At 68.6% G+C, this 54784-nt stretch carries 56 protein-coding genes (2 of these 56 cut by a window edge); 23 read left to right on the top strand and 33 right to left on the bottom strand.

Features of this window, described 5'->3' with window-relative positions; translation table 11 throughout:
• The 3 genes from C8P69_RS03885 to C8P69_RS03875 all read left to right on the top strand — a co-directional run.
• Positions 1-1186 carry the 3' portion of a GumC family protein gene (locus C8P69_RS03885; protein WP_108174525.1) on the top strand. 305 nt of this gene lie to the left of the window's left edge, so the window shows 1186 of its 1491 coding nt (coding positions 306-1491); its start codon lies beyond the left edge, outside the window; the stop codon is at positions 1184-1186.
• Positions 1187-1200: 14 nt separating this feature from the next.
• Positions 1201-2019, top strand: a complete 819-nt coding sequence (locus C8P69_RS03880; RefSeq protein ID WP_245901843.1) for a WecB/TagA/CpsF family glycosyltransferase — start codon at positions 1201-1203, stop codon at positions 2017-2019.
• A 68-nt stretch (positions 2020-2087) separates the two neighbouring features.
• Positions 2088-3278: a hypothetical protein gene (locus C8P69_RS03875; protein ID WP_108174524.1), complete on the top strand. Its 1191-nt coding sequence runs from the start codon at positions 2088-2090 to the stop codon at positions 3276-3278.
• A 54-nt stretch (positions 3279-3332) separates the two neighbouring features.
• Here the strand turns inward: C8P69_RS03875 and C8P69_RS03870 are convergent, their stop codons facing one another.
• A complete protein-coding gene (locus tag C8P69_RS03870; RefSeq protein ID WP_108174523.1) occupies positions 3333-4757 on the bottom strand; it encodes a lipopolysaccharide biosynthesis protein in 1425 nt (474 codons plus the stop codon).
• Positions 4757-5851 carry an endo-1,4-beta-xylanase gene (locus tag C8P69_RS03865; RefSeq protein WP_211353795.1) on the bottom strand — a complete coding sequence of 365 codons (1095 nt, stop codon included), beginning with the start codon at positions 5849-5851 and terminating at the stop codon, positions 4757-4759. The genes C8P69_RS03870 and C8P69_RS03865 overlap by 1 nt, the downstream gene beginning before the upstream one ends.
• Positions 5852-6037: 186 nt before the next feature.
• Between C8P69_RS03865 and C8P69_RS03860 the strand changes: the two genes are divergently transcribed.
• The gene (locus tag C8P69_RS03860; RefSeq protein WP_108174522.1) at positions 6038-7012 is read left to right on the top strand and encodes a quinone oxidoreductase family protein; all 975 of its coding nucleotides are present in this window, start codon (positions 6038-6040) and stop codon (positions 7010-7012) included.
• Between the two features lie 72 nt (positions 7013-7084).
• Here C8P69_RS03860 and C8P69_RS03855 read toward each other — a convergent pair whose 3' ends face one another.
• From C8P69_RS03855 to C8P69_RS03845, 3 genes are all read right to left on the bottom strand, one after another.
• The gene (locus C8P69_RS03855) at positions 7085-8491 is read right to left on the bottom strand and encodes a TMEM43 family protein (protein ID WP_108174521.1); all 1407 of its coding nucleotides are present in this window, start codon (positions 8489-8491) and stop codon (positions 7085-7087) included.
• Between the two features lie 101 nt (positions 8492-8592).
• Positions 8593-9321 (bottom strand): response regulator, encoded by a 729-nt coding sequence (locus C8P69_RS03850; RefSeq protein WP_108174520.1) that lies wholly within the window; start codon positions 9319-9321, stop codon positions 8593-8595.
• Positions 9321-9914, bottom strand: a complete 594-nt coding sequence (locus C8P69_RS03845; RefSeq protein WP_108174519.1) for a MarR family winged helix-turn-helix transcriptional regulator — start codon at positions 9912-9914, stop codon at positions 9321-9323. The genes C8P69_RS03850 and C8P69_RS03845 overlap by 1 nt, the downstream gene beginning before the upstream one ends.
• Positions 9915-10104: 190 nt before the next feature.
• On the opposite strand from C8P69_RS03845, the gene C8P69_RS03840 reads away from it, so the two are divergent.
• Positions 10105-10992: a branched-chain amino acid aminotransferase gene (locus tag C8P69_RS03840; protein ID WP_108174518.1), complete on the top strand. Its 888-nt coding sequence runs from the start codon at positions 10105-10107 to the stop codon at positions 10990-10992.
• A gap of 193 nt (positions 10993-11185) precedes the next feature.
• On the top strand, positions 11186-12220 hold the full coding sequence (locus tag C8P69_RS03835) for an amino acid ABC transporter substrate-binding protein (RefSeq protein WP_108174517.1): 1035 nt from the start codon (positions 11186-11188) through the stop codon (positions 12218-12220).
• Between the two features lie 15 nt (positions 12221-12235).
• Here the strand turns inward: C8P69_RS03835 and C8P69_RS03830 are convergent, their stop codons facing one another.
• The 6 genes from C8P69_RS03830 to C8P69_RS23745 all read right to left on the bottom strand — a co-directional run bounded on the left by C8P69_RS03830 (position 12236) and on the right by C8P69_RS23745 (position 17832).
• Positions 12236-12595: a tRNA-binding protein gene (locus C8P69_RS03830; RefSeq protein ID WP_108174516.1), complete on the bottom strand. Its 360-nt coding sequence runs from the start codon at positions 12593-12595 to the stop codon at positions 12236-12238.
• 88 nt (positions 12596-12683) lie between these two features.
• A complete protein-coding gene (locus C8P69_RS03825) occupies positions 12684-13436 on the bottom strand; it encodes a TetR/AcrR family transcriptional regulator (protein ID WP_108174515.1) in 753 nt (250 codons plus the stop codon).
• Positions 13437-13479: 43 nt separating this feature from the next.
• Entirely contained in the window at positions 13480-14331 is an 852-nt protein-coding gene (gene proC, locus C8P69_RS03820) for a pyrroline-5-carboxylate reductase (RefSeq protein WP_108174514.1), read from the bottom strand.
• A 65-nt stretch (positions 14332-14396) separates the two neighbouring features.
• Positions 14397-14900 (bottom strand): type III secretion system chaperone family protein, encoded by a 504-nt coding sequence (locus C8P69_RS03815; protein WP_108174513.1) that lies wholly within the window; start codon positions 14898-14900, stop codon positions 14397-14399.
• A gap of 529 nt (positions 14901-15429) precedes the next feature.
• Complete coding sequence (locus C8P69_RS03810; RefSeq protein WP_108174512.1) at positions 15430-17490, bottom strand: elongation factor G; 2061 nt, start codon at positions 17488-17490, stop codon at positions 15430-15432.
• Positions 17491-17664: 174 nt separating this feature from the next.
• Positions 17665-17832 (bottom strand): hypothetical protein, encoded by a 168-nt coding sequence (locus tag C8P69_RS23745; protein WP_170118107.1) that lies wholly within the window; start codon positions 17830-17832, stop codon positions 17665-17667.
• Between the two features lie 232 nt (positions 17833-18064).
• On the opposite strand from C8P69_RS23745, the gene C8P69_RS03800 reads away from it, so the two are divergent.
• On the top strand, positions 18065-18376 hold the full coding sequence (locus C8P69_RS03800) for a hypothetical protein (protein ID WP_108174510.1): 312 nt from the start codon (positions 18065-18067) through the stop codon (positions 18374-18376).
• A 10-nt stretch (positions 18377-18386) separates the two neighbouring features.
• The gene (locus tag C8P69_RS03795) at positions 18387-19526 is read left to right on the top strand and encodes a PQQ-dependent sugar dehydrogenase (protein WP_108174509.1); all 1140 of its coding nucleotides are present in this window, start codon (positions 18387-18389) and stop codon (positions 19524-19526) included.
• A 4-nt stretch (positions 19527-19530) separates the two neighbouring features.
• On the opposite strand, the gene C8P69_RS03790 is transcribed toward C8P69_RS03795, so the two are convergent.
• From C8P69_RS03790 to C8P69_RS03780, 3 genes are all read right to left on the bottom strand, one after another.
• Positions 19531-20286 carry a class I SAM-dependent methyltransferase gene (locus C8P69_RS03790; protein ID WP_108174508.1) on the bottom strand — a complete coding sequence of 252 codons (756 nt, stop codon included), beginning with the start codon at positions 20284-20286 and terminating at the stop codon, positions 19531-19533.
• Positions 20283-20642, bottom strand: coding sequence for a DMT family protein (locus C8P69_RS03785; protein WP_108174507.1), 360 nt, complete (start codon positions 20640-20642; stop codon positions 20283-20285). The genes C8P69_RS03790 and C8P69_RS03785 overlap by 4 nt, the downstream gene beginning before the upstream one ends.
• Before the next feature lie 100 nt (positions 20643-20742).
• Complete coding sequence (locus C8P69_RS03780) at positions 20743-21006, bottom strand: SemiSWEET family sugar transporter (protein WP_108174506.1); 264 nt, start codon at positions 21004-21006, stop codon at positions 20743-20745.
• Between the two features lie 92 nt (positions 21007-21098).
• Here C8P69_RS03780 and msrP point away from each other — a divergent pair, with 92 nt between their 5' ends.
• Positions 21099-22058 (top strand): protein-methionine-sulfoxide reductase catalytic subunit MsrP, encoded by a 960-nt coding sequence (msrP, locus tag C8P69_RS03775; RefSeq protein ID WP_108174505.1) that lies wholly within the window; start codon positions 21099-21101, stop codon positions 22056-22058.
• A 13-nt stretch (positions 22059-22071) separates the two neighbouring features.
• On the opposite strand, the gene C8P69_RS03770 is transcribed toward msrP, so the two are convergent.
• Positions 22072-22947, bottom strand: a complete 876-nt coding sequence (locus C8P69_RS03770; protein WP_108174580.1) for an MBL fold metallo-hydrolase — start codon at positions 22945-22947, stop codon at positions 22072-22074.
• Positions 22948-23181: 234 nt separating this feature from the next.
• Here C8P69_RS03770 and C8P69_RS03765 point away from each other — a divergent pair, with 234 nt between their 5' ends.
• Positions 23182-23544, top strand: coding sequence for a septal ring lytic transglycosylase RlpA family protein (locus C8P69_RS03765; protein WP_108174504.1), 363 nt, complete (start codon positions 23182-23184; stop codon positions 23542-23544).
• Between the two features lie 165 nt (positions 23545-23709).
• Here the strand turns inward: C8P69_RS03765 and carA are convergent, their stop codons facing one another.
• Positions 23710-24903 carry a glutamine-hydrolyzing carbamoyl-phosphate synthase small subunit gene (gene carA / locus C8P69_RS03760; protein ID WP_108174503.1) on the bottom strand — a complete coding sequence of 398 codons (1194 nt, stop codon included), beginning with the start codon at positions 24901-24903 and terminating at the stop codon, positions 23710-23712.
• A gap of 150 nt (positions 24904-25053) precedes the next feature.
• Between carA and C8P69_RS03755 the strand changes: the two genes are divergently transcribed.
• Positions 25054-25506 carry a GatB/YqeY domain-containing protein gene (locus C8P69_RS03755; protein ID WP_108174502.1) on the top strand — a complete coding sequence of 151 codons (453 nt, stop codon included), beginning with the start codon at positions 25054-25056 and terminating at the stop codon, positions 25504-25506.
• 4 nt (positions 25507-25510) lie between these two features.
• Positions 25511-25972, top strand: coding sequence for a DUF2214 domain-containing protein (locus tag C8P69_RS03750; protein ID WP_108174501.1), 462 nt, complete (start codon positions 25511-25513; stop codon positions 25970-25972).
• Here the strand turns inward: C8P69_RS03750 and C8P69_RS03745 are convergent.
• The 5 genes from C8P69_RS03745 to C8P69_RS03725 form a co-directional block, all read right to left on the bottom strand.
• Positions 25965-26318 carry a DUF6152 family protein gene (locus C8P69_RS03745; protein ID WP_108174500.1) on the bottom strand — a complete coding sequence of 118 codons (354 nt, stop codon included), beginning with the start codon at positions 26316-26318 and terminating at the stop codon, positions 25965-25967. The two genes, C8P69_RS03750 and C8P69_RS03745, sit on opposite strands and share 8 nt — an antisense overlap.
• Positions 26319-26428: 110 nt before the next feature.
• Positions 26429-27376, bottom strand: a complete 948-nt coding sequence (locus tag C8P69_RS03740) for a YiiG family protein (RefSeq protein ID WP_108174499.1) — start codon at positions 27374-27376, stop codon at positions 26429-26431.
• A 149-nt stretch (positions 27377-27525) separates the two neighbouring features.
• Positions 27526-28002, bottom strand: coding sequence for a transcription elongation factor GreA (gene greA / locus C8P69_RS03735; RefSeq protein ID WP_211353801.1), 477 nt, complete (start codon positions 28000-28002; stop codon positions 27526-27528).
• A gap of 121 nt (positions 28003-28123) precedes the next feature.
• Complete coding sequence (gene carB / locus C8P69_RS03730) at positions 28124-31453, bottom strand: carbamoyl-phosphate synthase large subunit (RefSeq protein WP_108174497.1); 3330 nt, start codon at positions 31451-31453, stop codon at positions 28124-28126.
• Between the two features lie 253 nt (positions 31454-31706).
• Positions 31707-32270, bottom strand: a complete 564-nt coding sequence (locus C8P69_RS03725) for a hypothetical protein (RefSeq protein WP_108174496.1) — start codon at positions 32268-32270, stop codon at positions 31707-31709.
• A 187-nt stretch (positions 32271-32457) separates the two neighbouring features.
• Here C8P69_RS03725 and C8P69_RS03720 point away from each other — a divergent pair, with 187 nt between their 5' ends.
• Both C8P69_RS03720 and C8P69_RS03715 read left to right on the top strand, forming a co-directional pair.
• Positions 32458-33177 (top strand): response regulator, encoded by a 720-nt coding sequence (locus C8P69_RS03720; RefSeq protein ID WP_108174495.1) that lies wholly within the window; start codon positions 32458-32460, stop codon positions 33175-33177.
• A complete protein-coding gene (locus C8P69_RS03715) occupies positions 33177-34511 on the top strand; it encodes an ATP-binding protein (RefSeq protein ID WP_108174494.1) in 1335 nt (444 codons plus the stop codon). Before C8P69_RS03720 ends, C8P69_RS03715 begins: the two co-directional genes overlap by 1 nt.
• A gap of 8 nt (positions 34512-34519) precedes the next feature.
• On the opposite strand, the gene C8P69_RS03710 is transcribed toward C8P69_RS03715, so the two are convergent.
• The 4 genes from C8P69_RS03710 to C8P69_RS24135 form a co-directional block, all read right to left on the bottom strand.
• Positions 34520-35308, bottom strand: coding sequence for an SGNH/GDSL hydrolase family protein (locus C8P69_RS03710; RefSeq protein ID WP_170118106.1), 789 nt, complete (start codon positions 35306-35308; stop codon positions 34520-34522).
• 2 nt (positions 35309-35310) lie between these two features.
• Positions 35311-36507, bottom strand: a complete 1197-nt coding sequence (locus tag C8P69_RS03705) for an OpgC family protein (RefSeq protein ID WP_108174492.1) — start codon at positions 36505-36507, stop codon at positions 35311-35313.
• Positions 36508-36642: 135 nt separating this feature from the next.
• Entirely contained in the window at positions 36643-37545 is a 903-nt protein-coding gene (locus C8P69_RS03700; RefSeq protein ID WP_108174491.1) for an alpha/beta fold hydrolase, read from the bottom strand.
• 26 nt (positions 37546-37571) lie between these two features.
• A complete protein-coding gene (locus tag C8P69_RS24135; protein ID WP_108174490.1) occupies positions 37572-38051 on the bottom strand; it encodes an Lrp/AsnC family transcriptional regulator in 480 nt (159 codons plus the stop codon).
• Positions 38052-38260: 209 nt separating this feature from the next.
• Between C8P69_RS24135 and C8P69_RS03690 the strand changes: the two genes are divergently transcribed.
• The 3 genes from C8P69_RS03690 (at position 38261) to C8P69_RS03680 (ending at position 40982) form a co-directional block, all read left to right on the top strand.
• Complete coding sequence (locus tag C8P69_RS03690; protein ID WP_108174489.1) at positions 38261-38899, top strand: 2OG-Fe(II) oxygenase; 639 nt, start codon at positions 38261-38263, stop codon at positions 38897-38899.
• A 197-nt stretch (positions 38900-39096) separates the two neighbouring features.
• Positions 39097-40059 (top strand): thioredoxin-disulfide reductase, encoded by a 963-nt coding sequence (gene trxB, locus C8P69_RS03685; protein ID WP_108174488.1) that lies wholly within the window; start codon positions 39097-39099, stop codon positions 40057-40059.
• Positions 40060-40091: 32 nt separating this feature from the next.
• Positions 40092-40982: a LysR family transcriptional regulator gene (locus tag C8P69_RS03680; protein ID WP_108174487.1), complete on the top strand. Its 891-nt coding sequence runs from the start codon at positions 40092-40094 to the stop codon at positions 40980-40982.
• A gap of 207 nt (positions 40983-41189) precedes the next feature.
• Here the strand turns inward: C8P69_RS03680 and C8P69_RS03675 are convergent, their stop codons facing one another.
• Positions 41190-41444, bottom strand: coding sequence for an accessory factor UbiK family protein (locus C8P69_RS03675; protein WP_108174486.1), 255 nt, complete (start codon positions 41442-41444; stop codon positions 41190-41192).
• Positions 41445-41573: 129 nt separating this feature from the next.
• On the opposite strand from C8P69_RS03675, the gene lgt reads away from it, so the two are divergent.
• The 4 genes from lgt to C8P69_RS03655 all read left to right on the top strand — a co-directional run bounded on the left by lgt (position 41574) and on the right by C8P69_RS03655 (position 45367).
• Positions 41574-42389, top strand: a complete 816-nt coding sequence (lgt, locus tag C8P69_RS03670) for a prolipoprotein diacylglyceryl transferase (RefSeq protein ID WP_108174579.1) — start codon at positions 41574-41576, stop codon at positions 42387-42389.
• Complete coding sequence (locus C8P69_RS03665) at positions 42386-43462, top strand: class I SAM-dependent methyltransferase (RefSeq protein ID WP_108174578.1); 1077 nt, start codon at positions 42386-42388, stop codon at positions 43460-43462. The genes lgt and C8P69_RS03665 overlap by 4 nt, the downstream gene beginning before the upstream one ends.
• A 32-nt stretch (positions 43463-43494) precedes the next feature.
• Positions 43495-44262 (top strand): peptidoglycan editing factor PgeF, encoded by a 768-nt coding sequence (gene pgeF, locus C8P69_RS03660; protein ID WP_108174485.1) that lies wholly within the window; start codon positions 43495-43497, stop codon positions 44260-44262.
• Positions 44263-44416: 154 nt separating this feature from the next.
• Positions 44417-45367, top strand: coding sequence for a ribose-phosphate pyrophosphokinase (locus tag C8P69_RS03655; RefSeq protein WP_108174484.1), 951 nt, complete (start codon positions 44417-44419; stop codon positions 45365-45367).
• A gap of 4 nt (positions 45368-45371) precedes the next feature.
• On the opposite strand, the gene C8P69_RS03650 is transcribed toward C8P69_RS03655, so the two are convergent.
• Positions 45372-45965 carry an NAD(P)H-dependent oxidoreductase gene (locus C8P69_RS03650; RefSeq protein ID WP_108174483.1) on the bottom strand — a complete coding sequence of 198 codons (594 nt, stop codon included), beginning with the start codon at positions 45963-45965 and terminating at the stop codon, positions 45372-45374.
• A 71-nt stretch (positions 45966-46036) separates the two neighbouring features.
• On the opposite strand from C8P69_RS03650, the gene C8P69_RS03645 reads away from it, so the two are divergent.
• The gene (locus C8P69_RS03645; RefSeq protein WP_108174482.1) at positions 46037-47851 is read left to right on the top strand and encodes an ABC-F family ATP-binding cassette domain-containing protein; all 1815 of its coding nucleotides are present in this window, start codon (positions 46037-46039) and stop codon (positions 47849-47851) included.
• Positions 47852-47856: 5 nt separating this feature from the next.
• Here the strand turns inward: C8P69_RS03645 and phoB are convergent, their stop codons facing one another.
• The 6 genes from phoB to C8P69_RS03615 form a co-directional block, all read right to left on the bottom strand.
• Positions 47857-48561: a phosphate regulon transcriptional regulator PhoB gene (gene phoB / locus C8P69_RS03640; protein ID WP_108174481.1), complete on the bottom strand. Its 705-nt coding sequence runs from the start codon at positions 48559-48561 to the stop codon at positions 47857-47859.
• 40 nt (positions 48562-48601) lie between these two features.
• Complete coding sequence (gene phoU, locus C8P69_RS03635) at positions 48602-49306, bottom strand: phosphate signaling complex protein PhoU (RefSeq protein ID WP_108174480.1); 705 nt, start codon at positions 49304-49306, stop codon at positions 48602-48604.
• A gap of 134 nt (positions 49307-49440) precedes the next feature.
• Positions 49441-50772, bottom strand: coding sequence for an ATP-binding protein (locus C8P69_RS03630; RefSeq protein ID WP_108174479.1), 1332 nt, complete (start codon positions 50770-50772; stop codon positions 49441-49443).
• Between the two features lie 63 nt (positions 50773-50835).
• Positions 50836-51597, bottom strand: coding sequence for a TIGR02186 family protein (locus C8P69_RS03625; RefSeq protein WP_170118105.1), 762 nt, complete (start codon positions 51595-51597; stop codon positions 50836-50838).
• Positions 51594-52526, bottom strand: coding sequence for a sulfite exporter TauE/SafE family protein (locus tag C8P69_RS03620; RefSeq protein WP_108174477.1), 933 nt, complete (start codon positions 52524-52526; stop codon positions 51594-51596). Before C8P69_RS03620 ends, C8P69_RS03625 begins: the two co-directional genes overlap by 4 nt.
• Positions 52527-52622: 96 nt before the next feature.
• On the bottom strand, positions 52623-53792 hold the full coding sequence (locus tag C8P69_RS03615) for an acyl-CoA dehydrogenase family protein (RefSeq protein ID WP_108174476.1): 1170 nt from the start codon (positions 53790-53792) through the stop codon (positions 52623-52625).
• Between the two features lie 147 nt (positions 53793-53939).
• Here C8P69_RS03615 and C8P69_RS03610 point away from each other — a divergent pair, with 147 nt between their 5' ends.
• Positions 53940-54784, top strand: partial view of a transglutaminase family protein gene (locus tag C8P69_RS03610; RefSeq protein ID WP_108174475.1) — the start only. 2476 nt of this gene lie beyond the right edge of the window; only the first 845 of its 3321 coding nucleotides appear in the window; it begins with the start codon at positions 53940-53942; the stop codon falls past the right edge of the window.

Raw genomic sequence — 54784 nt, 5'->3', positions numbered from 1 at the left:
CACCTCGCAGAGCGTGCTCTCGCGGGTGATCGACAGCGAGCGGCTGACCGAGGATCCCGAGTTCAACGGCCAGGGCGGCGCGTCCTGGGCCGTCGGCCTGCTCAAGTCCATCGGCATGGGCCGCACGGCTGAGGAAAGCCTCGAGCAGCGCGAGCGCCTGGCGCTCAATGCGCTCTATGACCGCGTCATCGTCCGCCGGCCCGAGCGCACCTTCGTCATCGAGGTGACGGTCCGCGCCGCCGATCCTGACAAGGCCGCGCGCCTCGCCAATGCGGTCGCCCACGCCTATATCGACAGCCAGACCGCGGCCCGGGCGGATGCGGCCCGTCGCGCAACGCAGTCGCTGACCAACCGTCTCGATGAACTGCGCAGCCGGGTCCGCAATGCCGAGGAGCGGGTGGAGGACTTCCGCCGCCGCAACGGCCTGTTCGGCACCCGCACGCAGCTCGTGTCGGAGCAGCAGCTAACCGAAGCCAATACCCAGCTCGCCCAGGCCCAGGCCCGCGTCTCCGAGGCCCAGGCCCGCCAGGAGCAGATCCAGGCCTCGCTGCGTGTCGCCAGCCAGGCCGGCGCGCTGCCCGAAGCCGTTCTCTCGCCGACGATCGCCGCCCTGCGTGGCCAGCAGGCCGAGGCGCGCCGCCGCCTCGCCGATGTCCAGACCGAGTTCGGTCCGCGCCATCCGGTCGTCCGCAACGCCCAGGCGCAGGTCTCCGATCTCGAGCGCGCCATCATGGAGGAACTGGGCCGTATCGCGCAGGCCGCGCGCGCCGATCTCGATCGCGCCCGCTCGGCCGAGGCCGCCCAGCGCCGCCTTGTCGATGACCTGTCGCGCCAGACCTCGGATGCCGGCCAGGCCTTCGTCCAGCTGCGCGAATTACAGCGCGAGGTCGACGTGAACCGGAACCTGCTCCAGGCCTTCCTCGCCCGCTCCCGCGAGACGAGCGAGCTGGAGCGCGTCGACACCAACAATGCCCGCATCATCACGGTCGCCCAGCCGCCGCGGGATCGCGTCTTCCCGCCGCGCGGCGTGGTCATGGCCCTGGCCGGCCTGGTGCTCGGCGGCGGTCTCGGCGTCGGCCTTGCCCTCCTCGCGGCCCTGCTGCGCGGCGGTTCGGGCCCGGCGCCCACCCGTCGCCGTGCGGCCGAGCCGGTGACGCGGGCCCCGCTGGCCAGGCTCGTCCAGTGAGGGTGGAGATGGCGATGACCGGTCCCACGACGATGGCTCCGCCGGCGATCGGGCTCGGCGAGGCCTTCGATGAGGCCTTCGCCGCCATCCCGACCGTCACGGTCGGCGGCCTGCCCATCGCCGTCCTCGATCGAGCGGCGACGGCCGACTGGATGATCCGCGCCGCGTGCGAGAGGCGGCGCGGCCGCAGGCCGCTCTACCTCACCTCGGCCAATGGCGAGGTGATCGCCCGCGCCTCGTCCGATGCGGAGCTCGCCGGCCTCATCGGCATGGCCGACCAGATCGTCGCCGACGGACAGCCGCTCGTGCTTGCCTCCCGCTATCGCTGCCACACGGCCCTGCCCGAGCGCGTCGCCACCACCGACCTGTTCCATGACGTCGCCCGCCGGGCGGAGGAGACGGGCACCACCTTCTACATGCTCGGCGCCACGGCCGATGAGGTCGAGAAGGCCGTCGCCAATGTCCGGGCCGCCTATCCGCGCCTGCGGCTGGTCGGCCATTGCCACGGCTTCCTGAAAGGCGAGGCCCTGGACGCCAAGATCGCGGAGATCGACGCCCTGGCGCCCGACATCCTCTGGCTCGCCATGGGCGTGCCGCATGAGCAGCGCTTCGTCGCCCGCTTCGGCGACCGCCTGTCCCAGGTCGGGATGATCAAGACCTCCGGCGGCCTGTTCAATTTCCTCTCCGGCACCAACCGCCGGGCGCCGGACTGGATGCAGCGGGCCTCGCTCGAATGGGCCTTCCGCATCTGGCTGGAGCCGCGCCGCCTGTTCTGGCGCTATGCCGTCACCAACCCGAAGGCCATCTGGCTGATGGCGACGCGGTCATCATGAGCGATGCGGCGTCTTTGACACCGGCGCGCCCGCTGTTCCAAGGTCCGGCGACCAGGGGGGACCGATCCGTGATCCGTCATGCCGCGCGCGTCGAGGTGCTGCGTCCGGTGGCGACCTCGCTGACGGCCTTCAGCGCCGCGCGGCGCGAACCGCCGCGCCCGGTCGAGGCGCGCGAGCCGGACTATCTCGACAAATTCGACGCCGAGACGCTGTTCTACGACGCATTCATGGGATCGCGCGGCCGTATCGTGCTGCTCGGCCCGCCCTTCCTGAACCTCAAGCCGGCGCTCGAACAGGCCCGCATCACCGCCCTGCCCTCCGGACTGGACTGCCCGTTCGAGATCCGCGAGCTGGACCGCCATGGCCAGGTCCATGTGACGGCTCCCGACGGCACGGACCGTCTTGTCCTCAACGCGTCCTTCGGCACGGTGGAGATTGCGATCCAGCCGAGCGAGGTGGACATCTTCGCCGGTCGCCGCGTGATGTTCACCCAGTCCCGCAACAACGACATCGCCTGGATCCTCGACTGGGTGCGTTTCTCCCGGGACGTCCATGGCGCCGACGCGGTGCTGATCTACGACAACGGCTCGACGCGCTACTCGCCGGACGACCTCGCGGCAGCCCTCCCCGGGCTCGACGGCATCGCCGCCGTGCGGGTGGTGGACTGGCCCTACAAGTTCGGCCCGCAGGGGTGGGACGCGACGCGCTGGTGGGATTCCGATTTCGGCCAGCATGGCGTCTGGGAGCACGGCCGTCGTCGCTTCCTCGAGGCGGCGGCGGGCGTCCAGTGCTCCGATGTCGACGAATTCATCCTGCCCATGGGCGGCCGCAGCCTCTTCGCGGCGGCCGAGGCCTCGCGCACCGGCGTGCTCCGCTACACCGGACGATGGGTCATCGGCCTCGACGGCGAGGAGCCGCCGCCGGCCCGTCCCGGGCGCCGGCACAAGGACTACACGGTGACGCGGCGCGAGCGCCCCGTCCGCAAGTTCGGTGTCCTGACCGTCGATGGCGATCGCTGCCCGCCGAAATGGACCCTGGTCCCGCACCGCATTCCCGATGGCCAACAGTGGAAGATCCATTCCATCGGCGGCCATCTCGCCTCGCGCCTGATGACGCGGGAGTTCAGCTACCGGCATTTCCGCGAGATCAGCGACAGCTGGAAATATGAGCGGATGGGCCGCGAGGCCTTCGATGCGGCCCGGCACGAGACCGATGCCGAGCTCGCCCGGCACGTGGCCGCCGTGCGCTGGGACGCCTGACGTCCTGTCGATCGACTGAAAACCCGTGTCGGCGCGCCGCCGTGGCGCCCAGGGTCAGCCCTGGGCCGCCGGGCGCCACCTCTGCATGAGCGCGGTGCGGATGCCGGCGATGTCGAGCGCGAAGGTGGCGAGCCCATAGGCCACGATGCCGACGATCACCGTCAACGCGAAGGTGAGGATCCCCCCGTCCGGCAGCGCCCGGTCGAGCAGTGCCGTCGGCGCCGCCATGACCGCCACGGCCGCGACCACCCGCACCACCGGCCGCCAGGCAAGCGGCAGCGGATGGGCCTTCTGCGACAGCATGTAGCCGGCGACGACGCCCGCTGCCTCGGCGATGACCAGTGACCAGGCGGCACCGATGAGCCCGAAGCGCGGCACCAGCAGCGCCATGGCGATGACATTGACCACCAGGATCGCCGTGCCATGGGCGACCATGAGCGAGGGCTTCTTGGCGAGGTGGAAGCTGACCTGGACGAATTGCTGCGAGATGGTCTGGAACAGCCAGGCGAAGACGAGGATCGGGATCAGCGTCGCCGCGGTGTCGCGGAAGTCGGGGCCGAGGATCAGGGCGGCGAAATGCGGGGCGACGATGGCGAGGCCGACGACGGCCGGCAAGACCACCGCGAGGAGGAGTTCGCCGCTGCGGGTGAGATGGGCATCAGCCGCCTCGACGCCGTCCTCGGCGAGCGAGCGGATGGCGAGGGGGACGATGGCGGAGGCAACGGACAGCGCCGGGAAGAGGATGATCTGGCGCACGAGATCGGCCGCGGCGCCATAGACGCCGGCGGCGGCATCGCCGAGCAGATAGGCGACCAGCAGCCGGTCGAGGGCGGAATGGAAGGCGAAGACGCCGCCCGACATGGCCATGGGGATGCCGAAGCCGAGCATGGTGCGGAAGGTCACGCGGTCGAAGGGCTTGCGCGGCCCCTGCCAGACCCAGGGGGAAAACAGGGCGGCGGCGATGAGATAGCCCCCCGCAACGCCGGCGACGAGGCCGAAGCCGCCCCAGCCGAGCTGGACGAGCCCATAGGAAATGCCGAGCGCCGAGAAGGCGCGGACGACGGTCGCCCGCATGTAGGAGGTGGAGTCGAGCCGGGCGCGGAGGATCTCCTGGCCGAGTTCGAACAGGCCGAGGGCCGCCGCGAGCAGGATCGCGGCCAGCGCCTTGTCGAGCGGCACGTGGGCTAGCCAGACGGTGGCGACAAGAGCCGCCGGCAGGGTCAGGACCGAGACGAGATAGGCGGCAAGCGCGGTGAGGCGGATGTCGGTCGCCTCCCCTTCCGATTCAAAGCGCAGGACCGACAGGCGCACCCAGGTGAAGAGCAGGGCCGAGATGATACCCGCGACCGAGAGGGCGACGACATAGATGCCGTATTCGGCCGGCGACAGCAGCCGGGTGAAGAGGATCACCGACAGGAAGCCCAGGATGGCGGAGGTGCCATGGGCGACCATGTAGGTGGAGGTCTGGCGGATCAGCATCAGCGGCGGTCCCGCAGGAAATGCTCGATCACCCGCAGCATGGGCTTCGGCCGATAGTCGCGGTCGAGGGGCAAGGGCCGGTTCTCCAGGCCATCGGCCCGTTTGAAATAGAGCGGAACCCAGGTGTAGCGGTCGGTGATGCCCCAGGTGAGGATGGAGTCGATCGGCGAGCCCGCGCGCACCGCGTCGAGGAAGTCATAGACGCGCGAGGCGGCGAGAATGTCGCGCACCTCCGGCGGGCCGGGCAGCTTCTCGTCGACGACATCGAGCTCCGTGACGAGGACCTGGAGACCCATGGTCTGGCATTCCGCAATGAAGGCCGACAGCCCTTCCTTGTCGATGGGGATCTCGGCGCGCAGGTGCCCCTGCAGCCCGACGGCATGGAGCGGCACGTTGCGCAGCTTGAGGTCGCGCAGCAGGCGCAGGAAGGCCTCGCGCTTGCGGCGGAAGCGGGGTCCGACGAATTCGATGTCGTATTCGTTGATGACGAGCTGGGCCTGCGGGTCGACCCGCGCGGCGGTGCGCAGGGCAAGCGCGATGTGGCTCTCGCCGAGGCGCTGCTGCCAGATCGACGGGCGGATGTCGGAGCGGCTCGCCGGCTCGTCGGGAATGGCCTCGTTGACCACGTCCCAGCTCTTGATGCGCCCGCGATAGCGGCCCATCACCTGCTCGATGTGGCCGACCATCTCGCGCTCGGCCTCGGCGGCCGAGGAGATGGACTTGGTCCAGTCGGGCATGGCGCCGTACCAGACGAGCGTATGGCCACGCAGCGTCATGCCATTGGCGGTGGCGAAGGCGAGCTGGCGGTCGGGGCGGTCGTAGACGAAGCGCTCTCGGCTCGGGCGCAGGTCGTACCATTTGAGACCGCCCTCGCCGACGATCTGGCTGCAATGGCGGATGATGGCGTCGCGGTAGTCCGCCTCTTTCTCCAGCGGATCGTCGCGCACCGCGGCACCGAGGGGCAGACGCGTCCGCGCTGCGGGCTGGGCTGCGGCCTCGCCGGCCATCAGCGTCCCGAAGGGGGACGACGCCGCCAAGGCAAAGCCGGTGGTGGCGCGCAACGCGGACAGGATCGTTTCGCGACGGGACAGCATGGGGTGCTCCTCAGCCCCTTCTACGCAAGACCCGTTCCCATCGCATGAAGGCCAGGGCGTGGCGGCGCGTCGCAAGGCGCCCACCCTTCGCCGGCAACAAGGCCATCGACGGCAGCGGCGGCCAGCATTACAACGGAATCATCGGGTTAGGGGCCGGTCACGGCCGGACAGGGCAAGAGGCACGACATGGTGAAGGCGATCCGCATCCACAAACCCGGAGGGCCGGATGCGATGGTCTATGAGGACGTCCAGCTGAAGCCGCCGGGACCGGGCGAGGCCTATGTGCGTCACACCGCGATCGGCGTGAACTTCATCGACGTCTATTTCCGCAGTGGCCTCTACAAGCTCCCGGCCCTTCCCCATGGCATCGGCATGGAGGCGGCTGGCATCGTCGAGGCCGTCGGGCCGGGCGTGACCGAAGTCGCCTTCGGCGATCGCGTCGCCTATGCGGGCGGGCCTCCCGGCTCCTATGCGGAGAAGCGGCTCATTCCGGCCGCCCAGCTCGTCAAGATCCCCAAGGCCATCGACGACAAGACGGCGGCGGCGATCATGCTGCAGGGCATGACGGCGCGCTATCTCCTGAAGGAGACCCATCCGGTCAAGAAGGGCGACACGATCCTCGTCCATGCGGCGGCCGGCGGCATGGGCCTGTGGCTCTGCCAGTGGGCCAAGGCGCTCGGCTGCACCGTCATCGGCACCACCTCCAGCGAGGAGAAGGCGGCGCTCGCCAAGAAGAACGGCTGCAAGTTCCCGATCATCTACACGCAGGAGGATTTCGTCGCGAAGGTGATGGAGATCACCGGCGGCAAGGGCGTGCAGGTGGTCTATGACGGCGTCGGCAAGGACACCTTCGCCAAGTCGCTGGAATGCCTCGCCGTGCGCGGCCATCTCGTGCTGTTCGGCACGGCCTCCGGCGCGCCGGACCCATTCCCGCCGACGGCACTGGCGGCGAAATCCGCCTCGCTGACCCGCCCGGGCCTCTACCACTACATCGCCACCCGCAAGGAGCTCCTCGCCAATGCGAAGGACGTCTTCGCCGTGGTGGCGGACGGCACGGTGAAGATCCAGAAGCCGCAGGAATACATGCTCAAGGACGCCGCCAGGGCCCACAAGGACCTCGCCGGCCGCAAGACCACGGGCTCCATCATCCTGCTGCCCTGACGGATCGCCTCCATCGCAAAAGCAAAACGCCCGGCCTCGCGACCGGGCGTTTGTTGTTTCAGGGGGCCGGCATCACTGCTGGCCAGGCCTCAGGCCCTGCGGCACGTTGAGGAAGCCGGAGGGCTGCTGGGGCGCGGGCTGACCCCAGCCCTGGGGCGCCGGCGCCTGCTGCTGCTGCCAGCCCTGCGGCGCGGCAGCCTGCGGCGGCCATGCCTGCTGGCCACCGAGACCGGTCGGCGCCGGAGCCACGGCCGGGCGCGGGGCGGCGGCCCGCCGGCGCTCGCCGAGGAGCTTGAGGCCATAGGCGCCGGCAAGGCCCGCAACGATCAGCACGATGGAGAGGACCGGCCGGTGCCAGAACCAGGCGATGGCGAAGGTCGGCAGGGCGACCACCAGGGTCAGCGCGAGGGCGACAATGCCGGCGCCGGCGGCCATGGCGGAGCCAAGCAGCGGGATGACATCGGCGAGCACCACGAAGGGCCGCAGGATCAGGTTGAAGCCGATCCACATGACCAGAAGCGCCACGGCCCGCAGGATCCAGGTGAGGATGTTGTTGGCCTCATGGGCGTGCTTGTAGAGCTCCTGCGCGCTCTTCGCCCCCATCTCGCCGAGGAAGACCTCGCGGCCATTGGAGGCCTGGTAGGGACCGAAGCCCTGGCCCACCTGGCGGGCGACGACCGTGGCCGCGCCCTCCGGCAGGAGGGTGTAGGTGATGCGGATGTCGCCGATCACCGGGCTGGCGGCGTCATAGCCGACATAGACCCCGCCGTCGTTCAGCCGCGCCTGCGCGCCGAGGCGGCGCTGGAAGGCGGTGAGCTGGGCGTCGGTCACCTCGAGCTTCTGCTCCGAACCAGAGCCGAACAGGCCGATGACCCGGCTCTCGGCGCGGAAAGCGCCCAGGGTCGCATTCGGCGCGGTCTGGCTGCGACCGGTGACCGGCATGGCCGGGTTCTCGTGGCCATCGCGGCGGCGGAAGCGGCTCGAATCGATCGGACGGTCCGACCAGACGCGGGAATATTCGTAAGTTGTGGTGCGGGTCTGCGATCCGCCGGCATTGCTGCGCGTCTCGGTCCGCTGCTCCTCCTTCCACTGGTACATCTCGACCTTGCGGACGAGGCGCACGGCGGTGGACGAAATGCCGAAATCGGCATCGGCAAGCGTTCCGTTCGACCGGAGGTCGCCGCTCACATGGACGAGCTTGCCCTCGTTGGCGGGATCGACGCGGGTGGCGGGCACGGTGACGGTGACGCCGGCGCCCTCATTCAGCGCGCGGGTGGTGCCGATGGCGCGGCCCTCGTTCCAGAAGATGCCCCAGACCGTCGCCGCAACAAGCGCGAGGCCGATCAGAATGCCGGTGATCGACTGCCACAGGCGCTCGAGAAAGCCGACCTGTTCAGTCGTGCTGTCGCCGTCGGCGGTGGTCTCGGTGCTGGTGTCCGCCGGTCCGGCGTTCCAGCCGCCATTGTCGTCCATGGACATGGAATCCCCCCTGAAATGGTTCGGCGCCAAAGGGTCACGCCCGTGTTTCAGTGGCTCGGCTCGCCGGGACGAACTCTGTTTCGCACCCGGCGTGCCCCCAATCAGGGCGTGGCAATGAGACGGTAGCCGATGCCGCGCACGGTCTGCAGATGCAGCGGATTGGCTGGGTCGATCTCTATCTTGCGTCTCAGGCGGTTCACCTGCACGTCGACCGTCCGCTCGTTGATGTCGCCGCCAGGCGCGGCGAGATCGTAGCGCGGCACGGTCTCGCCGGGCTTCACCGCGAGGATGCGCAACATCTCCTTCTCGCGATCGGTGAGGCGGATGACCTCTTCGCCCTTCTTCAGTTCGAGACGGCCGATGTGGAAGTGGAAGTCGCCGAAGCGCACGGCCTCGACGACCGGCTGCGGCGCCGGCATGGCGCGGCGCAGGATGCCGCCGATGCGCAGCAGGAGCTCGCGCGGCTCGAAGGGCTTGGGCAGGTAGTCATCGGCGCCGAGCTCGAGCCCGGTGAGGCGGTCGGAGAGGTCGGAGCGCGCCGTCAGCATGAGGATCGGCAAGTCCGCCATCGGACCCGCGCTGCCGGCGCGGATCGCCTTGGCGAGGTCGAAGCCGGTCTCGCCCGGCATCATCACGTCGAGGATGACGAGGTCGAAGGTGAAGCCGTCGAGCCGTCTGCGGGCGGCCTTGGCATGCTCGGCCGTGGTGACGCGATAGCCGTTATTGGTGAGGTAGCGCGCCAGCGTCTGGCGGATCACCCGGTCGTCGTCGACGATGAGCAGATGCGGCGCATCGTCGGCGGGCGGCTTTGCGGGGGCGGAGGTCGGCATCACCGCTCCTTCGAGCGCGCCAGCGCGCGGTCGGCCTGGGTGATCATCCGCGTCACATCCTCGCGGCTCTCGGGGTCGATCATCGCATAGAGGAAGCGCACCGCCTGGTCCCGCGTCGTGCCGGACTGGGCGATGGCGCGGGCGAAGCGCTCGGTCTGCAGCCGGGCGAGTTCCAGCGCCAGCACCCTGCCCTTCTCGGTGACCGCCAGGAGGCGCTGGCGGCGGTCCACCTGCCCTTCCTTCTGCTGGATGAAGCCCTGCTCGATCAGCTCCTTCAGCACACGCGCCAGCGACTGCTTGGTGATTTTGAGGATGTCGAGGAGGTCGGCCACCCGGATCTCCGGATGGCGGTAGACGAAGTGCAGCACGCGATGGTGCGCCCGGCCGAACTGGTAGCGCTCCAGCACGTGGTCGGGATCGCCGACGAAATCGCGATAGGCGAAGAACATCAGTTCGATGAGCTCGTAGGCGGGGTCGCGCGCGCCGCCGTCTGCCGCACCGCCCTGGGCCGCGCCCTGCCCCGATCCCTGCGCCGATCCCGACGCGCCCGTTCCGGACCGGCCCCGGGCCGGCGAGACATTTATGTCAGCCATGTTGACATATTCGATGCCGATTGTTACTCATCCGCTCGCATTCACGAAACGATCGTACCCAAAGGCTGCTCACCCATCGGGAATCGTCGCGCAGCGCCGCTTCTCGCATGACAAGGTTAGCCGGACCCGGCCCGCTTCGCAAAAGCCGCGAACGGACCCCCGAGACGCCCGGAGAGTACAGGAGGAAGACATGTCCCTCGTCCCGTTCCACGACCGCGACGGCTACATCTGGATGGACGGCAAGCTCATCCCCTGGCGCAGCGCCCAGGTTCACGTTCTCACCCATGGCCTGCACTATGCCTCCGCCGTGTTCGAGGGCGAGCGCGCCTATGGCGGCGTGATCTACAAGTGCACCGAGCATTCGGCGCGCCTGAGGAAGTCGGCCGAGCTGCTCGACTTCGAGATCCCCTTCTCGGTCGAGGAGATCGACGCGGCGAAGATGGCGACGCTGAAGGCCAACGGCCAGACCGACGCCTATGTGCGCCCGATCGCCTGGCGCGGCTCGGAGATGATGGGCGTCTCGGCCCAGCACAACACCATCCACCTCGCCATCGCCACCTGGGAATGGCCGAGCTATTTCGACCCGGCGACCAAGATGAAGGGCATCCGCCTCGACATCGCCGATTTCCGCCGTCCCGATCCCGCCACGGCGCCGTCCACGTCGAAGGCCGCCGGCCTCTACATGATCTGCACGATCTCCAAGCATCGGGCGGAGAAGAAGGGCTATGCGGACGCGCTGATGTTCGACTGGCAGGGCCGCGTCGCCGAGTGCACCGGCGCCAACGTCTTCTTCATCAAGGACGGCCAGGTCCACACGCCGATCGCAGACTGCTTCCTCGATGGCATCACCCGCCGCACGGTCATCGACCTGTGCAAGAAGCGCGGTTTCGAGGTGATCGAGCGCCGGATCATGCCGGAGGAGCTCTCAAGCTTCAACGAGTGCTTCATCACCGGCACCGCCGCCGAGGTGACGCCGGTCTCCGAGATCGGCCCCTATCGCTACACGCCCGGCAACATGTCCAAGACCATCCTGGACGACTACACCGCCGAAGTGACGCCGAAGGCCGCCGCGGCCTGACATCGTCCGCTGCCGATGATCGAGAAAGGCCGGGCTCTGCCCGGCCTTTGTCGTTTGTGCCCGACGCGGATCGGGGATGCGCCCGATCTGTCGCTTTTGTCGCACCCCCTGCTAGGCTGGCTTCCGGAGCGGGGGCCGGACGGATGGCGGCGACCGCCACAACGACAACCATCCAGAGCGGAAAGCAGTACCCATGAAACGGATCGTCTCCTCCCTCGCGCTTGCCGCGGCCCTCGGCATGGGAGCGGCCGCCGGCCCGGCGCTCGCCCAGACCTCGGGCACGACGCTGCGCAACATCCAGAGCGCCGGCGCGGTGAAATGCGGCGTCAGCCCGAGCCTTGCCGGTTTCTCGCAGCCGGACAGCGCCGGCACCTGGACCGGCCTCGACGTGGACCTGTGCCGCGCCCTCGCGGCGGCGATCTTCAACGACCCGAACAAGGTCCGCTATTCGCCGCTCTCGGCCAAGGACCGCTTCACCGCGCTCCAGTCCGGCGAGGTCGACGTGCTGTCACGCGTCACCACCTGGACGCTGCAGCGCGACACGGCGCTCGGCCTCAATTTCGCAGGCATCAACTACTATGACGGCCAGGGCTTCATGGTCCGCAAGTCGCTGAACGTGAAAACGGCTCGCGAACTCTCCGGCGCCTCGGTCTGCGTGCAGACGGGCACCACGACCGAGCTCAACGTGGCCGACTATTTCCGCACCAACAGCATGCGCTACGAGCCGGTGGTGTTCAACACGGCCGACGAGACCCTGAAGGCCTATGAATCCGGCCGCTGCGACGTGTTCACGACGGATGCCTCGGGCGTCTATTCGCAGCGCCTGAGCCTTGCCAAGCCGGATGACCATATGGTCCTGCCGGACATCATCTCCAAGGAGCCGCTGGGCCCGGTGGTCCGCCATGGCGACGACCAGTGGTTCGACATCGTGAAGTGGACCCACTTCGCCATGGTCACCGCCGAGGAGCTGAACATCACCCGCGGCAATCTCGACCAGATGCTGCAGTCGACCAATCCCGAGATTCGCCGCGTGCTCGGCACCGAGGGCAATTTCGGCGAGGCGCTCGGCCTCAGCCGCGATTGGGTCGTGCGCATCATGCGCCATGTCGGCAATTACGGCGAAAGCTTCGACCGCAATCTCGGCGCCGGCTCGCGGCTCGGCATTGCCCGCGGCCTCAACGCGCTGTGGAACAAGGGCGGCCTGCAATACGCCCCGCCGATCCGCTGATGACGGGCGCGGGCGTCAGAACAGGCGCCCGCCCTCCGGCACGGCGTGACCGGGACCGATGAGAACGACCTCGCCCTCGGCGTCCGGGACGCCGAGGGTCAGGACCTCCGACATGAACTTGCCGATCTGCCGCGGCGGGAAATTCACCACCGCAAGCACCTGCCGGCCGATGAGCGCCTCCGGCTGGTAGTGGCGGGTGATTTGCGCCGAGGACTTCTTCCGGCCGATCGGCTCGCCGAAATCGATGACCAGCTTGATCGCCGGCTTGCGCGCCTCGGGAAAGGGCTGCGCCTCGACGATGCGGCCGACGCGCACGTCGACCTTCATGAAATCATCGAAGCTGATGGGATCGCTGGGCGGACCGGCAGGCAGCATGGTGGCTCCGTGGGATGAACAGTCACCCCACGGCTAGGGCGCGGGGCGCGCTGCGGTCAAGCCGGGCGCGCGCCAGGCGGCTCCGCCCTCAGACCGGCGTGACGCGCGGATCGCGGAAATCGTCGCCCCGCCAGCCCGGACCGTCCTCGCCCGGACGGCGCGGGTCGTCCCATCCGTCCTTGCGGCGACGCCGCCCGAAGGACAGCGGCGCGCAAAGCAGGCTCTTCAGCGGGCGCGTCAGCTGCTCCACCGACTTGAGCTTGCGGGCCGCACGTCCCGCCTTGGCGAGCTGCTCGTCGAGCACCCGCATAGTGCGGGCCAGCGCCGGATCCTCGTCGTCGAGCCAGGCCTGCACCACCTTGGCGAAGGCGACGGCAAGGCCCTGCGCGCGGATCATGCCGCCCGCGCCGTTCACGTCGACGCCGGCGGCAGCGAGCATCCAGCGCTGCGACTGCACCGCAAGGCCGTTCAGGGCGAGGGCCAGCCCCGGATCGCGCATCGCCGCCTTGGAGAGCGCGCGAATGGCGGCCTTCTGGGGGCTGAGCAGGTCGAGCCGCCGCATCAGCACGTCGAAGAGCCGCTCCTTGGTGTCCTGGTCGGCGAGGTCGGCATCGATGCCGTCGAGGACGGCGCGGTCGATGCCGGCGACGTAGGCCTCGAGGATCGCCATGCGCGAGCCGAAATGGGCGCGGATCGTGCCGAGGCCCTGGCCGGAGCGTTCGGCGATGTCGGCCAGCGAGGCCTGATCCCAGCCGCGTTCACCGACGAGGTCCATGAAGGCGGTGATGATGGCATCGCGCGGCGTGGCGGCGGAGGCATCGGACGGGTTGACGTCGGTCATGGCGGTCTCCTGGTGTCCTGCCCCTGAAGATAGGACGCCGCGCTCAGCCCGCCAGTTCCCGCGAGCGTTTCGCCGCAGCAGCGATGGCCTCCATGAAGGCCACGTCGATGCCCTGCTGGCCCATCAGCACCTGGAGGGCGGCATGGGTGGTGCCGTTCGGCGAGGTGACATTCTGGCGCAGGGTGGCCGGCTCGATGTCGGGCGAGCGATACATCAGCTCTCCGGCACCCTCGACGGTGGCGCGGGCAAGGCGCGCGGCAAGGTCCGACGGCAGGCCGGCCGCGGCGCCGGCGCGGGCGAGCGTCTCGGCGAGGAAGAAGACATAGGCGGGGCCGGAACCGGAGACCGCCGTGACGATGTCGATCCAGTCCTCGCGCGCCAGCCACTCGACGCGCCCGACGGCGGCGAGCAGGCGCTCGACGGCCGAGCGCTGCGCGGCGTTCACATGGGCGTTGGCGGCAGCCCCGGTGATGCCGCGGCCGACGGCGGCCGGCGTGTTGGGGATGGTGCGGACGACGGCGGTGGTCGCGCCGAAGACCTGCTCCAGCCGGGCGATGGTCTTGCCGGCCATGACGGAGACGACGACCGTCTGCGGCCCGACGACATGGCGCACCAGCGGCATGACCTCGTCGGCGATCTGCGGCTTCACCGCGACGATGAGCACATCAGCGATGGCCGGCGAGACGGGATCGAGGGCAATGCCGTGGGCGTCGATGACCGCCTGGATGTTGGCCGGCGGGCGCGGGTCGATGATGGTGACGCGCGAGGGCGCCAGACCATGGAAGAGCCAGCCGCGCAGCAGGGCGCCGCCCATCTGGCCAGCGCCGACGAGGACGACGTGGCCGGTGAAATCGGCAAGGTTGGCAGTGGACGGCGTGGCGGGTGCAGCGGACATGACGACCTCGGACGTGGCGGCCTCGGGGACTGGGCGCCCACCGATAGCCGCGCGCTCCGCGCCTGTCACGCCTCGCCGGCGGTCTCGAACAGCGCCGAGTCCATCGCCTCGCGGGCCGACTTGCCGGCCCAGACGACGAACTGGAAGGCCTGATAGTAGCGGTCGCAGGCTTCCATGGCCGCGTCCAGCTGGGCCTCGCACTGCCGGCCGGAGGCTTCCGCGCCGCCCGCCAGCAGCAGGGCATGGCGGAACATCACCACACCCTCCTGCGGCCAGAGGTCGAAATGGCCGAGCCAGAGCTGCTCGTTGATCAGCTGGATCAGGTCCTTCACCTCGGCGCGCCGGCGCTCCGGCACCTTGAGGTCGAAGGCGCAGGCCAGGTGCAGCGACTCGATGTCGTCCATCCAGGTGAAGGAGGCGTGGTAGTCGGCCCAGCGCCCGGTCACCGACAGGGTGATCTCGTCATCGCCGGACCTGTCGAAGGTCCACTCGTTGACAGCCGCCAGATCCTCCACGAGGTCGACGGGGTTGACCTGACGGTCGGTCGTTTCGATATCGATCAAGGACATTCCGCCCCCGTGCGGTTCGCTCGGTTGTCGGACAGACGCGACGGGACGCAACCTGACAAGGGACCGGCCGCCCGGCGCCCGACCAGGGCACCGCAAGCTTTTGATTCGATTGCTCGAATCGATCCTTGTCAGAAACCCTAACGCAGGACGACGGCGCTGCCTACTGACGCGCCCATCGATCTTGGATTCGTCATCGCGCCGCAATCGGAGCGTCATCCTTATCCACACGGATCGGCTCGGGACGCGATTTGCTCAACTGTCAATTGTGCCCAGATTGTGGGCATCCTGCCGAGACGTGCGGCAGGGGCGAGCCAGCCATGCAGCCCTTCCTGTTGTGCGCTGCACACGAACACGCCATCTTCGGGCGGTCGATAGCTCTTTTCCGGGTCACGCCCTCCCTGTGACCCATGCGTCGCTGTCGGCGTTCCCCTCTGGAAGGCGGCTTCCAGGTGTTCATCATCGGAAGCCGAAACTCATAAGGCCGGGCTCCTGGAGCCCGGCCCTTTTTTCATGCTGCGATGCGGTGCCGTCAGGCGGCCCGGGCCTGGACGATGCGGTCGGCCTCGCGCCCGTTCAGCTCGGCCAGATGGTCGAAGATTGCGGTATAGCTGCCGACGCCGGCGGTCGCCGAACGGATCTCGACGATGAGGTCGCCAATCTCCGCCTCGGGCAGCAGCGCCGCCACGCAATCCCAGCCCGGCCATCCCGCCCGCGCATCAAAGCCGAGGATCTGGCCGCGCCGCGCCGAGACGATGGCGTTGATGCGCGCGGTCGCGTCCGAGGGAACGGCGATCTCGACCCGGTGGACCGGTTCGAGCAGCACCGGCTGGCAGGCGGCCAGCGCCTCCTGGATGGCGATCCGGCCGGCCTGCTGGAACGCCATGTCGGAGCTGTCGACGGCGTGGAAACTGCCGTCGGTCAGCGTCACCGCCACATCGACCACGGGGAAGCCGAGAGGCCCCTTGCGCAGCGCTTCGGCGATGCCGTCGCGCACCGCCGGAATGTACTGGCGCGGGATGACGCCGCCGACGATGCGGTCGGTGAAGACAAAGCCCGTGCCGCGTGCTCCCGGCGCGACATCGATCACCACATCGCCGAACTGGCCATGGCCGCCGGACTGCTTGCGGTGGCGGCCACGCACTGCCGTCGCGCTCCGCCGGATGGTCTCGCGATAGCCGATGGCCGGGCGCGCCTGCGTGACCTGGATGCCATAGCGGCCGGCGAGCCGGGCCATGGCGGCGCGCAGTTGCATCTCGCCCTGCCCCGCCAGCACCATCTCGCCGCCGTCGCCGCCATGGGTGACGACGAGCGAGGGGTCCTCGTCGCGGAGCTTGGCCAGCGCAAGGCCGAGCTTCACGTCGTCCTTGCGGTCGCGCGGCGCGACGGCCACCGCGATGACCGGTTGCGGCGACGCGACGCCCGGTGCGGCGGGTGCCGTCCGCCCCGTCGAGAGGATCTCGCCGGTCGCGACATGGTCGAGCTTGCCAAGGCCCACCGTATCGCCCGCCCGCGCTTCCGAGAGCTTCTCGGTGCCCGGCCCGAAGAGGCGGAACAGGCCCGAGGTGCGCTCGGCCTGGCCGGCAGCACCGGTGAGAACGGCCCCTTCGGCGAGGCGGCCCGAGAGGACCCGCGCCACCGACAGCTTGCCGCCATGGGGGGTGTGGAAGGTCTTCATCACCAGGGCGTTGGCCCCCTCCCCGCCGACGCCAAGGCGCCGGGCGGTCGCCTCGACGCCGGGAGCGTCATGGCGCAGGGCCTTGAGCAGGCGCAGGACGCCATTGGTGTGGAGAGCCGAGCCGAAGAGCACGGGGACCACATGGCCGGCGGCGAGGTCGCGGCCGAGATCGTCGAAGACGCGGTCGCGCGGCGGCTCCATGTCGGAGAGCAGGCTCTCCATGAGTTCATCGTCGTGGTCGGCGAGCGTCTCCAGCATGGAGAAGCGCGCCTCCTTCTCCCGGGCGAGGTCCTCGCCATCGAGCGGGATCACCTGCGAGGCCGCGTGCTCGCGATAGACGAAGGCCCGCTCCAGGGCGAGGTCGACGAAGCCGCTGACGATGCCGTTGGACCAGATCGGGATCTGGCGAAGCAGCAGCGGCACGCGGGAGGCGGGCCTGAGGACCTGCAGCGTCTCGCGCAGCCGGCGCGAGGCCTTGTCGATCTTGTTGATGAAGAGGATGCGGGGAATGCCGCGCTCCTCGAGCTCCCGCAGGATGACGCCAAGGGCCGGCACCTTGCGCTCGTCGGCCTCGCAGACGACGACCGCCGCATCCACGGCCGGCAATACGCCGCGCATGTCCTGTAGGGCATCGATCGAACCGGGACAATCAACGAAGGTGTAGTCGTCCCCCATGAAGCGCGTGGTGGCGAAACCCGCCTCGACGCTCATGCGCAGCTGGCGCGCCTCCGCCGAGGCGTCGGACACCGTGGTGCCGGCATCGACCGACCCCATGCGGGGGATCGCCCCGGTGCGCTCGAGGATCGCCTCCAGCAGGGTCGTCTTGCCACTCTGGAACGGGCCCACCAGCGCAATGCACCGTGGACCCGATGCTCTTCTGCCCGACGGCGTGACGCCGGTCGTGTCGTCGCCCATGTCTCATCCCCTCGTGTCGGGGTCCGGGCGAGAAGGTCGACCCGGAAGTGACAGGCCAAACGGAGGGTCTTGTTGCGGGACCTCGCGTGACACCATGGTCGCGCCGCAAGCGCGCGTGCGCAAGGGCGGCGTCTCGCGCTGCAGCGTCAGGAAACGAGGGGTCTGAGAAGAGCGTCAGCGCTGCGGCTGACGGCGCACCGAGCCGGTCATGATGGCGTCGTCGGCGACGATGGGCGGCCGCGCCGCATGGAGTTCCTGGGCGAGATCCTTGGATCCGCGATCGACGAACTGGGCGAGGAGGACGGAAGCTGCGGCAACCGCGAACAGAACCCAACGCGACATCTTCAACTCCACGCGCAGCAACGACGGTGTCATCATGCCTGCACATGGTTAAGGTCCGGTTGGCAATTGCAGGCAAAACACGACGTTTCTCACGCAGCCGTGAGACGGCGCCGCAATTTCGCCGGGAACCGCCGTGTTGCCACCATTGTTCTCGCGAGGATGACACTGCCGCGGTGGGGATCGATTCCCGATCGTATCCCCGCGGCGGCGATGGGTTCGGACGAGGTCAGACATGCTGCATTCGCCCCAGTCGTTTCGGATCGGCGGCCCCCGCCCCGGCTTCACCCGCGGCCGGCCGCGCGTCCCCATGCTCGTCTCCGTCGGCGTGATCGCGGCCCTGTTCATCGCGCTGGTGGTGGCCGGCTTCTCGATCACCACCGAACTGTTCGATCCGGCGACCTTCGAAGACGGTGTCGATCAGGAGACCCTGGTCCTGTCGGTCACCGTCGTGGCGCTGACGATCGGCCTTGCCTTGCTCTTCGGCGCAGCGCTACGCCGTTATGCAGGCCTCGACCGGCGGAAGGATCCGCCGCTCGCCGCCTGACGGAGCCAAGATGGGCGGGTACCAGTTGCATCGGCGTGGCGTGATCACCGGTGCGCTGGCTCTTGGCGCAGCGCCCCTGGTCTCACAGACCAGCCTCGCCCAGACCATCGACCTCGCGACCAGCACTTTCGCCCGCGGCCTCCAGCATCCGTGGGGCCTCGCCTTCCTTCCCGATGGCCGTTTCCTCGTGACCGAGAGGCCGGGACGGCTGCGGCTCATCAGCCGCGACGGCGTGGTCGGGCCGCCTCTCTCCGGGACGCCCGCGGTCGACGCGACCGGTCAGGGCGGCCTCCTCGGCATCGCCCTCAGCCCGTCCTTCGCGCGCGATCGCCTCGTCTTTCTGAGCTTTGCCGAACCGCGTGGCGGCAGCACCAACGGGACGGCGGTGTTCCGCGGCCGGCTCTCGGCGTCCGGCACGGCGTTGGAAGACGGGCGCACGATCTGGCGGCAGGACCCGCCTATCAGCAGCCGCCTGCATTTCGGCTCGCGCCTGGTCTTCGACCGTACCGGCCATCTCTTCGTCACCACGGGCGAGCGGTTCAGCCAGATGGACCAGAGCCAGAACGGCACGAACACGCTCGGCAAGCTCGTCAGGATCACCGCCGAGGGCGCACCCGCCGGTGATGCCGGCGCGTCGCGGGGCTGGAACCCGGCGATCCACGCGATCGGGCTGCGCAACGTCCAGGGGGCGGCGCTGCATCCCGAGACCGGGCGCCTCTGGATCAGCAATCACGGGCCGCGTGGCGGCGACGGGCTCTATGTGGTGCGGGCGGGGGCCAATTACGGCTGGCCGCTGATCTCCTGGGGCACGCACTATGACGGCCGGCCAGTGAATGGCGGGCTGCGCGAGCGGGCTGACCTCGTCCAGCCGCTGGTCCACTGGACCCCGTCCATCGCGCCGGCGGGCATCGCCTTCTACACCGGCGATCTCATGCCGGCCTTCCGCGGCAATCTCTTCGTCACGGCTCTGGCGGCGCAGACGCTGGTGCGGGTGGTGCTCGATGGCGAGACCGTGGTGCGGCAGGAGCGCCTGCTCGGCGATGTCGGCCAGCGCTTCCGCGACGTGCAGCAGGGCCCCGACGGGGCGCTCTATCTCCTCACCGACTCGGCGGACGGCGCGGTCCTGCGCCTCGCCCCCCGCGGCGCCTGACATCTCAGACGTCGGCGATGCGCGGGTGAGGCGTCAGCACGACGCAATGATGCCCCATGGCGTCACCACCCAGGATGAAGTGCTGGGGCGCGAAGCGGCTCATCAGGTCGGTCTCGTAGAGGCTGACCGCATCACGCCGGCAGATCAGGAATTTCGGCGCGGCGACGATGTCCTCGCGGTCGATCACGCACATCAGGCAGAGCTGCGGATTGGCGGTGAGGAAGGCGTGCACGGCTACGACGAGGAACGGGTAGCCGGGGTGCAGCATGTCGTCGAGGCAGATGAGCCCCTGCGGATGCAGGCAGGCGGCGGCAAGGGTGAGGTCGTGGGAGAGCGCCTCCAGCGAATGGTCCCCGTCGACATGGACGAAGCGTAGCGGCTGGCGGCCGGTAAGGCCGGCAAATTCGTCCGGCGACAGGGTGCCGGTGTCGAAGGGGCGCGCGGTGACACGGTCCGCGGTCAGGCCCCAGCGCGCGGCATTGGCGAGGAAACGGTCGAGCACGCCGTCGTCCGGCCAGGTGAAGAGGTCGAAGCCGTAGGCGTGCTCGCCGGGCGCCAGGGCCAGCCCCATGGCGATGAGGAAGCGACCCTCGAAGGCGCCGATCTCCGCGACAGACCCGCGGATGCCCATTTCGGTCTGCCGGCGCAGCAGATGGCCGCAGATGGTCGCGGCAAAGCGCGACGACATGCCCGTGACACTCTCGTAGCCCTGGTCGAGATAGGCGTCGAGCGCGGCAATGCCGCTTGAAAAGTCGCTCATCCACCCCTCCCCTGGAAGATGAAGAATGCCCCGGCGGCGATCAGCGCGAAGCCGATCGCATGGTTCCACGACAGCTGTTCCTTGAGAACCACCACCGAGAAGACGGCGAAGACGACGAGGGTGATGACCTCCTGGATCGTCTTGAGCTGTGCGGCGCTGTAGACCTCGTGGCCGATGCGGTTCGCCGGCACGGCGAGGCAATATTCGAAGAAGGCGATGCCCCAGCTGACGAGGATGACCGCCAGGAGCGGGGCGGACTTGTACTTCAGGTGCCCATACCAGGCGAATGTCATGAAGACGTTCGAGGCGAGCAGCAGCAGGATGGGCGAGACGGCGGGGGACGTCAGCCAGGGCATCGGGTCGTTCTCCGGAAAGGCCTGTGCCTCGGTAGCACGGAGGCGCCCGGCGCAGCAGCCGCCACGACAACGGGCGGCTGCGCGGAACCGATGGGTCGTCTCAACCGTATTTCAGCTTGAGACCGACGATGGTGAGCTGGAGGGCCAGCGTCACCGTGTTGGACAGGATGAGCGGCAGGTCGCCCAGCGACAGGCCGTAGACCAGCCACAGGGCGATGCCGAAGGCGAAGGCGCCGTAGGCGGGAAGCGAGATCGCCTTGGTGTCGCGGGTGCGGATGATGCGGATCGCCTGCGGCAGCCAGCAGAAGGTCGTAACGAAAGCCGCGGCGAGACCGATATAGGGAACGAGAGACTGCGGCAGCACGAGGTTCTCCGGAATCGGCGACTCGCCACGGTGTGATTTGGTCGCGAACGCGCGCGGCTATAGCCTGAACCCATGACGAAGGGAGCCCCCCGATGCTGATCAAGTCACGACGTGGCTGGGAATTGCCGGAAAGCGCGGTGACGCCCGAGGCGGCGTTCCTGTCGCGACGCAGCGTCATGGCGGCCAGCGCCGGCCTTGCCGCCGCTGCGACGCTGGGCGGCGGCTCGCCCGCCGAAGCCGCGACCGACCCGACCGCCGACCTTTATCCGGCCCGCCGCAATGGCACCTACACGGTGGAACGCCCGCTCACCGCCGAGCAGGTGGCGGCGAACTACAACAATTTCTACGAGTTCGGCACGTCGAAGCAGATCGCGCGGGCCGCGCAGGCCCTGCCGATCCGTCCCTGGACGGTGAAGATCGACGGCCTGGTCGAGAAGCCGCAGACGATCGACATCGACAAGCTGATCCGCGCCATGCCGCTCGAGGAGCGCGTCTATCGCTTCCGCTGCGTCGAGGCCTGGGGCATGACGGTGCCTTGGACCGGCTTCCCCATCAAGGCGCTCATGGACATGGTCCAGCCGCTCGGCTCGGCCAAATTCGTCCGCATGGAGACCTTCGACACCCAGAGCTGGGCGCCGGGCATGCGGTCACCGTGGTATTCCTGGCCCTATGTCGAGGGCCTGACGATCGACGAGGCGGCGCACGACCTCGCCATCCTCGTCACCGGCATCTACGGCAAGCCGGTCCCGCCGCAGCACGGCGCGCCGCTGCGCCTCATCGTGCCGTGGAAGTACGGGTTCAAGTCGGTCAAGTCGATCGTCCGCATCTCCTTCACCGAGGAGCGGCCGCAGAGCTTCTGGGAGCGGCTGCAGGGCGGCGAATACGGCTTCTGGGCCAATGTGAACCCGGCCGTGGCCCATCCGCGCTGGAGCCAGGCGACCGAGGAGCTGATCGGCGGCGGCGGGCGCGTGCCGACCCAGCTCTTCAACGGCTATGGCGAATATGTCGCGCCGCTCTATCGCGGCCGCGAGCGCGAGCGGCTCTGGGCCTGAGGCCCGGCGCCCCTCACAGATCCACGGGACTGCAGGCGAAGCCCTCGCCCCAGCGGGTGATGCGCCCCACCGAGGGCGAGGGAAAATGCGCCATGCAGCAGAGCGTGCCGGTATCGCAATAGCGCTCGAGGAAGCCGCGGCGGGTCACCGCCGCGAGCGCCTGATCGACGTCGAACTTGGTCGAGAGCTCGGGATAGCGCGCCTGGAGCGGCGAATGGATGAGGTCGCCGGAGGCGACCGCCTCGTCCCGCCCCTTACCAAAGGCGATCGAGACATGTCCGGGCGTATGGCCGGGCGTCGCCATGAGGCGAATATGGTCGCCGATCGCATGGTCGCTGGCGACGAGCTCGGCCCGGCCCGCCTCCACCACCGGCAGGACGCTGTCCTGGAAGGGAAAGACCGGCGCCTTGGCGTCCGCCGCCTGCCAGTGGTCGAACTCCTGCCGACCGAAGACGTAGCGGGCCTTGGGGAAGGTCGGCACCCAGCGGCCATTGTCCAGCCGCGTGTTCCAACCGACATGGTCGGCGTGGAGATGGGTGCAGACAACATAGTCGATGTCGTTGACCGACAGGCCGACCGAAGCCAGCCCGTCCATGAACCGCGTATCGGCCTTCTCGTGCCAGTCGGGCCGCGTCGGGCGGTGCTTGCCGTTGCCGATGCAGCTGTCGACCAGCACGGTGTGATGCGGCGTCTGCACCACGTAGGACTGGAAGGCGAGGCTGAGGCGGCCGTCCGCCGCGATGCCGCCGGCGGCGGCCAGCCAGCCGCGCTCGCGCGCCAGCAGGTCCGGCGTCAGGCCCGGCAGCATGTCCTGCGGGTCGAGGAACCCGCCCTCCTGCTCGACGATCCGGTGAATGGTGAGATCGCCGACCCGCCAGGTTCCGCCCATGGTCCTGAAATCCTTCATGTGAGGGACCGTGCGCGCGGTCCATGCGGCGATGATGCGCAGGCGCCCCGCCCTGTCGAGGCCCTTCGACGCATGGAAGGGCGGCGGAGCCCCATTGTGGTCTCATTTCGGCTTTAGCGACGCGGCCTCCGCATGGCGGCCCGTGAGCGACGACGCCCGCGCCGCTGGAACCCACCCGCGCTGGCTGCGCCGCGCGAAAGCAAAAAAGCGATCACAATGTCCAACCGAACGCGCCTCGCGGCGCTGTGCACGGCGCTTTTTGCCGTTTCTCCCGTCGCCCCTGGCATCACGACCGCCAGGGCCGACGGCGTCGGCCTGGCCTCCTGGTACCAGCTTCCCGGCCGCACCGCCTGTGGCGGTCGGCACAATCCGGAAGCGATGACCGCGGCCCACCGCTCCTATCCCTGCGGGTCGAAGATCACCGTCACCAATCTCGCCAACGGCCGCTCGGCGGTCCTGACGGTCGTCGACCGCGGCCCCTTCGTCCGCGGCCGAATCGTCGATGTCTCGCGCGGCGCGGCGCGGCAGATCGGGCTCATCAACCGGGGCGTGGGGCGGGTACGCATCGCGCGGCACTGACATAACGCCGCATTTCGAAGAATTTACATCAAAAACGCCGCCCAACCGTCTGGCTGGGCGGCGTTTTTATTTTCTGTTCGAAACGGCGGCTTGGTGCCGCTGCGACCTCTTTGGCCTGTGGATAATGTGGACAAGTGGCGGAACGCCTCCTGTCCTTGCGCCCGGTCAAGCCGCGGCCTTGGCCTTCTCCATCATCGCGACGAAGCGATCGAAGAGATAATGGCTGTCCATCGGTCCGGGGCTCGCCTCGGGATGGTACTGGACCGAGAAGGCCGGGCGATCGGTCAGGGCAATGCCGGCATTGGACCCGTCGAACAGGCTGATATGGGTCGGCCGGGCATTGGCGGGCAGCGTCGCCTCGTCCACGGCGAAACCGTGGTTCATCGAGGTGATCTCGACCTTGCCGGTGTCCATGTCCTTCACCGGGTGGTTCGCCCCGTGATGGCCCTGGTGCATCTTCAAAGTCTTGGCGCCGACGGCGAGGCCGAGCATCTGGTGCCCGAGGCAGATGCCGAAGGTCGGGATCTTCTTCTCGAGCACCGCGCGGATGACAGGCACGGCATACTGGCCCGTCGCGGCCGGGTCGCCCGGGCCGTTGGACAGGAAGACGCCATCCGGCTTCAGCGCCATCACGTCCTCGACGCTGGCATTGGCCGGCACGACGGTGACGCGGCAGCCGGCATTGGCGAGGAGGCGCAGGATGTTGCGCTTCACGCCATAGTCGAGCGCGACCACGTGGAAGCGGCCCTCGCCGGCCTTGCCGTAGCCCTCGTTCCACTCCCAGATCGTCTCCGACCAGGGATAGCGCTGCGAGGAGGTGACGCCCGGCACGAGGTCCAGCCCGTCCATGGCGGGCAGGCCCGCGGCGCGACGCTTCAGCGCCTCGATGTCAAAGGTGCCGGTCGGCGAATGGGCGATGACCGCATTGGGCATGCCCTTCTCGCGGATGAGCGCGGTCAGAGCGCGGGTGTCGATGCCGGAGAGGCCGACAATGCCGCGGCGCTTCAGCCAGCCGTCGAAATGGCCGGCGGAGCGGTAGTTGGAGGGATCGGTGATCGCGGCCTTCAGCACGACGCCGCGCACGCCCGAGGCGGCGGCCATGTTGACCGTCTCGATATCCTCGTCATTCGCACCGACATTGCCGATATGCGGGAAGGTGAAGGTGATGATCTGGCCGGCATAGGAGGGATCGGTGAGGATCTCCTGGTAGCCGGTCATGGCGGTGTTGAAGCAGACCTCGCCATCGGCGATGCCTTCGGCGCCGAGGCCCTGGCCTTCGATCACGGTGCCGTCCGCGAGGACGAGCAAAGCGGTCGGCTTGGGATCGCTCCAGCCGGATTCGTCTTGTCTGTGTGTCATGAGGCGCCTACATAGCGGCGACTTCGGCATCGGTCAAAAGGAATGGGGCGCCGCCCCGGTGAAAATCCCCTGCGACCTGCCGGTTCCATTCCCGAAGGCCCCTGCCCCCCTCCGCTGCGGCGCCGGGCCTGACCCCGAGGAGACATTCCCATGCTGCGCGACCGTTTCATGAGCGACCTCAAGGAGGCCATGAAGGCTGGTGACAAGGGCCGCCTCGGCACGATCCGTCTCATCCAGTCGGCGCTGAAGGACAAGGACATCGAGGCCCGCGGCAACGGCAAGGAGCCGCTGGGCGACGAGGAGATCCTCCAGCTTCTGCAGAAGATGGTGAAGCAGCGCCAGGAAAGCGCCCGCCTGTACACCGAGGGCAACCGTCCCGAGCTCGCCGCCCAGGAAAATGCCGAGATCGCCACGATCAGCGCCTACCTGCCGAAGCAGATGGACGAGGCCGAGGCCAAGGCCGCCATCGCCGCGGTGATCGCCGAGATCGGCGCCGCGGGCGTCAAGGACATGGGCAAGGTCATGGGCGAGCTAAAAGGCCGCTATGCCGGCCAGATGGACTTCGGCAAGGCGAGCCCGCTGGTGAAGCAGCTCCTCGGCTGATCCTGTGGAGGCGCTGATCGGCCTCCTCGCCATTCTCGGCCGCGCCAGCGGCGTCGCGCTGTCGTCGCCGCTCTATGCCGTCGTCTCCGGCCTGCATGTGCTGGGGCTCGCTCTGCTGATCGGCGGCATCCTGCTTGTCGATCTGCGGCTGATGGGCCTCGCTGCCCTGCCCCGGCTCGCAGCGGGCCAGCTGCGACGGGTGGCCGCCACCGGCCTCGCCCTGTCGCTGGCGACCGGCCTGCTGCTGCTCTCCGCAAGGCCGGGCGAATATCTTGCCAATCCCGTGGTCTGGGCGAAGCTCCTGATCGTCGCCGCCGCCAGCCTGAACGCCGCGGCCTTCAGCCTCATCGGCCGCCTGCCCGCCGATGGCGAGAAGCCCGGCGCCTATGCCCGGCTCGCCGGCGGCGTGTCACTCGCCGGATGGCTCGCGGCGCTCGGGCTCGGCCGCTGGATCGCCTTTACCTGAGCTCGACGCGGCGGCCTGCGACCTCCACCCACTCGGCCCGGTAGACCTTGGGATTGCCGCGGTTCTGATAGGCATAGACGCGCAGGGTCTTACCCGCCGCGACATCGTCCTCGGCGAGGCCGCGCGCCTGCATGCGGGAGGTCGGCGCCAGCTCGATGGTCAGCTCCTTGCCGTCCTTCACCATGAACAGCGTGCCGTGCGGGTTGGCATAGGTGGAGCGCGCGACGGGACCGGTATGGTCCAGCACCTTGGAGGTGTCGAAGCCACCCCAGCCATGGTGGGCCAGGGCCACGGCGGGCATGGCGACAAGGGCGGCGACGGCGACGAGATGGCGACGGGAGGGCATGGCGGTGCTCCGGGGTGTGGCAGCTTCACGTCAAACGCTGGTGCCAGTCCATCAGACCGGAACGGCCCGCTCAACCCCGCGTGATCGCCTCCCGGCCGCGGCAGGTCGCCTCAGCGGCGCATGCGCAGGCGGCTCTCCGACATCGACACCATCATGTTGTAGTTGTTGACGATCCACATGGATTCATGGCCCGCGGCGCGGCGGCCGTCGCCATTGGCGCGGGCGAGCTTCTGGCGATATTCACGCAGGCTCCCCAGCCACGAGCTGGCCTGGCTGTCGAGGATGGAGGCGCCGTCCGGGTCGGTTTCCTTCAGCTTGTCCATCTCGCGCAGGGCCGCGGCATAGGCCGCAATGGCCCCGTCGAAGGCGGCCAAGTCGACGCGCGGGGACTCGTTGCTCGGCATCAGATCCATGACGCCGCGGGCGGCGATGAGGACATTGCGCACATGCCAGCGGGAGGAGCGCCCCTCGCGCCGCTCGATACCGGCCAGCTCGCGGCGATTGAGGTCGGTCCGGAAGACCTTCATCGCCGCCTCGACATCGGTGCGATCCTTCAGGAAGGCCTCCGCCGCCGGCACCATCTGTCGGTGCAGTTCGCGGCCGAGCGCCATGCGGTCGTCCTCGTAGTCCTTGCGCTCGTAATAGCCATTGGCGCGGGCGATGAGCGGGGCGAGTTCGCGATAGGACTGGATGTAGCGGCGCATGGCGTCGTCGAGATCGGGGATGGCCGGCTCCTGGGCCGTGGCCGCCTCGGCCTTCTCCAGCTCGCTGCGGACGTCATAGAGGCTGTAGAGGCCGTAGCTGATGTAGCGCTCGCGCCCCGTCGGCCCCTGCTGGATGTTCACCCAGCTGCGGTAGCGCTGCCAGGATTCGATGGCGCGCAGCGTCCGGTTCATCAGCGCCGTATAGGCGTTGGACTTGGCAATGGCGGCCTGGAGCTCGGCATCGGGCGCGGCCGCGGAGCGGGTCCCCGCGCCCTGGGCAAAGGCCGTGACGGGGATGAAGAAGCCGGCGCTGGCGAGCGTCAGGGCGGCGCGGCGGGACGGGGCGAAGGTCATCGGGCACTCCATCGTTCTGTGCCGATGATGGATGCCGGCCGTTTCAACCCTGAAGCGGGAGGACGCGGCGATGTTTCAGACCTGGAAAAGGAAACGGCGCCCGCGAGGGGGCGCCGTCGATGCCGTGCAGGGCGGTGTAGCCCAGGGGCTCAGCCCCAGCGGACCTCCAGGACCTCATAGCTCTGCGGGCCCTTGGGCGTGTTCACCTCGACCGTGGCGCCCACCTTCTTGCCGATGAGGGCGCGGGCGAGCGGCGAGGAAATGGAGATGCGGCCGGCCTTGGCGTCGGCCTCGCTGTCGCCGACGATCTGCCAGACGCGCTCTTCCTCGGTGTCCTCGTTGACGAGTTTCACCGTGGCGCCGAACTTCACCGTCTCGCCGGACAGCTTGGTGACGTCGATCACCTCAGCGCGGGCGATGAGGCTTTCCAGCTCGTGGATGCGCCCCTCGTTCAGAGACTGCTGCTCCTTGGCGGAGTGATATTCAGCGTTCTCCGACAGGTCGCCGTGAGCGCGGGCCTCGGCGATCGCCGCGATGATGCGCGGGCGCTCGATCTGCTGGCGCTCCTTCAGCTCGGCTTCGAGCTTGGCGAAACCGCCGACGGTCATCGGGACCTTTTCCATGATGCTCGCCCTTGCCTTTCAATGACGAATAAAGGTCCGCGGGCCGAGGACGCCGGCCCCGCGAACCTTCACCTGTGATGCGAAACGCCTTCCGGCGGCCCCGGAACCCGGAGCCATGCCGGGATCAGGATTGGCCGAAATAGCTCTGCAGCGAACGGACCTCGAGGTCGCCCTCGAGATAGGCCTTGATGCCCTGCGCCGCGGCAACAGCTCCCGCCAGAGTGGTGTAATAGGGGACCTTCTGCAAGAGGGCTGCGCGCCGCAGCGAGCGGCTGTCGGCCAGAGCCTGGGCCCCCTCGGTTGTGTTGAAGACCAGCTGCACCTCGCCGTTCTTGAGGGCGTCGACGATGTGCGGGCGGCCTTCCAGCACCTTGTTGATCTTGCCGCAGGGGATGCCCTGCTCGACGAGATAGCGCTGGTTGCCCGAGGTCGCGATGATCTTGAAGCCGAGCTCGTGCAGCAGGCGGATCGAGTCGAGGATGCGCGGCTTGTCGTTGTCGCGCACCGAGACGAAGACGGTGCCCTGCGTCGGCACGATCGTGCCGGCGCCGAGCTGGCTCTTGGCGAAGGCGGTGGCGAAGGAGCGGTCGAGGCCCATGACCTCGCCGGTGGAGCGCATCTCCGGTCCGAGCAGGACGTCGACGCCGGGGAAGCGGGCGAAGGGGAAGACGGCTTCCTTCACGCCCATATGGCCGAGCTGCTTGGGCTTCAGGCCGAAGGAGTCGAGGCTCTCGCCGGCCATGACGCGGGCCGCGATCTTGGCGATCGGCTCGCCGATCACCTTCGCGACGAAGGGCACGGTGCGCGAGGCGCGCGGATTGACCTCGAGCACATAGACCTCGCCGTCCTTCAGCGCGTACTGGACGTTCATCAGGCCGCCGACGTCGAGGGCGAGCGCCAGCGCCTTGGTCTGGCGCTCGAGCTCGGCCAGCATCTCCGGCTGCAGCGAATAGGGCGGCAGCGAGCAGGCCGAGTCGCCCGAATGGATGCCGGCCTCCTCGATATGCTCCATGATGCCGGCGACATAGCTGGTCTTGCCATCGGCGAGGCAGTCGACGTCGACCTCGATCGCGTCCGACAGGTAGCGGTCGAAGAGCAGCGGGTTCTTGCCGAGAACGGTGTTGATCTGGCCGGTCTTGTCGTTGGGATAGCGCGCCTTGACGTCGGCGGGCACCAGCTCGGGCAGCGTGCCCAGCAGGTAGTCGCCGAGCTGGCTCTCCTCGCGGATGATCTGCATGGCGCGACCGCCCAGCACGTAGGACGGGCGCACGACCAGCGGATAGCCGAGTTCGCCGGCGATCAGGCGGGCCTGCTCGACCGAATAGGCGATGCCGTTCTTCGGCTGCTTGAGGCCGAGCTTGTCGAGGAGGCGCTTGAAGCGGTCGCGGTCCTCGGCGAGGTCGATGGCGTCCGGCGAGGTGCCGAGGATCGGGATATCCGCCTCTTCCAGCGCCCGGGCGAGCTTCAGCGGGGTCTGGCCACCGAACTGGACGATGACGCCCTTCAGCGTGCCGCGGGTTTTCTCGCGCTCAAGGATCTCGATGACGTCCTCGGCGGTCAGGCTCTCGAAATAGAGCCGGTCGGAGGTGTCGTAGTCGGTCGACACCGTCTCGGGATTGCAGTTGACCATGATGGTCTCGTAGCCCGCATCCGACAGGGCGAAGCAGGCGTGGCAGCAGCAATAGTCGAACTCGATGCCCTGGCCGATGCGGTTCGGGCCGCCGCCGAGGATGACGACCTTCTGCCGGTCGGAGGGCGCGGCCTCATCGGCGAGTTGACCCGCAAACGGGGCCTCGTAGGTCGAGTACATATAGGCGGTGGGCGAGGCGAACTCGGCGGCGCAGGTGTCGATGCGCTTGTAGGCCGGGCGCACGTCGAGGGCGCGGCGGGCTTTCGCCACCTCCGCCTCGGTCTTGCCCGTCAGCACGGCAAGGCGCGCATCCGAGAAGCCCATGGACTTCAGGCGGCGGAAGGCGCCGGCGGTGGTCGGCAGGCCCTTGGCGCGGACCTCGGCCTCGACATCGACGATGCCGCGGATCTGCTCGAGGAACCATGGGTCGATGCGGCAATAGGCGTGGATCTCCTGGTTGGAGATGCCGAGGCGCATGGCCTGGACGACCTTGAGCAGGCGGTCGGGGGTCGGCGTGCCGAGGGCGGCGCGGATGGCGTTCTTGTCGTCGCCCTTGCCGAGGCCCTCGATCTCGATCTCGTCGAGGCCGGTCAGGCCCGTCTCCAGGCCGCGCATCGACTTCTGCAGCGACTCCTGGAAGGTGCGGCCGATGGCCATGACCTCGCCCACCGACTTCATGGAGGTGGTGAGGACCGGGTCGGCGCCGGGGAACTTCTCGAAGGCGAAGCGCGGCACCTTGGTGACGACATAGTCGATGGTCGGCTCGAAGGAGGCCGGCGTCGCGCCGCCCGTGATGTCGTTGCGCACCTCGTCCAGCGTGTAGCCGACGGCGAGCTTTGCCGCGACCTTGGCGATGGGGAAGCCGGTCGCCTTGGAGGCGAGCGCCGAGGAACGCGACACGCGCGGGTTCATCTCGATGACGACGAGGCGGCCGTCGGCCGGGTTCACCGCGAACTGGACGTTGGAGCCGCCGGTCTCGACGCCGATCTCGCGCAGGACGCGGATCGAGGCGTCGCGCATGATCTGGTATTCCTTGTCGGTCAGCGTCAGCGCCGGCGCGATGGTGATGGAATCGCCGGTATGGACGCCCATCGGGTCGAGATTCTCGATGGAGCAGACGATGATGGCGTTATCCGCGCGGTCGCGGACCACCTCCATCTCGAACTCCTTCCAGCCGAGCACGCTCTCCTCGACCAGCACCTCGGTGGTCGGCGAGGCGTCGAGGCCGCGCTCGACGATCTCGATGAACTCGGCCTTGTTGTAGGCGATGCCGCCGCCGGTGCCGCCCATGGTGAAGGACGGACGGATGATGGCGGGCAAGCCGATGTCGTCGAGCACGTCGAGGGCGGCGCCCAGCGACTGGACGACATGGCTCTTCGGCGTCTGCAGGCCGATCTTGGCCATGGCCTGGCGGAAGCGCTCGCGGTTCTCCGCCTTGTCGATGGCGTCGGCGCGGGCGCCGATCATCTCGACGTCGAACTTCTCGAGGACGCCCATCTCCTCGAGCTTCAGCGCCGTGTTAAGCGCGGTCTGGCCGCCCATGGTCGGCAGCAGCGCGAAGCCGCCGGGAATGGCGTGGCGCTCCTTCTCGATGATCTTGGCGACGATTTCCGGCGTGATCGGCTCGATATAGGTCGCATCCGCCATGTTGGGGTCGGTCATGATCGTCGCCGGGTTCGAATTGACCAGGACGATGCGGTACCCCTCCTCCTTCAGCGCCTTCACGGCCTGGGTGCCCGAATAATCGAACTCGCAGGCCTGGCCGATGACGATCGGGCCGGCGCCGATAATCAGGATGGAGGAGATGTCGGTGCGTTTCGGCATGAGGCTCCGGCCCTTGGAAGGCTCGTTGGGTCAGGGACGCGCGGCGCAAAAAAAGAGGCCGGACTCCCCAAGAGCCAGCCTCCCGCAACCGCCTACCCTGAACGTCGGGTCGCGTGATTAAGCGGCCCCTATAGACGCCTTTCCCGCCGATGGGAAGCACTGGACCGCCCTCCCCGCCCGAGGCGGTGGACAAGCGACGCGAAAAGACCGCCGCGCCGGTCGGCGCGACGGCCTGGAGCCGGTCGACGGGCGATCAGGCGGTGACGTCGAAGAGCTTGGACGTGGTCGAGCCCGAGGTCGCCTCGCCCGAGGTGCCGTAGCCGGAGCCGAGCTTCTCCTGCAGCTGCTTCAGGAAGTCCTGCAGCGCCGTGCTCACCGCCGAATCGTTGGTGGTGATGGTGAAGGTCGTGGTGCCGCTGTCGCTGTCCTCGCCCGGCGGCGGGCCGGGCGGCGGACCGCCGGCACCATGCGGGCCGCCATGGCCGCGCGGGCCGCCCTGGAAAGTCTTGTCGAAGACGTCCTGGAGCTCCTTGGCCTGGTCCTCGGTGAGGGTGCCGGCATCGACCTGCTGGGCGATGAGGTCGCTGATCTTCTGCTTGGCCTCGTCCGGCGAGGGAGGCGCGGTACGGGTCGAGGAAAACGACCCGCGGTCGGCCTTCATGGCCTGGTCGATGGTGTCGAGGGCGCTGGACAGGGCGCTCTCGTCCGAGGACGAGACCGCGCCGGACGCGACCTGGGATGCGAGGGTATTTTGCAGCATGTCGCGCGGCGACAGCCGTTGCATGCCGTACGAGGACGATGAGATCGTCGTCGTCATGGGAGGCCTCCTGTGGATGGCGGTGGCAGGGGTTACGCTGACACCCACGAGGACGCGCCCGCAGCCTTAACGAGGCGTTATTCGCACGTATCACTTGGTTTCAGTTGATTTCCCATCCCGTCACGTGAAACAGACGGAAACAATTTTGCGTTTCCCGGCACCGCCCAGCTCCCCTAATCCTCGGCCCATGTCCACCGAGCCCCACATCCTGATCGTCGAGGACGACCGCGAGATTCGCGCCCTCATGGCGCGTCTGCTCAAGGCCAACGAGTTCCGCGTCTCCACCGCCAGCGATGGCCGCGAGATGGACCGGATCCTTGCCGACAGCCGCATCGACCTCGTCATCCTCGACGTGATGCTGCCGCAGGAGGACGGTCTGTCGATCTGCCGCCGCCTGCGCGCGCAGCGGCAGATCCCCATCATCATGGTCTCGGCCAAGGGCGAGGAGGTTGACCGGGTGATCGGCCTCGAGATCGGCGCCGACGACTACCTGGTAAAGCCCTTCGCAGCGCGCGAGCTTCTGGCGCGGGTGCGGGCGGTGATGCGCCGGACGTCGGGGCCGGCGGAGACGATGCCCGCGGATGCCGCCCACATCTTCCGTTTCCATGGCTGGAGCCTCGATGCGCTGCGGCGCACCCTGACGGACCCGGCCGGAGCCCGCGTCTCCGTCACCGATGGCGAGTTCGACCTGTTGCGGGTGCTCTGCCAGCGGCCCGGCCGCGTGCTCAGCCGCGACCAGCTCATCGACCTGACCCAGGGCCGCGCCGCCGGGCCGAACGAGCGCAGCATCGACATCCTTGTGGTCCGCCTCAGGCGCAAGATCGAGGCCGACCCGCAGCGGCCGGACTTCATCAAGACGGTGCGCTCGGGCGGCTACATGTTCACCCCGGACGTCGAGGCCTCGTGATGGCGCGCGAGGGCGGCCGGTTCTGGACACGCCTGCTGCCCGACCGGATCGCGACGCAGATCGCGCTGCTGGTTGTGGTCTCGGTGCTGTTGCTCCACGCGGCGGTCTACATCACTGTCGTCTCGATCCGCGGGGGCCCGCCTCCCGAGCATCCGGCCGAGACCACGGGCCGCGTTGCGGGCTTCCTGCAGATGCTCGATGCCGCGCCGATGGCCGACCGGGCGTCCCTCATCGCCCGGATGGGGCAGGTCTCGCCCGGCCTCAGCTTCACCTATCCGGCGGCACGCACGGCTGAGACGCCTTATGCCCGCGATCCGAGGGCTCACCACCTGCGCCGCCTGCTGCGCGGCAGTCTGGCGGTGGCCGAACCGGAGCAAAGCGACGAGCCACGACGCGTCAGGATCCCGGTCACCCTCAGCGACGGGACGGTAGTGGCGGTGACACTGCCCTTCGACCAGCCACCAGGCGGGCCTCCGGGGTTCGGCGGGGCGGTGATCGGAACCGGCATCTTCCTCCTGCTGATCCTCAGCCTCCTCGGCACGTGGACGGTCCTGTTTCTCCTTCGCCCCCTCCGGGCCATGGAAACGACCGTGGAAGCCTATGGCCGGGATGAGGCCCCCTCGCCCCTCCCCGAAACCGGGCCGCGCGAGATCCGCACGGTCGCCAAGGCCATCAACCGGATGCAGGAGCGCATCACGCGCCTCCTGGAGGATCGCACGCGCACTCTTGCCGCGGTCGGTCACGACCTGCGCACGCCGATCACCCGGCTGCGCCTGCGCGCCGACATGCTGGAGGACTCGCCCGAGAGGCAGCGGATGCTCGCCGACCTCGAGCAGATGGATGCCATGGTGCAGAGCGCCCTCACCCATCTGCGCGATGGCCGCGGGACCGGACAGACCGCGCCCTTCGATCTCCATAGCCTCCTGCAGACGATTGCCGACCGCTACCAGGACATCGGCAAACCCGTGACCATGGTGGAGACGGGCCGCCTTGCCGTGCGCGGCAGGGCCCTCGACATCGACCGCGCCGTCACCAACATCGTCGACAACGCCCTCAAATATGGCGAGACCGCCGCCATCGCTCTCTTCCGTGTCGGCGACAGCGCCGTGGTCGAGGTCAGCGACCAGGGTCCGGGCATTGCCGTCGATCGGCGCGAGGCCATGCTCCAGCCCTTCGTGCGGGGCGACGAGGCGCGCACCATGAATGACGCCGACGGCTTCGGCCTGGGCCTGTCGATCACCCGCGCCATCATCGAGGCGCATGGCGGCACGATCAGCTTCACGGACCGCAAGCCACAGGGCTTCACGGTCCGGGTGACCTTGCCGGTCGCCTGACGGCGGCTCTAGCGGGTGACGGCGACTTCCGGAACGGCGCGGGGCGACAGCTTCTCGGCCAGCGTGCGGGCGAGGTTCACGCCAACGCAGTAGTAGCTGGCATCGACCTGGTGCTGCTGGCCCTCGGCCGGCAGGACCTCCTCGGGGCGCAGCCGCCCTTCGCCGAGGAGCATCGCCACCATGTCGTTGCGGCGGAAGACCGGCGTGCCGGTCTCGACGGCGACCTCGTGGAGGGCGGCGACATAGGCGGGGTAGCTGGGGAAGCGCTCCATGCGCGGCAGCGGGATCTGGTCCATCAGGACCACGTCGACGCCGGCCTCGCGCAGCTTGGCGATGCCCTTGCGCAGGATGCGCTTGAAGCGGTCGATGCCGACATCGTTGATGGCGTCGAAAATGCCGGTCTGCCAGATGACAAGCTTCGGCTCCTCGCCAAGCACATCGTCATCGATGCGCTGGTACATCTGGTGGGCCGAATTGCCGGCGATACCGGCATTGACCACCTCGATCTGGTGGCCGGGGAGCAGGCGTCCCAGCTCCTGGCGGAGAATGGCAGGATAGGTGCGGTCCTGGCTGGAGGAACCGACGCCGAAGGTCGACGACGAGCCCAGCGCCACCACGGTGAGCTTGCCGCCATCGGCGATGAGGCTGCGGGAGGCCGCGAGGTCCCCGGCAAAGCCACGCATCTCGCGGGCGACGGTACAGGCGGTGTCGGCGCGCAGTTCGCTGGCGCCGGCGGCGGTGGCTGCGCCAGCGAGGATGAGGCCCGACGCGGCGAGCCGCACTAGCCTGTCCAACATCCTCACGCCGTCTTCACCTCGCCTGCCGTTGTTCCGGGGGCGGACGCCTTGGCCGTGGCGCCGCGATACCATTCAAGCACACTGGCCATCAGGAGCAAGCTGCCGATGCCAACGACGTTGACAGCAAGTTGCATGGCCCAGCCGCGCCCGATCTCGGTGAGCGCGAAGGTGCCGAGCAGCGACAGGATCACGCCGGAGCAGAAGAGCGGCAGCGAATGGCGGCCGGCCCGCTCCAGCATCGCGCCGGCGCCGGTGCGCAGCCAGCCGGCATCGCGCGGCACATGGGCGGCGATGAGGTAGGCCAGCGACAGGGCATGGGCGAGGCGCCACAGCGACAGATTGGTCTTGTCGAGGTCGAGGCGCCACTCGTCGGGCAGGACAACGGCCTCGAAGCCGGGAATGGCCGCCCAGGGCGCCGCACTGACGAGACCGAAGCCGACGACGCCGACCGCGGCGAGGGTCAGCAGCGGCGAGCGCGGCAGGGCAACGCCGCTCAGCAGGCCATGGCCGGCGACGACGCCGATCGTGAAGATCAGCTGCCAGGCGAAGGGGTTGAAGAACCAGCTGCCGCCGGTCGACAGGTTGGGCAGGGCCCAGCCGAACTCCCAGGCGGCGGCGTAGAGGCCGACCGACACCGCCATGGCCAGGGCCGGCGCCATCCGGGCGAGCACCCAGAGCAGCGGCAGCATGGCCAGCAGCAGCACGTAGAGCGGCAGGATGTCGAGATAGTTCGGCAGGAACAAAAGGGCGACCGTCTGGAGGATGGTCGTCGCCGGGTCCTGGAAGAAGGGCAGGATGGCCACGTGCTCGTAATAGAGCGGGTTGCCGAACCGCACGGCCATGAAGGCCACCGCCACGGCGGTGAAGACGAAGAGGCCGAGATGGGCGAGGTAGAGCTTCCAGATGCGCGCCACGACCTGCGCGGTGCCGGTGAGCCAGCCGCGCCGGTCCATCACGCCGCCATAGGCGAGCGCGGCGGAGAAGCCGGCGAGCAGGACGAAGGCCTCCGCCGCATCGGAGAAGCCCATGGACGAGGGCGTCAGGCGGATCAGCACATTGCCGGCGACATGGTCGATGAAGATGACCAGCAGGGCGAGGCCGCGGAAGACGTCCACGCGCAGGTCACGCTCCACGCGCACGGCGCCCGCGGGCGACGCACCGAGCCAGAACCAGGAACCGAGGCCGAGCGGACTGGACATGAAGGCCGTGAATGGAGACAGGGGACGGGCAGGAAGCAGGGATTTCGGGCAGACGACGTGCTGCACTGCGACAAGCCGATACCCGCTTATGGTCACCAAACCCTGAACACGCCAATCACGTCCCGCTGATCGCGCTCACGACTTCGCGAGCATGGCGGCGATTCGCTCGCGCACCAGGTCGGGGCGCTCCATCGGGAAGAAGTGCGTGGTCTGCGGATCCAGGGTCTCGGCGACAGTCCGTGGGGCGACGCGCACGACCTTGGCCGCGCCACCGACCACGGTGGAGCCGCTGCCGGCGGCGAGGATATGGACCGGCATGGGGACGCTCTTCAGCGCTTTCCAGGACGCGTGGCGCTGGGCCGAGAAGGTCGCGGATTCCCAGGCCGGGTTGCAGGCGAGGCGCACGCCCTCGGGGTCATCGACGAAGCCGCCCTCGACATAGGCCTCCAGGAACCCGGGGGTCCAGGTCGAGAAGGCCTTGCGGGTGCGGTAGGTCGCCAGCGCCTCGGCCTTGGACGGGAAGACCGGGCGGCGCTTGGCGGCGCCGACGGCGAGGCCGAAGCGGCGCGACCGGGCCCTGCCCCAGGGGGTGTAGAGGGCGAGCCGCACGGCCGGCGGCATGAAGACGGGATCGAGCAGCACCAGCCCCCTCACCGCCCTGGGTCGCTGGCTGGCGGCGAGGAGCGACACCATGCCGCCCATAGAGTGGCCGGCGAGCACGACCGGCGGCGCCCCCTCCGGCACCCAGCGATCAAGCACCGCGATGATGTCCCGGGCGTAGGGCCACCAGTCGATCAGGCCGGCGGGATCGGCAGGAAGGGTCGAGAGGCCGTGGCCGCGCTGGTCGATCGCGGCGATGGCGGTGGTCTCAGCCAGCGGCGCCAGCAGCGGGTCGTAGGTCAGCGCGTTGAAGCCGGTCGCGTGCAGGAAGATCAGGTCGGGCGCGCCGTCCTGGCGCCCCCAGCGCAGGACGGACAGGGCGCCATCGTCCATAGCGAGGTCGGACCGGCGGGCGGCCGTTGGGAAAATGTCGGACATGCGGGCCGCCTTGCGGTTTCTGGCCGTCAGTCGGCCGGCGGAATCTCGAGCGGCACCGCGGCCTCGTCCTTGACCTGGCCGAGGGTCAGGACAGTGCGGACATTGCGCACATTGGGCGTCGCGGTCAGCTCACCGACGAAATGCTGGAAGCTCGCGAGGTCAGGGGCGACGCATTTCATCACGAAGTCGAAATCGCCGGAGACCGTGTGGCACTCGCGGATGACCGGCCAGTGCCGCACCTTCTCGGCGAAGGCGTTGAGGTCGGCCTCGGCCTGGCTGGCGAGATGGACCATGGCGAAAACGGTGACGCCGTAGCCGAGGCGCTCGGCCGCCAGCAGCGCACGGTAGCCGCGGATGACGCCCATTTCCTCAAGGGCCCTGACGCGCCGCAGGCATGGCGGTGCGGAAATGCCGACGCGGCTTGCCAGCTCGACATTGGTCATCCGGCCGTCGGCCTGGAGCTCCCTCAGGATCTTCCAGTCGATGGCGTCAAGGCGTGCCTTCACGGGGCGCGTCTCCGGTTTGGCGAGCGGCGGGGCTTGCCAGCCGGATAGCGCAGCCCCCCTGCCCGCGCAACAAAATTTCGCCGCAACCCTGCCCCACGTGATAGGGGTTGCGTATAGGGGCCAACGTGCGGCTTGTGACTTTTGCCCGTGCCGCGCGTTGACCATCATCCGCGCTGTTTTTTGCGACGACTGATTTTCAGAGGCTTGCCATGAGCTTGATCGATCTCGACCGCCTTCGGTCGACGCCCTTGCAGACCGACCCCTACGACTATGTCGTGGTGCCGAATTTCGTGAAGGTCGAGCGGCTGCAGGACATCCTGAAGGACTATCCCGACGTTCCCGGCCCGGGATCGCATCCGCCGTCCGTTCTCGACATCCGCGGCGACTTCAAGGCCCTGATGGACGAGCTCGACGAGGAGCCCTTCCGCCGCATCGTCGAGGAGAAGTTCGGCGTCGACCTGACGAACCGGCCGACCATGTACACGGTGCGCGGCTATACCCGTGCCACGGACGGTAAGATCCACACCGATTCCGAGACCAAAATCATCACCGTCCTGCTCTACATGAACGATGACTGGGACGCCGATGGCGGGCGCCTGCGCATCCTGCGCAGCGGCAGCGACCTCAACGACTATGTCGCGGAGATCCCGCCGCATGGCGGCACGCTGCTGATCTTCAAGCGCTCGGACACGTCCTGGCACGGCCATGAGCCCTTCGCCGGCAAGCGCCGCGCCATCCAGATGAACTGGGTCACCAGCCAGTCCGTCGTCGATCACGAGCAGGGCCGTCACGCCCGCTCGAGCCGGTTCAAGAAGTTCATCCGCATGATCACCGGCAAGGCCGCCTGAGGGTCTTCACGCATCGCATGTCGCGGCCCGCGTATCGGCATGCGATGCGTCTCATTCAGAAATCTGACGAATTCCATCAACGCTTTTCGTCGCAGGTCTGGGGAACAAGCCCCATTCAGCCTTGCGTGGCGTGCATAGCTACTCCACATTACCGGCCATCCGAGAGCGGTTTTTCCCTCCTTCCCCGGCCGGACATCATGGGCATCCAGCACGAGCGCGTCGTCATCATCGGGTCCGGTCCTGCCGGCTACACCGCAGCGATCTACGCCGCCCGCGCCATGCTCAAGCCGGTCCTGATCCAGGGCATCCAGCCGGGCGGCCAGCTCACCATCACCACCGACGTCGAGAACTATCCGGGCTTCGCCGATGTGATCCAGGGCCCCTGGCTCATGGAGCAGATGGAGAAGCAGGCGGCCCATGTCGGCACGCGCATCGTCTATGACCATGTCTCGGCGGTGGACCTGAAGCAGCGGCCATTCCGGCTCACCTGCGAGAGCGGCGCGGTCTATGAGACCGAGGCGCTGATCATCTGCACCGGCGCCCAGGCCAAGTGGCTGGACCTGCCGTCCGAGCAGAAGTTCCGCGGCTTCGGCGTCTCGGCCTGCGCCACCTGCGACGGTTTCTTCTACCGCAACAAGCAGGTGCTGGTGGTCGGCGGCGGCAACACCGCCGTCGAGGAGGCCCTGTTCCTCACCAATTTCGCCGCCAAGGTGACCGTGGTTCACCGGCGCGACTCCTTCAAGGCCGAACGCATCCTGCAGGACCGCCTCTTTGCCCATCCGAAGATCGAGGTGGTCTGGGATTCGACGCTGGACGAGATCCTCGGCCGCGACGACCCGGCCGCCGTGACCGCCGCCCGCCTGCGCAACGTCAAGACCGGCGAGACGCGGGACCTGCCGGTCGACGGCGTCTTCATTGCCATCGGCCATGCGCCGGCGGTCTCGCTCTTCGAGGGGCAGCTCCGCCAGAAGCCTTCGGGCTATCTGTGGACCGCCCCCGATTCCACCGCAACGGACATTCCCGGCGTCTTCGCCGCGGGTGACGTGACGGACGACATCTACCGGCAGGCGGTCACCGCTGCCGGCATGGGATGCATGGCCGCGCTCGAAGCAGAACGGTTCCTCGCCCACCACGCGACGATCCGCCAAGCCGCAGAATAAGACGCACAAGGCAGCCGGCTCCGGGGGATAGAATGGACTGGGACAAGCTGAGGATTTTCCACGCCGCCGCCGCAGCCGGCAGCTTCACCCACGCGGCCGATACGCTGGGGCTCTCCCAGTCGGCGGTGTCACGACAGGTCTCCTCGCTGGAGCAGGACCTGAAGGTACCGCTGTTCCACCGCCATGCGCGCGGTCTCGTTCTCACCGAGCAGGGCGAGCTTCTCTATCACACGGCGCAGGACGTGCTGATGAAGCTCGAGAGCGCCAAGGTGAAGCTCACCGATTCGAAGGAGCGCCCAAACGGTGAGCTGAAGGTCACGACCACGGTCGGCCTCGGCACCGCCTGGCTCGCCCCGCGTCTGGGTGAATTCCTCGACCTCTATCCCGACATCCAGATCAAGATGATCCTCACCGACGAGGAGCTCGACCTGTCGATGCGCGAGGCCGATGTCGGCATCCGCGTCCGCCAGCCGGTGCAGCCGGACCTGATCCAGCGCAAGCTGTTCCAGATCAAGTTCCACGCCTTCGCGTCGTCGGACTACCTGAAGCGCCACGGCACGCCCAAGGGCGCGGCCGAACTCGACGGCCACCGCATCCTCGCCTTTGGCGGGCGGGCGCCGAACTACATGCAGAACGTCACCTGGCTCTCGACCGCCGGGCGCAACGGCATGGCGCCGCGCTCCTTCGCCATGACGATCAACAACATTTCCGGCCTGGTGGCGGCGGTGGAGAACGGCATCGGCATCGCCGTGCTGCCGGACTACCTCATCCGCGACGGCTCGGGGCTGGTGCAGATCCTCGACGAGGAGGAGATGCCGGTGCTCGACGCCTGGTTCGTCTATCCGGAAGAGCTGAAGTCGGTCGCCCGCGTGCAGGTGTTCCGCGACTTCCTGGTCTCCAAGGCCTCGCGCTGGCCGGGCTGAGGCGGTCGCAGGCACCATTCGGGGGCCAGTACCCCGGACTGAGCACTGGAACCTCCCACCGTCATGCCCGGCCTTGTGCCGGGCATCCACGAATTCTTTGGTGAAGCCACGTGTTCAAGTCGTGGATCGCCGGGACAAGCCCGGCCATGACGACCAGGACAGTGCGAGGACCGGCTGGCGGCCCGGCAGTCTAGCCCGCCGGAAAACTCACCCCGCCGAGAGCCGGGCCTCCAGCGCCTCGATCCGGGCCTTCAGCGCCTCGTTCTCCTCGCGCGCCTTCACCGCCATCTCGCGCACCGCCTCGAACTCCTCGCGGCTCGGCAGGTCCATGTCGCGCAGCAGGCGCTCGGCCTGGGTCTTCACGAAGGTGTCGGCCTCGCGCTTCATGCCCTGGGCGAAACCGGCGGCGTCGGTCATGAACTTGGCGAACTCGTCGGCGATGCGGTCGGTGGTCTGGGTCATGGAACGCGCCTCCTCGGCGTCGTGATGGGTCTGTGAGAGGGTATGGGGACCCCGCCGCGCCGTTGCAAGGGCTCGCGGCGTCATCGCGCCGGTCTTGACCGCGTCACGGCCCGCGGGCACAGCACCGCCATGCCGCTGCTCGCCCTGCCCTTCCCCGTGATCGACCCGGTGCTGATCGAGATCGGCCCGCTCGCCATCCGCTGGTATGCGCTCGCCTATATCGCCGGCTTCCTCTTCGGCTGGTGGCTGGCGAAGCGCCTGCTCGCCACCGACCGGCTCTGGGCCGGGGGCAAGGCGCCGATGCCGCCGGCGGCCATCGATGACGCCATCGTCTGGGCGGCGCTGTGCGGCATTCTCGGCGGCCGCCTCGCCTTCGTGCTCATCTACAATCTCGACTATTACATCGCCCATCCGGCAGCGATCATCGCGGTCTGGGAAGGCGGCATGGCCTTCCATGGCGGCATCGTCGGCGCGGTGGTCGGCCTGTTCATCTTCGCCCGCCGCAATTCCCTGCCCGTCCTGCCGTTGATCGACCTCGCGGCCATCGTCGCGCCGATCGGCATCGCGCTCGGGCGGCTCGCCAACTTCATCAAGCCGGAGCTGTGGGGCCGCGTCACCGATGTGCCCTGGGGCATCATCTTCCCCGGCGCCGGGCCCGATCCGCGCCATCCGAGCCAGCTCTACCAGGCGGGAACGGAAGGCCTCCTGCTCTTCGTCGTCCTGCTCATCATCGCCCGCTCCGGCGGATTGAAGCGCCCGGGCTTCCTCGCCGGCTGCTTCGGCATCGGCTATGGCCTTGCCCGATCCTTCGGCGAACTCTTCCGCCAGCCCGACCCGCAGCTCGGCTTCCTCTTCGCCGGGGCGACCATGGGCCAGCTGCTGTCGGTGCCGCTGATCGCCGTGGGCCTGTGGCTGGTGCTGCGGTCGCGCCGCGCCGCCCCATGACGGCGCTCGCCGAGGATCTTGCCGCGCTGATCGCCAGCGAGGGCCCGATTCCCGTCGATCGCTACATGGCGCTGGCGCTCGGCCACCCGCGCCACGGCTACTACATGACGCGCGACCCCTTCGGCACGGCCGGGGACTTCATCACCGCGCCAGAGATCAGCCAGGTCTTCGGCGAGCTGATGGGGGTCTGGGCGGCTTCGGCCTGGGAGGTCATGGGGCGGCCGGAGACGGTCAGGCTGGTCGAGATCGGGCCCGGACGCGGCACGCTGATGGCGGACCTCCTGCGCATGGCGAAGGCCCTGCCGGCCTTCGCCGCGGCCCTGGATGTTCATCTCGTCGAGACCTCGCCGGTGCTCATCGCCCGCCAGCAGGCGACGCTCGCTGGTCTGCCGGCCAGCTGGCATCGCGGCCTTGATACGGTTCCACAGGGGCCGACCATCCTCATCGCCAATGAATTCCTCGACGCCCTGCCGATCCGGCAGTTCGTGCGCGTTGACGAGGGCTGGCGCGAGCGGCTGGTCGGCATGCGCGATGGCGCCCTCGCCTTCGGCCTGTCGCGCGACCCGGCGCCGCCCGGCCTTGTCCCGGAGGCCCTGCGCACGGCCTCGCCGGGCACGCTGGTGGAGATCTGCCCGGCCTTCGCCTCGCTCGCGGCGGCCCTCGCGGCCCGCGGTGCGCCACTTGCCGCCCTCTTCATCGACTATGGCCATGCGACAAGCCGCGGCGGCGAGACCCTGCAGGCGGTGAAGGCGCATCGTCCCGTCGATCCACTCGCCGAGCCGGGCGAGGCCGACCTCACCGCCCATGTGGATTTCGCCGCCTTCGCCACCGCGGCGCGCAAAGCCGGGTTGGCGGCAGGACCCGTCGTCCCCCAGCGCGACCTGCTCTTCGGGCTGGGGCTGGCGGCGCGGGCGGAGCGGCTCGCCAGCGCGCGGCCCGAGGCCTTCGAGACCCTGCGCGCCGGGGTCGAGCGCCTCATCGACCCGGCTCCCACCGGCATGGGCGCGCTGTTCAAGGCGATCGCTATTGCGAGCGACGCGGCCCTGCTGGCGCGGCTGCCGCTCGTCGATTGACAGTCCGGGGCGAAGCAGCTTTCGCTTCCCCCATGTACGTGACCTCTGGCACCCTCTCCGCCCTGCCCGGCATCCGCCATGCCTTCTTCACCCGCGAAGGCGGCGTGTCGGAGGGGCTCTATGCCTCGCTGAATGCCGGGCTCGGCTCGGCCGACCATCCCGACCGCGTCCGCGAGAACCGGCGGCGGATGGCGGAGACGCTCGGCGTCGGCCCGGATGCGCTGATCTCCTGCTACCAGATCCATTCGGACCTCGTGGTCGTCGCGGAGCGGCCGCATGACGGCGGCGAGCGGCCGAAGGCCGATGCCGTGGTGACGAAAGTTCCGGGCATTGCCTGCGGGGTCGCCTCGGCCGATTGCGGCCCGGTGCTCTTCGCCGATGCCGAGGCGGGCGTCGTCGGCGCCGCCCATGCGGGCTGGAAGGGCGCCATCGGTGGCATCCTGGAGGCAACCATCGTCGCCATGGAGAAGCTCGGCGCCGATCGCAGCCGCATCCGCACCGCCATCGGCCCGCTCATCCGCCAGCCGAGCTATGAGGTGAGCCAGGCCTTCGTCGACCAGTTCCGCAGTGCCGACGAGGCCTATGGCCGCTTCTTCGCGCCAGGCAAGCCCGGCCATGCGCAGTTCGACCTGCCGGGCTTTATCGCCCATCGCCTGACGGCGGCCGGTGTCGCGGCCGTCGATGATCTCGGCCTCGACACCTATCCGGACGAACAGCGCTTCTACTCCTACCGGCGCACGACGCATCGTCACGAGGCGGATTACGGCCGCCACATCGCGGGAATCGCCCTTCAGGGCTGAAGCGTATCGCCAGGCGGCACGCAGAGCCCCGCGGAATCGTCACTCTCCCGTCACACCCTGTTGATTGCGCTGTTGCTTGCCGCGCTGCGGCATTGTGGCAGGGGGGACAGGTTGCTAAGAGGGCGCCACCGTCGCCGCCGCGAGAAACGTTCCAATGTCGCGAAAATCCGGGATCAAGATCGTTTCCGGCAACTCAAACCGGCCGCTTGCAGAAGCGATCGGTGCCTATCTGAACACGTCGCTCACCAAGGCCTCCGTGCGGCGTTTCGCCGACATGGAGATCTTCGTCGAGATCCAGGAGAACGTGCGCGGCGAGGACGTCTACATCGTCCAGTCCACGTCCTTCCCGACGAACGACCACCTGATGGAGCTGCTGATCATCTGCGACGCGCTGCGCCGGTCCTCGGCCAAGCGCATCACCGCGGTGATCCCCTATTTCGGCTATGCCCGCCAGGACCGCCGGTCGGGCTCCCGCACGCCGATCTCGGCCAAGCTGGTGGCGAACCTCATCACCCAGGCCGGCGCCGACCGCGTCATGACGCTCGACCTCCATGCCGGGCAGATCCAGGGCTTCTTCGACATCCCGACCGACAACCTCTTCGCCGCGCCCCTGCTCGCCAAGGACATCAAGGAGAGCCGCAGCATCGAGGACGTCATGGTCGTCTCGCCTGACGTCGGCGGCGTGGTGCGCGCCCGCGCGCTCGCCAAGCGCATCGACGCCCTTCTCGCCATCGTCGACAAGCGGCGCGAGCGCCCGGGCGAGAGCGAGGTCATGAATGTCATCGGCGATGTCGAGGGCAAGAGCTGCATCCTCGTCGACGACATCGTCGATTCCGGCGGCACGCTGGTGAATGCCGCCGAGGCGCTGCTCGCTCGCGGCGCCAAGGACGTCTCGGCCTACATCACCCACGGCGTGCTGTCCGGCGGCGCGGTCGCCCGCATCACCGCCTCCAAGCTGAAGGAGCTGGTGATCACCGATTCCATCCAGCCGACCGAGGCCGTGCGCGTCGCCCGCAACATCCGCACCCTCTCGGTCGCCACGCTCATCGGCGAGGCCATCGCCCGCACGGCGAGCGAGGAGAGCGTGTCGAGCCTCTTCGACTGAGGCTCTAGCGCAGCGCCTTCAGCCTGGCCTCGACCTTGTCGAGGAAGGCCCGTCGCTCGGCATCTCCCGCCGTGTCCATCTGGTGCAGCGCCAGCCAAAGGGTCCGGCAGCGCGGATTGACGAGCGGGCGCAGCCCCCGCAGCAGCGTCCGGCGGCCGGGCTCGGCCATGACGAGCCGCCACCACCACCAGGGCGAGCCCAGCGTCGAGACCGCGCCGATGAAGCGGATCTGCGTCAGCACGCGGCCGATGGGCTTGCCCCCCGAGGGCATGGTGAAGGTGGCATGCGGCACCCAGACGCGGTCGAGCCAGCCCTTGAGCATGGCGGGGAGGCCATACCACCAGGTCGGATAGACGAAGAGCAGGCCCTCGGCCCACCGCAGGGCGTCGAGATGGGCGGCGACGGGGGCCTCGTTGAGCCCTTGCGTGTGATAGTCCCGCCGCTCCTGCGCATCCATGACGGGGTTGAAACCCTCGCCGTGGAGGTCGATGAGCCGGGTTTCGTGGCCCGCGGCGGCAAGCGCCGCAAGCGCGCGGTCGCGCACCGCGGCGGTGAAGCTCTCGGGACAGGGATGGCAATAGACGACGAGCATGCGCATGGCGGCACCACGGTCAGAATCGCTGTGGCGACAGGGTGCACGAGCGGCGCGGGGATGCTAGACGGCGGGCCATGGCTCCTCCCCTTCTTCAGCTCCAGGACATCGCCCTCACCTTCGGTGGCACGCCCTTGCTCACCGCCGCCGCGCTGTCGGTGGAGGCCGGCGACCGGCTGGCGCTGGTCGGCCGCAACGGTTCGGGCAAGTCGACGCTGCTGAAGATCGCCGCGGGCCTGGTGGAGGCTGATTCCGGCAGCCGCTTCGCCCAGCCGACGGCGACGATCCGTTACCTCCTTCAGGAGCCGGACCTCTCGGCATATCCGACCACCCTCGCCTACGTGGAGAGCGGCCTCGGGCCGGGCGATGACCCATATCGCGCCCGGATGCTGCTGGAGGAACTGGGGCTGACCGGCGAGGAAGGCACCGCCTCGCTTTCCGGGGGCGAGGCGAAGCGCGCGGCGCTCGCCCATGCCATCGCGCCGGAGCCGGACGTGCTCATCCTCGACGAGCCGACCAACCACCTCGACCTGCCGGCCATCGAATGGCTGGAAAAGACGCTGAAGCGCCTGCCCTCGGCCATCGTCATGATCAGCCATGACCGGCGGTTCCTGGAAAACCTGTCGCGCACCACCGTCTGGCTCGACCGCGGCGTCACGCGGCGGCTCGAGAAGGGCTTTGCCCATTTCGAGGCCTGGCGCGACGAGGTGCTGGAGCAGGAGGAGAAGGAGCAGCACAAGCTCGACCGGCAGATCGCCCGCGAGGAGCACTGGCTGCGCTATGGCGTCTCGGCGCGGCGCAAGCGCAATGTCCGCCGCCTCGCCAACCTGCACACCCTGCGCAAGGATTTCCGCGAACACCGCAAGGCCGTCGGCACCGTGTCGATTTCGGTGAGCGATGCCGACCTGTCGGGCAAGCGCGTCGTCGAGGCGCGCGGCATCTCCAAGCATTTCGGCGACGGCGCGATTGTCGACAACCTCACCATCCGCATCCTGCGGGGCGACCGGCTCGGCATTGTCGGGGCGAATGGCGCGGGCAAGACCACGCTGGTCAAGATGCTGACCGGTGTGCTGCCCCCCGATTCAGGGTCGATCGAGCTCGGCACCAACCTCGCCATGGCCAATCTCGACCAGAAGCGCGACGAACTCGACCCGGCCATGCCGCTCGCCGAGGCGCTGACGCGCGGGCGCGGCGACTACGTGACGATCAATGGCGAGAACCGCCACGTCGTCGGCTACATGAAGGACTTCCTCTTCGCTCCCGAACAGAAGGGCACGCCGCTGGGTGTCCTGTCCGGCGGCGAGCGCGGCCGGCTGATGCTGGCGCGGGCGCTGGCAAGCCCGGCGAACCTGCTGGTCCTCGACGAGCCGACCAACGACCTCGACCTCGAGACCCTCGATCTCCTGCAGGAGATGCTGACGGATTTCCCCGGCACGGTGATCCTCGTCTCCCATGACCGCGACTTCCTCGACCGCGTCTGCACCTCGGTGCTGGTGAGCGAAGGCGCGGGACGCTGGATCGAATATGCCGGCGGCTATTCGGACATGGTGATGCAGCGCGGGGCGGGCGTCTCGGCCCGCACGGTGGAGAAGCCGAAGGCCGAGAGCGCCGCCGCTCCCGCGCCACGCACCGAGAAGCCGGCGGACCAGCAGCGCCGGAAGCTGTCCTTCAAGGACAAGCACGACCTCGACACCCTGCCCGCCCGGATGGAGGCGCTGCAGCGCGACATCACCAAGCTGCAGGCGATCCTCGCCGATCCCGGCCTCTATGCCCGCGACCGCGCCGCCTTCGACAAGGCGAGCGCCGCAATGACCAAGGCGCAGGGCGACTTGTCGGCGGCCGAGGACCGCTGGCTGGAGCTGGAGATCCTCAAGGAGAGCCTCGAGGCCTGACCGCCTCAGGCGGCGCCGCCGGCGAAGCGCTCGTTGAAGGAATAGCCCGAGCCGCGCACGGTGCGGATCGGATCCGCCTCCCGGCCGCGCTTCACCGCCTTGCGCAACCGGCCGATATGGACGTCGACCGTGCGCTCGTCGATGTAGACGTCGCGGCCCCAGACGCCGTCCAGCAGCTGCTCGCGGGTATAAACCCGGCCCGGCGACTGCATGAGGAATTCCAGCAGGCGGAACTCGGTGGGCCCAAGATTGATCTCACGGCCGGCGCGGTGGACGCGGCGCGTCTCGCGGTCGAGCTCGATGTCGCCGGACTTGAGGACGCTGGAGAGATGCTCGGGCTTGGCCCGGCGCAGCAGGGCGCGGATGCGGGCGAGCAGCTCGGGAACCGAGAAGGGCTTCACCACATAGTCGTCGGCGCCGGTGGCGAGCCCGCGCACGCGCTCGCCCTCCTCGCCGCGCGCGGTGAGCATGATGACCGGCAGGCGCTCCGTCTCCGGACGCACGCGGATGCGGCGGCAGAGCTCGATGCCCGAGAGGCCCGGCAGCATCCAGTCGAGCAGGACGAGATCCGGCACCGCCTCGCGCAACCGCACTTCGGCCTCATCGCCGCGCCCGACCACCTCGACCTGATAGCCTTCAGCCTCGAGGTTGTAGCGCAGGAGGACGGTGATCGGCTCTTCGTCTTCGACCACCATGATGCGTGCGGTCATCGCTCGCTCCGTTTCGTCGCAGGCCGTGCCCGTGCGGGGCTCACGCCACCGGAACCATGCTGATCGTGTCGAGCTTCGGGCGCTCGTCGACCAGGGCCACGCCATTGACCATGTAGTGGATGGTCTCGGCGATGTTGGTGGCGTGGTCGCCGATCCGCTCCAGGTTCTTGGCGCAGAACAGGAGGTGGGTGCAGGGACCGATGTTGCGGGGATCCTCGAGCATGTAGGTGAGCAGCTCGCGGAACAGGGAATTGTAGAGGGCGTCGATGTCGCCGTCGGCGCCCCAGACCTCGAGGGCGGCCGCGACGTCGCGCTGGGCATAGGCGTCGAGCACCTGCTTCACCCGCTCCATGGCGAGGCGGGCCATGGCGTCGAAGCCGCCGGTGACCTTCGGAAGCGACTGCGTGCCGTTCATGGCGAGAACGCGCTTGGCATTGCTCTTGGCGAGGTCGGCGATGCGCTCGAGGTCGGCCGCGATGCGCAGGGCGCCGACGATCTCGCGCAGGTCGATGGCCATGGGCTGGCGCTTGGCGATGATGAGGATGCCGACCTCCTCGATCTCGCGCTGCAGCGCATCGACCTGGCCATCGGCGGCGCGCACCTGCTGGGCGAGCGCGTGGTCGTTGCGCATGAGCGCATCGATCGACCCGACGATCTGCTTCTCGGCGAGCCCGCCCATCTCCGCGACGCGCTGGGCCAGGCCCTTGAGCTCATTCTCGTAGGCGCTGACGGTGTGTTCGGTCATGGCAGGCTCCAACAGCTGGCGGCCGGGTCGGTCCACGGCGACCGCGGGCCTCTTCTAGGCCCCTCCCGTGACGCATCAATGACACTTGTTACGCCGCGATTTCAATATGTTGACAGATTTACGACGAGCCGCCCTCAAACAGGGGCTGCGCCATCCGGCGGCGTGGCGGCGGCCGCCGTTTCATCGCTGGCGAGCTCCAGCCGGACCGTGAAGGCCGCTCCCTCCCCGGGCGTGCTGGCGATGGAGAGCTTGCCGCGGTGGCGGTTGACGATGTGCTTGACCAGAGCGAGGCCGAGGCCGGTCCCGCCCTTGTCGCGGCTCGATGCGACATCGACACGGTAGAAGCGCTCGGTGAGGCGCGGCAGGTGCTCGGCGGGAATGCCGGGACCGAAATCGCGAACGGTCACCACGGCCTCGGTCGGCCGGCCATCCCGTCCCTCGGCATCGAGCGAGACGACCACGCGGCCGCCGGCCCCGCCATATTTCACCGCGTTCTGGACAAGGTTCTCGAAGAGGCGGAACAGTTCGTCGGCATCGCCGCGCACCCGGAGGGCCGCCTCGGCGGCCGCGATCTCGATGGTGACGCCCTGGTCGGCCGCGCCCTGGACGAGGGTGTCGCGGAGCTGCGCGATGAGGCTGACGAGATCAACGATCTCGGTCGGCCGCACATGCTCGTTCAGCTCCACCCGCGACAGCGACAGGAGGTCGTCGATGAGGCGCGACATGCGCCGCGCCTGGGTCAGCATGATGTCGAGGAAGCGGTCGCGGGCCGCGGGGTCGTTGCGCGCGGGTCCCTGGATCGTCTCGATGAAGCCGAGAACCGACGCGAGGGGCGTGCGCAATTCGTGGCTGGCATTGGCGACGAAGTCGGCGCGCAGCCGCTCCAGCCGCCGCTCCTCGGTGAGGTCGCGCAGCACCATGAGGATGTAATCGGGGCGCACGCCGTCGCGGGCCTCGGAGGTGATGGCCACTGGCACCGCGTCGACCCCGAACCAGCGCGCCACCGGAACGCGCTCCTGATAGTCGATGACCTGCGGCGTGTTGGCGGCGAGCGCCCTGCGCACCACGTCGACGACCTCCGGTGCGCGCAGGAAGAGCATCAGCGGCTCGCCCCGGCGCAGGCCCGGCAGCAGGCGGGTGGCCGCGGCATTGTGGGTGCGGACGACGAGCTTGGGGTCGAGCAGCACCGCGGGGACCGGCATGGCGGCCATCAGGCCCTCCACCGTCAGATCTGTGAGGCGGGCGGCGCGGCGGGCGAGCAGCGTCTCCTCCAGCGGCGCACGACCCTTCGGCCGCAGGCGCACCACGAAGCCGGCGAGGACGACGGTCAGGCCGGCGCCGAGCGCGAAGGGCCAGGACAATCCGGCGCCGAAGATCAGCGTCGCCGCCAGGGTGAGCGCGCATGCATAGAGGAACCAGCGTCCGGCCCAGCCCTCGCGCCAGTTCCTGTCGATCTCCTCGGTCATGCGCTGGTCCTTTGCCGACCCTTGCGGCCTGCCATGGCGGCGAGACGGGAGGATGACGGCATGTCAGTCGCGCCGGAAGGCGACGCTGGCGACCCAGCCGGTGACAAGCGCCAGCATGGCGGCGGCAAGCCCGTAGAACAGGCCCTGATCCCGCGCGGCATTGGCGACGAAGGCCTCGAAGCCGGTCTTGGCCACTTCGAAATTGGTGCTCTCGCGGGCGAGGATGACGCCGCCGGAGATGAGATAGATATCCACGTCGAAGGTGCCAACCGGGGTGTTCGGCACGATCGGGATGTTGGCGCGGAACAGATTCGGCGTGAGGAAGGTCACGCCGGTGGGGTTCTCGACATAGAGGCCCTTGGCGCGGTTGATGCGCAGGAAAGCCTCGCGGAAGGCCGGCGTCATGTTGGGGTTGGTGCCGAGCCGCGGCGTGATCGCGGTGATGGCGTCGATGCCGATCTGCTGACGGGCCCTGAGGTCGAGATCGGCGAGATCGGATGCCGGCTTGTTGCCGAGCAGCGCATAGAAGCTCGGCACATCGACGAACTCGCGGCCGTCGGTGTTCATCCAGATGCCGAAGACCCTGGACTTCTGCCGGGTCACGACGCGGGCCTTTGGCCCGCGGACCACCACGGCAAGGTCATAGCCGCCGGCGCGCGAAATCGTCTGCGCGTCGCGCTCGATGGCGCCGAACAGCACGATCTGGGAGCCGACGAAATTGGAGGTGATCTGCAGCCGGTGGGTCGAGAGCGAGGTGATCATCGTCTCGGCGCGAGCCGTCCCGGCGGCCAGCAGCAGCACCAGCAGGGCGGCCAGCCGGCTCATGTGCGGCCAACCCATTCGATGACGGTGTTGGAGAAGGGATCGTCCGGCTGCACCACGAGGTCGATGAGGAAGCGGACGCCGACAGCCAGCACGACGAGGCCGAGGAGGAGGCGCAGTTCCTCGCCCTTCATGGCGAGCGAGGTGCGGGCGCCGAACTGCGCGCCGATGACCCCGCCGATCATCAGCAGCAGGGCAAGAACCACATCCACCGAGGCATTGGTGATCGCGTGGAAGACCACCGCCATGAGCATGGTCGCGAGGGTCTGCAGGCTCGAGGTGCCGATGACGACGGTGGTGGAGACGCGCAGCAGGTAGATGAGCGCCGGCACCAGCAGGAAGCCGCCGCCAATGCCCATCATCGAGCCGAGAAAGCCGATGCCAAGGCCGATGGCGATGACGGGAATGGCCGAGACGGTGATGCGCGAGCGCGGGAAATGCATGACGAAAGGCAGCGACGAGGCGATGCGGCGGTCGCGCGCCGGCGGCAGCTTCGGCGGCTCGCCGGACCGGGCGCGCCGGATGGCACGGCCGCTCTCGATGACCATGAGCAGGCCGATGCCGCCGAGCAGGGTCACGTAGGAGAGCGCGATGAACAGGTCGAGCTGGCCTTCCCGACGCAAGAGCGAGAAGACGAGGACGCCGGCCGCGGTGCCGACCATGCTGCCGGAGAGCAAGACCCCCACCAGCTTGGCGTCCACCGCGTTCTTGCGCCAGTAGCTGAGCGTGCCGGAGAGCGAGGAGGCGGCGATCTGGCCGGAGACCGAGGCGACGGCCACGGCCGGCGGGATGCCGATGAAGATGAGGAGCGGTGTCAGAAGGAAGCCGCCGCCCACCCCGAACATGCCGGAGATGAAACCGATCGCCAGCCCCATGCCCAGGATGAGGAGCATGTTGACGGGCAGTTCGGCGATGGGAAGGTAAAGCTGCACGACAATCCCCGATCCGGGTGTGCAGCCATCGAAGGCCGGAAAAAGGCGGCGGCGTCAAGGCCGAACCGCGTCGCGGCACGGCCTTGCGGCGCAGGGCTAGTATGAGCGCGGCATGCCGAGCACGTGTTCGCCGACATAGGCGAGGATGAGGTTCGTCGAGATGGGCGCCACCTGGTAGAGCCGCGTCTCGCGGAACTTGCGCTCGACGTCATAGTCGGCGGCAAATCCGAAACCGCCATGGGTCTGGATGCAGGCGTTGGCGGCCTCGAAGGAGGCGTCAGCCGCCAGCAGCTTGGCCATGTTGGCCTCGGCGCCGAACTCCTCGCCGGCATCGCAGAGCGCGGCGGCGTTGAAGCGCATGAGATCGGCGGCGCGGATGTTCACATAGGCCCGGGCGATGGGGAACTGCACGCCCTGGTTCTGCGCGATGGGCCGGTCGAAGACGATTCGCTCGCTGCCGTACTTCTTCGCCCGGTCGATGAACCAGTAGCCGTCGCCGATGCATTCGGCGGCGATCAGCGTGCGCTCGGCATTGAGGCCGGAGAGGATGGTCTTGAAGCCCCTGCCCTCCTCGCCGATCAGGTTCTCGGCAGGGATTTCCAGGTCGTCGAAGAAGACCTCGTTGGTCTCGTGGTTGACCATGTTGCGGATGGGGCGGACCGTCATGCCCTTGCCGATCGCCTCGCGCAGGTCGACGAGGAAGACCGAGAGACCATCGGACTTCTTGCGCACCTGGTCGAGCGGGGTGGTGCGGGCGAGCAGCACCATGAGGTCGGAATGCTGGACGCGGCTGGTCCAGACCTTCTGGCCGTTGACGACATAGCGGTCGCCCTTGCGCACCGCTGTGGTCTTCAGCTTGGTCGTGTCCGTGCCGGTTGTCGGCTCGGTCACCGCCATGGTCTGGAGGCGCAGCTCCCCCGCCGCGATCTTGGGCAGGTAGCGCGCCTTCTGCTCATCCGAGCCGCCGCGCAGGATCGTGCCCATATTGTACATCTGGCCATGGACGGCGCCGGAATTGCCCCCCGACCGGTTGATCTCCTCCATGATGATGGAGGCTTCCGTCAGCCCGAGGCCCGAGCCGCCATATTCGGTGGGGATGAGGGCGGCGAGCCAGCCGGCCTTGGTCAGCTCCTCGGTGAAGGCTTCGGGATAGCCGCGTTCCTCGTCGATCCTGCGCCAATAGGCGTCGTCGTAGCGGCCGCAGAGGTCGCGCACGGCCTCGCGCAGGTCGGCATGATCGTCGGGTCCGGGGAAGGTCAGGGGCATGGTCGTGTCTCCGCGCCGGGTTTATCGGGCGGGAGCGCGCGCTTGGAAACCCCGCCGCATGGATGGCTGCGGCGCGAAGCTTGCTAGGGTTTTGCCGGCGGCTCTTTTCTTTGACCGGTCGCGCAGCACCCGTTACCCATCGGTTCCATGGCCATTCTCGCGAAGCTCCATCACGTCACGCGTTATCTCTATGACCGGCCGGTCACCCTCGGCCCCCAGGTCATCCGCCTCCGCCCGGCGCCTCACAGCCGCACGGCGGTGCCGAGCTACTCGCTCAAGGTGGTGCCCGAGCAGCATTTCGTGAACTGGCAGCAGGACCCGCACGGCAACTGGCTCGCCCGCTTCGTCTTCCCCGAGAAGACCACGGAATTCTCGGTGACGGTGGACCTCGTCGCCGACATGGCGGTGGTCAATCCCTTCGACTTCTTCATCGAGGCCTATGCCGAGACCTTCCCCTTCACCTATGCGCCGAACCTCGCCGAGGAGCTCGCGCCCTATCTGGTGACCGAGCCGACCGAGGAGCATTTCGAGCGCTATCTCGCCGCCATTCCGCGCGAGCCCATGCAGACGGTGAATTTCCTCGTCGCGCTGAACCAGCGGCTGCAGGAGGAGATCCGCTACGTCATCCGCATGGAGCCGGGCGTGCAGACCCCGGACGAAACGCTGGAGCGCGCCTCGGGCTCCTGCCGCGATTCGGCCTGGCTGCTGGTCCAGCTCGCCCGCCGCCTCGGCCTCGCCGCCCGCTTCGTCTCCGGCTACCTCATCCAGCTGAAGCCGGACCTCCAGGCCCTCGACGGCCCCGCCGGCACCGACAAGGACTTCACCGACCTCCACGCCTGGACGGAGATCTATGTGCCGGGCGCCGGCTGGATCGGCCTCGACCCGACATCGGGCCTGCTCTGCGGCGAGGGACACATCCCGCTCGCCGCGACGCCGCATTACCGCTCGGCCGCGCCGATCTCCGGTGCGGTGGACCCGGCCGAGGTGAGCTT

It is taken from the genome of Phreatobacter oligotrophus, from assembly GCF_003046185.1.
GTDB lineage: Bacteria > Pseudomonadota > Alphaproteobacteria > Rhizobiales > Phreatobacteraceae > Phreatobacter > Phreatobacter oligotrophus.
This window is presented reverse-complemented; position numbering and strand designations above follow the sequence as displayed.

Bases quoted from the DNA above. Each gene is read 5' to 3' on its own strand.
- C8P69_RS03880 (WP_245901843.1), top strand. From the start codon at position 1,201: ATGACCGGTCCCACGACGATGGCTCCGCCGGCGATCGGGCTCGGCGAG.
- C8P69_RS03870 (WP_108174523.1), bottom strand. From the start codon at position 4,757: ATGCTGATCCGCCAGACCTCCACCTACATGGTCGCCCATGGCACCTCC.
- C8P69_RS03865 (WP_211353795.1), bottom strand. From the start codon at position 5,851: ATGCTGTCCCGTCGCGAAACGATCCTGTCCGCGTTGCGCGCCACCACC.
- C8P69_RS03860 (WP_108174522.1), top strand. From the start codon at position 6,038: ATGGTGAAGGCGATCCGCATCCACAAACCCGGAGGGCCGGATGCGATG.
- C8P69_RS03855 (WP_108174521.1), bottom strand. From the start codon at position 8,491: ATGTCCATGGACGACAATGGCGGCTGGAACGCCGGACCGGCGGACACC.
- C8P69_RS03850 (WP_108174520.1), bottom strand. From the start codon at position 9,321: ATGCCGACCTCCGCCCCCGCAAAGCCGCCCGCCGACGATGCGCCGCAT.
- C8P69_RS03845 (WP_108174519.1), bottom strand. From the start codon at position 9,914: ATGGCTGACATAAATGTCTCGCCGGCCCGGGGCCGGTCCGGAACGGGC.
- C8P69_RS03840 (WP_108174518.1), top strand. From the start codon at position 10,105: ATGTCCCTCGTCCCGTTCCACGACCGCGACGGCTACATCTGGATGGAC.
- C8P69_RS03835 (WP_108174517.1), top strand. From the start codon at position 11,186: ATGAAACGGATCGTCTCCTCCCTCGCGCTTGCCGCGGCCCTCGGCATG.
- C8P69_RS03830 (WP_108174516.1), bottom strand. From the start codon at position 12,595: ATGCTGCCTGCCGGTCCGCCCAGCGATCCCATCAGCTTCGATGATTTC.
- C8P69_RS03825 (WP_108174515.1), bottom strand. From the start codon at position 13,436: ATGACCGACGTCAACCCGTCCGATGCCTCCGCCGCCACGCCGCGCGAT.
- proC (WP_108174514.1), bottom strand. From the start codon at position 14,331: ATGTCCGCTGCACCCGCCACGCCGTCCACTGCCAACCTTGCCGATTTC.
- C8P69_RS03815 (WP_108174513.1), bottom strand. From the start codon at position 14,900: ATGTCCTTGATCGATATCGAAACGACCGACCGTCAGGTCAACCCCGTC.
- C8P69_RS03810 (WP_108174512.1), bottom strand. From the start codon at position 17,490: ATGGGCGACGACACGACCGGCGTCACGCCGTCGGGCAGAAGAGCATCG.
- C8P69_RS23745 (WP_170118107.1), bottom strand. From the start codon at position 17,832: ATGTCGCGTTGGGTTCTGTTCGCGGTTGCCGCAGCTTCCGTCCTCCTC.
- C8P69_RS03800 (WP_108174510.1), top strand. From the start codon at position 18,065: ATGCTGCATTCGCCCCAGTCGTTTCGGATCGGCGGCCCCCGCCCCGGC.
- C8P69_RS03795 (WP_108174509.1), top strand. From the start codon at position 18,387: ATGGGCGGGTACCAGTTGCATCGGCGTGGCGTGATCACCGGTGCGCTG.
- C8P69_RS03790 (WP_108174508.1), bottom strand. From the start codon at position 20,286: ATGAGCGACTTTTCAAGCGGCATTGCCGCGCTCGACGCCTATCTCGAC.
- C8P69_RS03785 (WP_108174507.1), bottom strand. From the start codon at position 20,642: ATGCCCTGGCTGACGTCCCCCGCCGTCTCGCCCATCCTGCTGCTGCTC.
- msrP (WP_108174505.1), top strand. From the start codon at position 21,099: ATGCTGATCAAGTCACGACGTGGCTGGGAATTGCCGGAAAGCGCGGTG.
- C8P69_RS03770 (WP_108174580.1), bottom strand. From the start codon at position 22,947: ATGGGCGGAACCTGGCGGGTCGGCGATCTCACCATTCACCGGATCGTC.
- C8P69_RS03765 (WP_108174504.1), top strand. From the start codon at position 23,182: ATGTCCAACCGAACGCGCCTCGCGGCGCTGTGCACGGCGCTTTTTGCC.
- carA (WP_108174503.1), bottom strand. From the start codon at position 24,903: ATGACACACAGACAAGACGAATCCGGCTGGAGCGATCCCAAGCCGACC.
- C8P69_RS03755 (WP_108174502.1), top strand. From the start codon at position 25,054: ATGCTGCGCGACCGTTTCATGAGCGACCTCAAGGAGGCCATGAAGGCT.
- C8P69_RS03745 (WP_108174500.1), bottom strand. From the start codon at position 26,318: ATGCCCTCCCGTCGCCATCTCGTCGCCGTCGCCGCCCTTGTCGCCATG.
- C8P69_RS03740 (WP_108174499.1), bottom strand. From the start codon at position 27,376: ATGACCTTCGCCCCGTCCCGCCGCGCCGCCCTGACGCTCGCCAGCGCC.
- carB (WP_108174497.1), bottom strand. From the start codon at position 31,453: ATGCCGAAACGCACCGACATCTCCTCCATCCTGATTATCGGCGCCGGC.
- C8P69_RS03725 (WP_108174496.1), bottom strand. From the start codon at position 32,270: ATGACGACGACGATCTCATCGTCCTCGTACGGCATGCAACGGCTGTCG.
- C8P69_RS03720 (WP_108174495.1), top strand. From the start codon at position 32,458: ATGTCCACCGAGCCCCACATCCTGATCGTCGAGGACGACCGCGAGATT.
- C8P69_RS03715 (WP_108174494.1), top strand. From the start codon at position 33,177: ATGGCGCGCGAGGGCGGCCGGTTCTGGACACGCCTGCTGCCCGACCGG.
- C8P69_RS03710 (WP_170118106.1), bottom strand. From the start codon at position 35,308: ATGTTGGACAGGCTAGTGCGGCTCGCCGCGTCGGGCCTCATCCTCGCT.
- C8P69_RS03705 (WP_108174492.1), bottom strand. From the start codon at position 36,507: ATGTCCAGTCCGCTCGGCCTCGGTTCCTGGTTCTGGCTCGGTGCGTCG.
- C8P69_RS03700 (WP_108174491.1), bottom strand. From the start codon at position 37,545: ATGTCCGACATTTTCCCAACGGCCGCCCGCCGGTCCGACCTCGCTATG.
- C8P69_RS03690 (WP_108174489.1), top strand. From the start codon at position 38,261: ATGAGCTTGATCGATCTCGACCGCCTTCGGTCGACGCCCTTGCAGACC.
- trxB (WP_108174488.1), top strand. From the start codon at position 39,097: ATGGGCATCCAGCACGAGCGCGTCGTCATCATCGGGTCCGGTCCTGCC.
- C8P69_RS03680 (WP_108174487.1), top strand. From the start codon at position 40,092: ATGGACTGGGACAAGCTGAGGATTTTCCACGCCGCCGCCGCAGCCGGC.
- C8P69_RS03675 (WP_108174486.1), bottom strand. From the start codon at position 41,444: ATGACCCAGACCACCGACCGCATCGCCGACGAGTTCGCCAAGTTCATG.
- lgt (WP_108174579.1), top strand. From the start codon at position 41,574: ATGCCGCTGCTCGCCCTGCCCTTCCCCGTGATCGACCCGGTGCTGATC.
- C8P69_RS03665 (WP_108174578.1), top strand. From the start codon at position 42,386: ATGACGGCGCTCGCCGAGGATCTTGCCGCGCTGATCGCCAGCGAGGGC.
- pgeF (WP_108174485.1), top strand. From the start codon at position 43,495: ATGTACGTGACCTCTGGCACCCTCTCCGCCCTGCCCGGCATCCGCCAT.
- C8P69_RS03655 (WP_108174484.1), top strand. From the start codon at position 44,417: ATGTCGCGAAAATCCGGGATCAAGATCGTTTCCGGCAACTCAAACCGG.
- C8P69_RS03650 (WP_108174483.1), bottom strand. From the start codon at position 45,965: ATGCGCATGCTCGTCGTCTATTGCCATCCCTGTCCCGAGAGCTTCACC.
- C8P69_RS03645 (WP_108174482.1), top strand. From the start codon at position 46,037: ATGGCTCCTCCCCTTCTTCAGCTCCAGGACATCGCCCTCACCTTCGGT.
- phoB (WP_108174481.1), bottom strand. From the start codon at position 48,561: ATGACCGCACGCATCATGGTGGTCGAAGACGAAGAGCCGATCACCGTC.
- phoU (WP_108174480.1), bottom strand. From the start codon at position 49,306: ATGACCGAACACACCGTCAGCGCCTACGAGAATGAGCTCAAGGGCCTG.
- C8P69_RS03630 (WP_108174479.1), bottom strand. From the start codon at position 50,772: ATGACCGAGGAGATCGACAGGAACTGGCGCGAGGGCTGGGCCGGACGC.
- C8P69_RS03625 (WP_170118105.1), bottom strand. From the start codon at position 51,597: ATGAGCCGGCTGGCCGCCCTGCTGGTGCTGCTGCTGGCCGCCGGGACG.
- C8P69_RS03615 (WP_108174476.1), bottom strand. From the start codon at position 53,792: ATGCCCCTGACCTTCCCCGGACCCGACGATCATGCCGACCTGCGCGAG.